Origin of the sequence: Lacisediminimonas profundi (genome assembly GCF_008831265.1) — a bacterium.
Lineage (GTDB): Bacteria > Pseudomonadota > Gammaproteobacteria > Burkholderiales > Burkholderiaceae_D > Lacisediminimonas > Lacisediminimonas profundi.
Genome location: NZ_VTTH01000002.1, coordinates 682,354 through 739,378 on the forward strand (window position 1 = coordinate 682,354; position 57,025 = coordinate 739,378).

Consider the following 57,025-nt stretch of genomic DNA (forward strand, 5'->3'; position numbering starts at 1 on the left):
TCCCCCACCTTCAGGTCGACACCGTGCAGCACGTGGCTCTTGCCGTAGTAGGCGTGCAGGTTCTTTATTTCCAACATCGTGCTCATGTCGTGGCCTCCGTCGGCGCATGCCCGCCGAGATAGGCTTCCTGTACCCGGGCATTGCCGCGGATGTTGACCGGGGTGTCGCAGGCAATCACTTCGCCGTACACCACCACCGCGATCTTGTCGGCCAGGCCGAACACCACGCTCATGTCGTGCTCCACCATCAGCAGCGTCTTGCCGACCGTGACGCGGCGGATCAACTCGACCGCATGATCGGATTCGGAACGGCTCATGCCGGCCGTCGGTTCGTCCAGCAGGATCACGTCGGCGCCGCCGGCAATCGTGATGCCGATCTCCAGCGCCCGCTGTTCCGCATAGGTCAGCAGTCCTGCGGCGGTGTCGCGCCGCCGCTTCAGCCCGATCTGCTCCAGCACGCGCTCGGCCTGCTCCTGGGCATCGCGCAGGCCGTTGAGCCGATGCCAGAACGAATACTTGTAGCCCAGCGACCAGAGCACCGCGCAACGCAGGTTCTCGAACACGCTGAGGCGATGGAAGATGTTGGTGATCTGGAAGCTGCGCGACAGGCCCATGCGGTTGATCTCGAAGGGCCGCAACCCGCCGATGCCCTTGCCGTTAACCAGGATTTCCCCGGACGTGACCGGGAACCGGCCTGAAATCAGGTTGAACAACGTCGACTTGCCCGCGCCATTGGGGCCGATGATCGCATAGCGTTCGCCGGCCGGAACCGCCAGCGTCGCGCCGCGGATGATTTCGGATTTGCCGAAACTCTTGCGCACCTCGCGCAATTCGACAGAAAAGGCGCTCATGCTTCTCCCTTTGCGATACGCGCTTCGATCTCGGCGCTGACTTCGCCCCAATGGTGGCGGAAGCGGCGCCCGGTCCACGCAAACAGCGCCGCGCCGACCGCTAGCACCACTGTCGCCGCAATCCAGCCCCCCGCCTGGGCGGTATCGACACTCATGCCATATACCTTCGTCAGTGTGCCGTTGGCGGAGTCGAAGGTGCGGTGGTAAAGCATCTCGATGAAGGCGAACAAGCCCGCCAGCCCGACCAGCGCTGCGCCGCAGGTAGCCAGCAAGCTGGCGCGGATGCGGCGGTAAAGACCGTACTTCAGCACGCGCAGGTTCAGCATGATGATGCCGGCGATGCCGAACGGCGCATACATCACGATCACGATGAAGAACACGCCCAGGTAGAGTTGCCACGCCTTGGTGAATTCGGACAGCAGCACGGTCAGGAACACGCCGATGATGGCGCCGATCATCGGTCCGAAGAAGAAGCCTATGCCGCCTATGAAAGTGAACAGCAGCACCCCTCCCGATCGAAGGGCACTGACGTTCTCGGCACTGACGATTTCAAAGTTGATCGCCGTCAGGCCGCCCGCGATGCCGGCGAAGAAGGCCGACAGGATCAGCGTGAAATAGCGGACATACTGCGTGTTGTAGCCGATGAACTCGACCCGTTCGGGGTTGTCCCGCACCGCATTGATGATCCGGCCCAGCGGCGTCTGGGTGAAGGCGAACATCGCGATCGTGCTGATGAACAGCCAGAAGGCGATCAGGTAATACACCTGGATCTGTGGGCCGAAAGTGATGCCGAACAGTGGCGTTCCCATCACGCGATTGGTGGTAATCCCGCCTTCGCCGCCGAAGAACCCGGGAAACATCAGCGAGCAGGCGAATACCAGCTCGACAATGCCCAGCGTGATCATGGCAAATGTGGTGCCGGCCTTCTTGGTGGTCACATAGCCAAAGATCACGCCGAAAAACATGCCGGCGAAGCCGCCGACCAGTGGGATCAGGCTGACCGGCACCGGCAGCGAACCGCCGCTGGCCAGGTTCATCGCGTGTATGGCGAAATAGGCGCCAAGCCCGGAATACACGGCATGTCCGAACGACAGCATGCCGCCCTGGCCGAGCAGCATGTTGTAGGACAGCGCAAAGATCATCACCGTGCCCATCTGGCACAGGATGGAGAGCGACGCGCCCTTGTTGAAAATCGTGGGCGCCAGGATCAGGACCAGCGCGAATACGGTCCAGACTATCCGCCGCCCCAGGTTGATCGGCTTGAACGTCACGGTGCTATTGGTCGCCTGCATCTGCTTAGCCTTCCCTCGTGCCCATCAGGCCCTTGGGCCGGAATATCAATATCAGTACCAGGAACAGGTACGGCAGGATCGGCGCGGTCTGCGCAATCGTCAGCTTCAGCACGCTGTATCCGGGCGTCTCCGGGCTGACCATCATGCCGACCCTGGACAGGACGTCGGCCATTGAATAATCGATCGCGACGGCAAAGGTCTGGATCACCCCGATCAGCAGCGAGGCCAGCAGCGCGCCGCCCAGCGATCCCATGCCGCCGACCACCACCACCACGAAAATTATGCTGCCGACCGTGGCCGCCATGCCTGGTTCGGTGACGAAGGCGTTACCGCCGATGACGCCAGCCAGGGCAGCCAGCGCGCAGCCGCCGCCGAACACCAGCATGAACACGCGCGGAACATTGTGGCCGAGCGCCTCGACCGACTCCGGATGGGTCAGCGCGGCCTGTATTACCAATCCGATGCGGGTCCGGGTCAGCATCAGGTAGATCGACGCCAGCATCAGCAGCGCGATGAACATCATGAAGCCGCGGTAGATCGGGAAGGTGGTCGTATACAGCGTGAACAGCGGGCCATCCAGCTCGGGCGGTATGACGTAGCGCACCGCCGCCCTGCCCCAGATCAGTTGCACCACCTCGACCAGCACGTAGGACAAGCCGAAGGTGAACAGCAACTCGGGAATATGTCCGTATTTGTGCACCGAACGCAGCCCGTAGCGTTCGACCGCGGCGCCGAGCACGCCGACCAGCAAGGGAGCGAGGACCAGCGCCACCCAGAAATTGACCGCGCCGCTGATGGCATAGGCGACATAGGCGCCGATCATGTAGAAGCTGGCGTGCGCAAAATTCAGCACGCCCATCATGCTGAAAATCAGCGTCAGCCCCGAGGAGAGCATGAACAGCAGCAAGCCGTAGCTCAGCCCGTTAAGCAGCGTGATGAGAGTGAATTCCAACAGTACATCCCCTGGAGTTGAAGCGACAGGACAGACAGGATAGACAGGTCCGGCGGGACGACAGGCCCCGCGCGCCGTGCAGCGCCGGATCCGGCGCTGCACGTGGCGCGTGCGCGAACGGTCCCGCTTCCTGCAATGCGGGACCGCCGTAGCTTGCGATCAGCTTATCGCTTGGCCGGCCGCTTCATCTGGCACGAGGTCGGCTGCGAGGCGATGTAAGCCGGCACCTTCACATCCGTCTTCCAGCCATAGCCGGTGTTTTCCTGGTCGAAGCGCACGTCCTTGTTGTTGGTCTTGACCCAGGTGGCAATGTACAGCGGTTGCAGCATCTGGTGGTCGGTTGCGCGCATTTCGATGTCGCCGTTCAGCGATTTGGTCTTCATGCCTTCCATTGCGAAAGCGACCTTCACCGGATCGGTGGACTTGGACTTCTTGATCGCCTGGGAAAGCATCTCGACCACCGAGAAGGTCTGCATCACGTAGAAATCGTCCTTGTACTTCTTCTTGAAGTTTTCGACGATATCCTTGCCGTCATAGTTCTCGTTATTGACGTTCCACAGGCCCACATACTTGACCCGGTCGGCGCCGGCCGCGCCCATCGCAGTCGGCACGCCGCTGGTAGAGCCGTAGTAGGTGTAGAAGTTGGCTTTCAGGTCCGCATCCTTGGCGGCCTTGATCAGCAACGCCAGGTCGGCGCCCCAGTTGCCGGTAATGACGGAGTCAGCGCCCGAAGCCTTGATCTTGGCGACATAGGGAGCAAAATCCTTGACCTGGGCGATCGGGTGCAGGTCATCGCCGACGATCTGGACATCCGGCCGCTTGCGCTTGAGCATCTCCTTGGCAGCGCGCGTGACCTGGTGACCATGCGAATAGTTCTGGCCGATGATGTAGACCTTCTTGATGTCCTTGTTCTTGGCCATCTCGGTGGTCAGCGCTTCCATCTTCATGTCCGAGTTGGCGTCGAAGCGGAAATGCCAGAAGCTGCACTTGCTGTTGGTCAGGTCGGGGTCGATTGCCGAGTGGTTGAAGAACACCACTTCCTTGCCCGGATTGCGTTCGTTGTGCTTGTTGATCGCGTCGATCAGCGCCATCGCGACGGCCGAGCTATTGCCCTGGGCGATGAAGCGGAAGCCCTGGTCGATCGCAGCCTTCAGCTGGGTCAGTGACTCCTGCGGGCTGCCCTTGTTGTCGAAGGGGACGAATTCCAGGGTGTGGTTGCCGGCCCACTTCTGCTTGTTCGCCATTTCCGAGATCAACTGGTACGAGTGCAACTGGTTCGCGCCAATCGGCGCGAATGCGCCCGACATGGTTTCGATCATGGCAACGCGCACATTCTCGGCGAATGCGGCAGGGGCGGCGGTCATTACGGCGGCGGCGGACAGCGCCAGGAACAGGGGACGGATTGTCGGTTGCATAGTCTCTCTCTTATGGATGTTGTTTTCGTTTGAACGGCCGCCCGGGGCCTTGGCGGCGATGTCTCCCCCTCATGCAGTTGGCAGTTTGTAGTCCTTGAATGTCTCCCTGATCCTGTTTTTCAGCACCTTGCCGGTCGCGCCGATCGGCAGGGCATCGACAAAAGCCACATCATCCGGTAGCCACCACTTGGCAACCTTTCCATCAAAAAACGCAAGCAACTCCTCCTTGGTGACCACGGCGTCCGGCCTCTTGACCACCACCAACAGCGGCCGCTCGTCCCATTTCGGATGGGCCACGCCGATGCAGGCCGCCTGCAACACCGCCGGATGTGCCATCGCGATGTTTTCCAGGTCGATCGTGCCTATCCATTCACCGCCCGACTTGATCACGTCCTTGCTGCGGTCGGTGACCTGCATGTAGCCATCCTGATCTATGGTGGCAACATCTCCGGTCGGGAACCAGCCGTCCTGCAGCGGATCGCCGCCCTCGCCCTTGAAATAACTGCTGATCACCCACGGCCCCTTTACCAGCAGGTTGCCGTACGTCTTGCCATCCCACGACAGCTCGTTGCCGGCGTCATCGACGATCTTCATTTCCACGCCGTAGATCACATGGCCCTGCTTGTCCAGTACCGCCTCCTTCCCCTCCTTGCCCAAGGACGCGTGGCGCGCCTGCAGCGTCGAGGCCGTGCCCAGCGGTGACATTTCAGTCATGCCCCAAGCGTGCACCACTTCCACGCCATACTGGTCGCGGAAGGTCCGCATCATCGCGGGCGGACAAGCCGATCCGCCGATCACGGTGCGCTTGAATGACGAGAACGACAGTTTGTTCTGCGCGACATGCGTCAGCAAGTTGAGCCAGACGGTGGGCACGCCTGCAGAGAAGGTGACCTGCTCCTGCTCGAACAGTTCGTACAGCGACTTGCCGTCCAGCGCGGGGCCGGGAAACACCATGCGGGCGCCGGTCAAGGGTACCGAATAGGGCAGGCCCCAGGCATTGACATGGAACATGGGAACCACCGGCAGCACGGTATCGCGTGCCGATACGTTCAAGGCATCGGGCATCGCCGACGCATAGGAATGCAGCAGGGTCGAGCGGTGCGAATACAGCGCGCCTTTCGGATGGCCGGTGGTGCCGGAGGTGTAGCACAGGCTGGAGGCCGAATTTTCGTCGAACAGCGGCCACTCGTACTGGTCGGAATGCTGCTCGATCAGGTCCTCGTAGCACATCATGTTCGGTATCTTGCCATCCGTCGGCATGCGGTCACGGTCGCACATCATGATGTAGCCGCGGATGGTGGTGCAATGGGGTGCGAAAGCCTGTACCAGCGGCAGGAAAGTCAGGTCGAACAGCAGGTAGCTGTCTTCCGCATGATTGGCAATATAGGCAACTTGCTCGGGATGCAGGCGCGGGTTGATCGTATGCAGCACGGCGCCGGAGCCGGACACGGCGTAATAAGCCTCCATGTGCCGGTAGCCGTTCCAGGCGATGGTGGCCACCCGGTCGCCCATCTTCACACCGAGGCCGGCCAGCGCATTCGCCAGCTTGCGCGCGCGCGTGTGGCAGTCGTGATAGGTATAGCGGTGGATGTCGCCTTCCACCCGCCGGGAGACGATTTCGTTCTTGCCAAAATAGCGGTCTGCATGGCGCAGGATGCTCGAGATGAGCAAGGGCTGGCTCATCATTTGCCCCATTACCGGACTCTTCGGATACTCCATCGTCCCTCCTCCGTATTTTTATCTGCCGGTCATTGTTCGCACAGCATGAATGTGAGTCGATTTTGGAACGACCGTACTAAAACCGTCAACGACTTTCGGTGTTGCGACGCACAAGCACAGCGCTGCCTCAAAATTGCTCGCTAAACCGGGCGATTATTGAGCTTGCCGGAGATGAGATTACGCGCCGCAGCATCGGCTGCAAAAGCCAGTCGGGCCGGAGCAACAGCCGGTGCCGGTGGCCTTCTTTTTCGGGTCCGATATGCGTTTCTCCCTTCTCTGTCAGAATGGGAACCCGGATCCGAAGCCTGAACTCTTCCCGGCTTGCTCCGCACACAACGAACATGAATACTACTGTCGCTACTGTCACACCCGGCCCGCGTGCCGGCTCGCTCGAACAACTGCAGATCGACAACGGATTTGCCGGATTGCCGGATGAATTTTTCACCCGCCTGGCGCCGACGCCCCTGCCCGCCCCCTACCTGGTTGCTGCCAGCGCGGCTGCGGCGCAACTGATCGGCCTCGACCCGCAAGAATTCAAGCGGGACGCCTTCATCCAGGCATTTACCGGAAACAACCTGTTGCCGGGATCGGTTCCCTTGTCCGCGGTCTACTCCGGCCACCAGTTTGGCGTCTGGGCCGGCCAGCTTGGCGATGGACGCGCGATCCTGCTGGGGGAAACCCCGGCCCGGATCAGCGAGCCCCCCGGCCGCCTCGAATTGCAGTTAAAGGGCGCAGGCCTCACACCCTACTCGCGCATGGGCGATGGCCGCGCGGTATTGCGCTCGTCGATACGCGAGTTCCTCTGCTCGGAGGCCATGGCGGCACTTGGCATCCCGACATCCAGGGCGCTGTGCGTGACCGGCTCGGACCACATGATCATGCGCGAAATGCCGGAAACCACTGCGGTCGCCACCCGCATGGCGCCCAGCTTCGTGCGTTTTGGCTCCTTCGAGCATTGGTACTACAGCGGACGCCATGACAATTTGCGGGCGCTGGCAGACCATGTGATCGACCGTTGTTATCCGGAATTGCGCGATGCGCCGCAGCCCTACCAGGCGCTGCTGGCCGAAGTGACGCGCCGAACCGCGCGACTGGTCGCGCAATGGCAAGCAGTGGGCTTCATGCATGGTGTGCTCAATACCGACAACATGTCCATCCTCGGCATCACGCTCGACTACGGTCCGTTCGGCTTCATGGAAGCTTTCGACGCCCACCATATCTGCAACCACTCGGATTCCCAGGGCCGTTATGCCTACGACATGCAGCCCCGAATCGCGCACTGGAACTGTTATGCGCTCGGACAGGCAATGCTGCCGCTGATCGGCGAAGCAGACGACGTGCATGCGGCGCTGGCAGTTTTCCAGCCGGAATACGATGCGACGTTCGACACGCTGCTGCACGGCAAACTCGGCCTGGCAACGCGCGAGCCGGACGATGCCAGTCTGTTCGACGCTCTGTTTACCATCCTGCAGGACAGCCATGCGGATTTCACGCTGTTCTTCCGCCGGCTGGGCGCATTGCGGGTGGATGATCCTTCACATGACGAACCGGTCCGTGACTTGTTCATCGACCGCGCAGCCTTCGACGCATGGGCGCTACAATACCGCTCCCGGCTGCGCCGTGAAGCCAGCCAGGATGACACGCGCCGCCAGCAAATGAACCGCGTCAATCCGAAATACGTGCTGCGCAATTACCTGGCCCAGGCCGCGATAGAAAAAGCGCAGAAGAAAGATTTTTCGGAAGTCGCGCACCTGCTTGCGGTACTGGAGCATCCATTCGATGAGCAAGCCGGCAACGAAGCCTATGCGGCCCTGCCGCCGGACTGGGCGGCCCATCTTGAAGTAAGCTGCTCATCCTGACTTCCTGCCCCTTATTTCCTGACGACATGCAAAAAGTTATCAAGACCGAAGCCGAATGGCGGGCCCAGCTGGAGCCGATGGAGTACGAGGTCACGCGCCACGCGGCGACCGAACGCGCCTTTACCGGACGCTACTGGGATCATCACGAACACGGGATCTACAGTTGCGTCTGCTGCGGCACGCCCTTGTTCGAATCGGATGCAAAATTTGAATCCGGATGTGGCTGGCCCAGCTATTTCCGGGCCCTCGATCCCGCTAACGTACGGGAAAAAATCGACCGCGCTTTCGGCATGGTGCGCACCGAAATCATCTGCAACGTGTGCGACGCCCATCTCGGCCATGTATTTCCCGACGGTCCGCCGCCGACCGGGCTGCGCTACTGCATCAATTCCGCTTCACTGCGCTTTCAACCTTCCACGGATTCAAAACACGAATGAAACTCCTGTTCGACCTGCTGCCCGTCATCCTGTTTTTTGCGATGTTCAAATGGGGCGAGGCAAACCCCGACGCCGCCCAACAACTGGCCAGCCACTACCTTTCCGGCCTGGTTGCCGGCGGCTCGGTATCGCTGGCGCAGGCGCCGATCCTGCTCGCCACCTCGATCGCCATACTGGCCACCCTGTTCCAGATTGGCATTCAACTCTCGCGCAGGAAGAAAGTTGACACCATGCTGTGGGTATCGCTCGCGATCATTACCGTGTTCGGCGGCGCCACCATCTATTTCAACAACGAGTCGTTCATCAAATGGAAGCCGACCGTGCTGTACTGGTGTTTCGCTGCGGCCCTGCTGGTGGCCCGCTTTGCGATGCAGCGCAATCTGATCCGCAGCATGATGGGCAAGCAGATGACGCTGCCCGAGCCGCTGTGGGACAAGCTCAACCTGGCCTGGGTCATGTTCTTCCTGGCGATGGGCGTTGTGAACCTGTTCGTCGCGTTCAACTTCACGACCGCGACCTGGGTCAGCTTCAAGCTGTTCGGATTCATGGGACTGATGATCGCATTCGTGATCGCCCAGACCATGGTGCTGTCGAAGCACATGAAGGATCCGGGATGAACGACCGTGTCGAACGGATCCGGGCCCGGCTGGAACAGGAGCTTGCGCCGCTGTCCTGCGAGGTCGATGACGACTCCGCGCTGCATGCAGGTCATGCCGGCGCAGCTTCCGGCGCCGGCCACTATCGGGTGCGCATTGTTGCCGATGCTTTCGCAGGCAAGAGCAGGCTCGCCCGGCACCGGCTGGTGTATGATTGCCTCCACGATCTGATGCACGCTGACATACACGCTCTCGCCATCATCGCCCTGGCACCGTCCGAAGCGACCGACGGCTCGCCATGACAGCACATTGCCATACTGCAAAACTTCCTTTCAACTTTCCCACAGGAATATAACAATGATGTTCAAACCCGCTCGCCTGCTGGTCGTGCTGCTTGCCAGCCTGGCCCTCCCCGCTGTTGCGCAAAATCTTGCCGTAGTGAACGGCAAGGCTGTTCCTTCCTCGCGCGCTGATGCGCTGATCAAACAGATGGCAAGCCAGGGGCAGCAGGATTCACCCCAGCTGCGCGCAATGGTCAAGGAAGAGCTGATCAACCGCGAAATCATGATGCAGGAAGCTGACAAGCTTGGGCTGACCAATTCGCCCGAAGTGAAGAGCCAGGTCGACATGGCCAGGCAATCGATCGTGATCCGCGCGCTGGTTGCCGATCACCTGAAGAAAAACCCGGTCAAGGACGCCGACATCAAGGCCGAGTATGACAAGTACAAGTCGCAGGCTGGCGACAAGGAATACCATGCCCGCCACATCCTGGTCGAAAAGGAAGACGATGCCAAGGCAATCATCGCCAAGCTGAAGGGCGGCGCCAAGTTTGAAGAACTGGCCAAGCAATCGAAAGATCCGGGCTCCGCATCGAACGGCGGCGACCTCGACTGGGCTTCCCCGGGCAACTTCGTCAAGCCATTCTCTGACGCGATGGTAGCGCTGCAAAAAGGCCAGGTCACCGAGACACCGGTAAAAACCCAGTTCGGCTACCACGTCATCAAACTGGAAGACGTGCGCGCTGCCAAGATCCCGGCCCTGGAAGAAGTGAAGCCGCAGATCGCCGAGCAGTTGCAGCAGCAGCGCCTGCAGGCCTACCAGCAGGAACTGAAGAAGAAGGCGAAGGTCCAGTAAGCAGTTGTACTGGGCTTTTCGGGTTTTCCCGATTCGTCCCTGGCCTTCCAGAAAACGCCCCGCGAGGGGCGTTTTTTTTGAGCGCGGCGCGCCCGCGACTGCACTACCAGCCGGAGGCGGATTGCGGCACCAGCCGGTTGGTTTCCGGATCCATCGCTGCCCACACCGGCAGTTCAGCCGTCTTGCTGATGGAGAAATCGGAACTGGCATCATCAGCGCCATGGAAACCGGCGTAGTCCAGCCCTGCGTCCCCTGTTCCCTCGACCGCGTGGAACGAGTCGGCAAACCCGGGAAGCGACGCCGTTGACACGATACGCAGATCATCCTGCGAACTGCCGTCGTCCACGGCGACGAGGTCAAACGCACGCGATACCGACGGCGATGCCATCCCGTGAGCAACCACGACCACAATCTCGTCCACGTCCGTTGTGACCGGTCCGGAATAGCCTGCGTCTGCCGGTGCCGGCGCGCTTGTCCCCGGGGCCGCCATATCCACGCCGGTTCCGAGCCGGATCGACAGCGCTTGGGCGTCGCTTGCGCCCGGGTTCGGGTTGGCGCTCACAATCACGACCCTTTCCTGTTCCAGGCCAGACGGCGCGGCAAGCTGCTCCATTGCAGCCACCGGCTCAGCCGTCATGTCCGGCGCCGCCGCCTGTTGCCGCTTGGGGGTTTCCATCGTGCTGATCCCGGATTCAGCCCGCGCCTTGCTCGCGATCGGCGCGACTTCGCGGGCGCCGGGCGCGCTTCGATTGCCATAGGCTGCGCTGTCGGCCCGGGCCAGGCCGAGGAAATCATCCGGAAGCGGCTGCTGCATCACCTGCAAAGCCAGGAACTGCGCGGCTGCCGACTGCGGGCGCGAAGACTCGCCGGCAAGACTTTCCATCCGTTTTGTGCCGAGCGCTGCCGTTTCCGGCAGCGGATCGGAACCAAGGACCACAATGCCCGCAGCCTTTGAAGACGCCGCAGCTTTCGCCACATAGCTCTGCGCGTCGGGCACCAGCGCGGCAGCGCGTTGAGCGGCATAGGATGGACGGGCACCGCTCCGTTTGGCGATCGGTGCCGGCATTGGCGGCGCTTCCGCCAGTTCCAGGAAGGATGGCACCGCGCTGATCCCGAGAAACTGGTCGCTCGCCAAGGGCGGCTCTTCCGGAAAGGCGTCCCGCAGTGCCGTGCGCATCTGCGTCGGCACCGGTTCACTCCCGGCCCTGGGTACCACTGCCGCTGCCGGCTTCGGTCCACTGATGAATGGTGCACTCGCCGCCCCTGCAATGCTGACCGCAAAAAGTCCGAACAGGGATTTTTTCGACTGCAGCATCAGGTGCTGCAACATCGCGGGCCTGGCAAGGGTATGCGCCGTGGCGACAGGTGCGGAAGCATCGGGATTCTGGCTCATGGTGCGCTCTCGGTGGATGCTGGAACTGGTTGCCGCCTTACATGACATGACGCCAATAACGCCAAGCAACACCAGGCAACGCGGGCAATTTGAAGGCGGCTTTGCGCTACTGTGGTAGTGCACCCCGCTATCGTCAGCAATTATTAGTCAGACCTAATAATTGGCTGCGGGCGCCTTAACCAAGCACGGTTTTGTGAGTAGCGGGAGGAGCGCTGTTGAAAGGTGTCGTCGCGGGGTCAGCCAGCACTGCGATGCGCGGAACAGGCGCTCAGAACATCGCTGATATCGGCGAACTTCACCGGCTTGGCACAGACCCGGTCGAAGCCGGCCGCCATCGCCTGTTCGCGGCCCTCCGCGCTGGTGTGGCCGGAGACGGCAACCAGCGGAATATGGGCGAGCTGCGCATCAGCCCGCACGGCGCGAGCGAAATCGAAGCCGTTCATGTCGCCCGGCAATCCAATGTCGCAAAAAATCAGTTCAGGCAGCCGCTCGTGCGCCAGCTTCAGTCCGGAGCGAGCATCCGGGGTACTGTCCAGATCGCAGCCCATGATCTCCAGCATGTGCCGGAACAGCTGGGCAAAGTCCTTGTTGTCTTCGATCACCAATACGCGCATGCGGGAAACCGGCCGCGCCGGCAATTTCTTTTCCGGCTTGCCGTTCGCATCCTGCGAGACAAGCGGCAGGCGCAGCGTAAACGTCGCGCCCTTGCCCGGGCCGGCGCTTACTGCTTCGAGGGCGCCATCTTGCAGCACGGTGATCATGCGGGCGATCGTAAGGCCGATACCCAGCCCGCTGGTCTTCGGCAGCGACTCCGGCGCGGCTTGGGCGTAGGGCTCGAATATGGCGTGCGCATGCTCAGGGGAAAAGCCGCTGCCGTCGTCGCGAAAATGGATGGACAGCGACTTGGGACCGGCCTGGGTCTCGATCTGCAGGTTGCCGGGAGAACGGGCGAACTTGCTGGCATTGGACAGGATCTGTTCGAACACCTGGGCCAGACGGGCACGGTCGGCCATCACATAGACACGACGGTCGGCCGGGGTGTGCGTCAGGGTAAGTCCCTGTTCCGCGAACTTCGACTCGTATTGGCGCAGCACCCCCGCCAGCAAGTCATCCGCAACCAGCGGCACCTTGGTCATCGGCACCTTGCCGAAAACCAGGCTGGACATCTCCACCAGGTTATCGAGCATCTGGCTCAATGAGCGGGTCTGGCGATGAAGTATGCTGCTGGCGTTGCGCAGGCGTTCGTCTCCGACGCCAACCACCTGGAACATGTCGGAGACCGCACTGATGGCAGCGACCGGATTGCGTAGTTCATGGCCAAGCATGCCGAGGAACCTGTCGCGCTGGCGGTCGCGGTTCTCGATATTGGCCAGCCGTGCGTCCAGCAGTTGCGCGACCTCCGGTTCGCGCTTCAGCAGCGCCGCCACATCCTCGTCGACCGCAAGCTCAGGATGGGCATGGACCCACTGGCGCTCCGCCTGGAAACCGGAAATCAGGAGCAGTATCTGCTCCGCCCGCGCCGAACCGAGTGCCTGGACCAGCAATCGACGCAGCAAGGCGGCGTCCCCCTGAGCCAGGAACAGGCTACCGGCAATGGTGAATACCGATTGTTCGAGCGGGGAACCGGACAAGGGGATCTTTGCCCGTTCAGGAGAAATGGCACCGAGCAGCTCGGTTGCGCTCCTGATTTCGTCGTAACCAGGCGGCGGCATTTGCAACAGGTCGATCAACTGGGAGGTGCTGGCTGATACCGTGCTGCCTGATACCGCGCTGGCCGATCCCGAGCTGTCCAGGATCCGTCCGGTACCGCATAGCCAGGCGGCGTGACGCGCCGCGCAATAGCGATTGCCGGACAACAGGCTCAGGTAGACCAGGAGGCGCTGGCTGAACCCGGTCGGAAGCCAGCTGTTGTCGAACCAACCGGCACGTGCGATCGTCCAGAGCGTGGAAACCGCCGCAAAAGTTTCGGGCGTCGGACGGTACAGGGCCGGCACCGACCCGAGCCTCTGTTCCACTTCCTGCGCGAACTGACTGATCAATTGTGGCGATGGCGGCATGACTTCAGGGGGGCGTTCGCAACGCGCAAAGATTAGCATGAAAGGCGGCCGGTGTTTTTCTCCGCCTGAATGCGGTTCAGGCCTTGCTGTTTTCGTGCATCCGGATCAAGCCTTCCTGCGCCAGTGTGGCGACCAGCACGCCTTTCTGATCGTACACGTGCGCCAGCGTCAGCCCTCGCCCCCCGGATGCATTCGGACTTTCCATTTCGAAGCGCAGCCACTCGTCCATCCGGAACGGTCGATGGAACCAGATGGCGTGATCCAGGCTGGCAATTTGCAGGCGCGGGTCGCCGACACGGATGCCATGGGGTTCGAGGGCGGTCCACAGCAGCCCGTAGTCGGACATGTAGGCAAACAGCGCCTCGTGCATGCTGACGTCGTCGCCGATGTTGTATGGCGCACGCATCCACACCTGCTTGTGCGGCATGCCATCCTGACTGCTGAACAGGTCGCCGCCAGATGGCGCGCGGAAGTCGACCGGCACCGGCTCGAACGGGCGCGCCGACTGGGCAGCGCGCTGCTTCCAATCGGGCAGGCTCGATGGCAGCATCTCGGGATCGACCAGGGCCGGAACGGATTTCTGGTGCGAGTAACCCTCCTCCTCGACCTGGAACGACGCGGACATCACGAAGATGCGCCGGTCTTCCTGGAAGGCGACCACCCGCCGGGTGCTGAAACTCCCGCCGTCGCGCACTCGCTCAACCTCGTAAGTGATGGGCAGGCGGTGATTGCCACGCAGAAGGAACAGCGCATGCATCGAATGCGGCCGCCGGTTCTCCACGGTGGCAGTCGCCGCATACAGCGACTGCCCCAGCACCTGGCCGCCAAAGACGTTGGCACTGCCCATGTAATGGCTCTGCCCGACGTAGCGGTCATGGCCATCCGGCTTGAGGCGCAGGAGTTCGAGGATGGTGGCAGTGTTATAAAAACTGGGGTCGGCCATGTTTGGCATTCCTGGTTCTCCCTGTAGGTTGTCATTTCACGCGTGCCGGCACGAGCGGCGCGCCAGCTGACATCATAAAGCCTGGTGCCGCCATTCAACCGTCAATATGCGCAACCAGCGGCAAATGATCGGATGCCAGGCGGGCCAGCGCGCTCGCATGTACCTGCACGCTGACCAGGCGATGCCGCGGATGGATCCAGATCCGGTCCAGCGCGAAGATCGGCAGCCGGGACGGAAAGGTCGGCGGCGCGGGGACCGCCTGGAAGTGAGAAACCAGCCAGCGCAAGGGCCGGCCCCACATGAACCACTCGTTGACGTCGCCCATCAGGATGACCGGCATTTCCTCGGTGTCGAACACCTGCAGCAGCTTGCGGATCTGGGCGCGCCGCTCGGCCGGCCGCAAGCCGAGATGGGTGGCGATGATGCGCAGCATGCTTGCATGGCATTCAATGTCGGCGTCGAGCGCACCGCGCGGCTCCCTGCTGCCAAATGAAATGTCGATCGCGCGCGTGGATCGGATCGGGTAGCGGCTCAGGATCGCATTGCCGTAGCTACGTCCTGAGATCATGCAGGTCGCGGCCGAAGCGGCGGCAAGGCCGGTGGCGTCTTGCAGCACATCGAGCGCATTGGCCATGTGAGCGCCACCCAGCGGCACTTCCTGCAGCGCGACGATGTCGGCATTGATTTCCTGTAGCACCCGGGCCACCCGCTCCGGCGCATACTCGCCATCGGCCCCGACCGCGCCATGGATATTCCAGGTCGCGATGACCAGCGGCCACGGGCTGCTGCTGGCCGACCCGGGCGCCGGTTCCGTCGCCAGGCTCATTGGCATCATCATGCACCGGCCCCATGGCGGCGCGATAAAAGCCGCTGCAGCAGCAGCGCGAACATGACCAGTAAAACGGCCAGGCCAGCCAGGATGGCCACCGTACCGGTGCTCGGGCGCCGCACCGCTTCGGCCAGGTTGTGCACGAAGGTGACCGTCACGATAATGCCAGGCAGCATGCCGAGCACCGTCCCAAGGAAAAAATCACGGAAGCGAATATGAGAAGCGCCAGCTACGACGTTAATCACGGTAAACGGCGCAACCGGCACGATGCGCACCACCATCATCGCCACGATGCCGCGCCGCGCTATGCGCCGGCTCAGTCCGTTCACCCGCACCCCCAGTAGCCGGCGCACGGCATCCCGTCCCAGCCAGCCGCCCAGCGCATAGCTGAGCGTGGCGCTCAGCAAGGCGCCCGTCAATCCGTACACCGCGCCCCACCACGGTCCGAACACGATGCCGCTGACAGCGATCAGCAAGGTGACCGGAAACATCACAAATCCGCCAATCACATAGCAGGCGATCACGGCCAGCGGCGTGAACGGCAGTTCATCGAGCTTGCGCGCGAAGCTGATCAGCGACGCCAGGTTGAACCAATCGCGCAGCGGCGTGAAGCGCCATGCCAGCGCCAGCAGGATCAGGGCGCATGCCAGCAGTCCAAGCACGATCAGGCGGCGCGGCACAGGCTCGCGCGCATCCTTGGGCACGAATTGCGCAAGTAGCTTGTCGGGATCGATCGGACGCTCCGGGTCGAACAAGGCATTCTCCGGTATCAGTGCGTCCAGTTCAGGGGTGGTGGTCGGTTCGAGGGGCCGCAATGACCGGCCGTCGCTGCGCAGCGATTCGATGCCGTCCAGCAGCCCGAGCGTGCCGACTGCCTGCTCCACAGCGCCATTCGCCGTGCCGAGATGTTCCGAAAGCAGGCGGCTGCGCATGCGGGAAATGCCCTGGCTGATCCTGCTCTGCCGGGCCGGATCGCCGCACGCTTCGACGCTCAGGTTGCACTCGGTATCGGCGGCCATCGACCGGCTGGAAAGGTTGGCCGAACCGATCGACAGCAGCCGGTCATCCATCGTGAACACTTTGCTGTGCACATTCAGGCAGCCGTGCTGCAGTTCAGGAAGATGCGGATAGTAAAGGCGATATCTGTGTTGCCGGTCAGCAGCGGTAATGCGCCCTTGCATGCGGGCACGCAGCACGCCCATGGTCGACTCTTCCAGCCATCCGCTCAGGGTCTCGGGCGACACCACGACCACATCGGGCGGATCGTCTTCCGCCAGGCGTTCGGACAGCGCATCGGCAATCAGGCCCGAGGTGAAATACTGGTTTTCGAAGAACAGATGCCTGTGCGCACCGGCGATCGCATCCAGGTGCAACTGGCGGACTTCATGCACACCCGGTTCGTGCTCGTATGCTGGCTCGGTACGCGAGATGGCGACCTGGACATCGGTCAGGTCCGGCTTCACGAAAGCCGGCCAGCGTTCATGGAAGTCCTCGCACACCGGAACGGCCGGACCGCCGGTCGCGCGCAGCCAGCGCATGCGGCAAAGCAAGCCCAGCGCACGCGCCGCTTCGCCATCCACCATTGCCTGCACGTCGTGGAAAGGGCCAAACGGCGTGCCGTCCGGATCGCAGCGAAAGGGCGCGTTGCAGGCATGTTCCGGCGTGTCCCAACGGCTGCGCGTAAGGTCAAGGCCGCCGACGAAGGCGATGGCATCGTCCACCACCACCACCTTCTGGTGGTGCGAACCGCCGATAGGATGCCGCGCGTCAAGCGCGAAGTGGAGCCGCCGGTGCGTGCGCCAGCCGAGCTTGTACACCGGCAGCCATTCGCGCTCGAGCGCATACAGCATGGCAAAGTCCCAGCTCAGCACATACGCATGCAGCGCCGGACGTTCCGCCACCACCGCATGCAGGAAATCGCCAAGCTGTTCCGGGTAACCGTCGCTGGCGCCCTCCGGCGTCAGCCGCATCCGGCTGTCGATATCCCAGCTCAGTATGAACACGCTGTGGCGCGCCTGGACGATGGCTTCGCGCACACTGCGAAAATAATCTGCCGCGTCGACCAGCATCGCCAGCCGCCCGGCCGGCTCGATGCGCCAGCAGTTGCGGCCAGGCTGCAGCAGCGGGCCTGGCCCGCCTGTTCCTGTCGGGTTTGCGATTGATGACATGCTGTGCTGAAGAGGACAGGACCCATGCATTGCCGGCCGCGCCGCTGCTATTTTTCCTTTTCCCGTTCCCTTTTTCCGCCCCGCCTGATGGCCCGGCCAATGCACTGTTTGATGCACCGTCGGTAAGAAGTTCCGCCTCCGGCCCGGAATGTCCAGGGCGATTGCCGCCTCGCGGACATTGCGCACCACATCCCCGGGCGGGCTTGAGATGCATCAAGGCCGCGACCAGGTGTTCTGGGGCTACACTGTCGGTTCGCCATCCACCGGATTACAGAATGGAATACCAGGTCATCGACACGCAGATCGCGCCGGAAGGAAAACTCGAGGTTCTCTCCAAGGCCGAGGTGAAAAAGTTACTGGACAGCAGCCAGGGCGGCCTCTATCAGGTGTTCCGCAACTGCGCGCTGGCTGTGCTGAACTCCGGCAGCGTCATCGACGACGGCAAGATGCTCCTGGAGCGCTACCGTTCCTTCGACATCACCGTGGTCGAACGCGAGCGCGGCATCAAACTGGACATAAAGGGCGCGCCCGCCGGCGCCTTCGTCGACGGCAAGATGATCCGGGGCATACACGATCATCTGTTTGCGGTGTTGCGCGACGTACTTTTCATCAATGACGAAATCAACGGCAACCGCAACCTCGACCTGGGCCAGTCGGTCGGCGTGACCGATGCGGTGTTCCACATCCTGCGCAATGCCAACGTGCTCAGGCCGCTCTCCAACCCCAACCTTGTGGTCTGCTGGGGCGGGCACTCGATATCGCCCGTCGAATATGACTACTCGAAAAAAATCGGCTACGAACTCGGCCTGCGCGCAATGGACATCTGCACCGGCTGCGGCCCGGGCGCGATGAAGGGACCGATGAAAGGGGCGACCATCGGGCATGCCAAGCAGCGCATCCAGAGCGGCCGTTACCTCGGCATTTCGGAGCCTGGCATCATCGCCGCCGAATCGCCCAATCCGATCGTCAACGACCTGGTGATCCTGCCGGATATCGAGAAGCGACTGGAAGCATTCGTTCGCATCGGACATGGCATCATCGTCTTTCCCGGCGGCGTCGGCACCACCGAGGAGATACTGTACATACTGGGCATCCTGCTGCATCCGGACAATGCCGATATCCCCTTCCCGCTGGTCTTCACCGGGCCCCGGGATTCAGCCGACTACTTCCGCCAGGTCGACGAGTTCATCGGCCTCACACTCGGGCCGGCGGCGCAGCAGCGCTACAAGATCATCATCGACGATCCGCGCACGGTGGCGAGGGAAATGGTGAGCGGCGTGCATGAAGTGCGGGAATTCCGTAAAAAACGCGCCGACGCCTATTACTTCAACTGGGCGTTGCGCGTCGATCACGAGTTCCAGAAACCTTTCGTTCCCACGCACGAAAACATGCGCAACTTGTCATTGCACAAGGAGCAGGAGACACACCTGCTGGCGGCCAACCTGCGACGCGCTTTCTCGGGCGTGGTTGCCGGCAACGTCAAGGATCAGGGAATACGGGCAATCGAGGAACATGGCCTGTTCGAGATACACGGCGACAAAACCATCATGGAGCCGATGGATGCGCTGCTCAATGCATTCGTCAGCCAGCACCGGATGAAATTGCCCGGCACGCGATATGAGCCCTGTTATCGCATCGTGCGCTGAAGGCCGGCCCCGGCATTGCGGCGGCCGGGCCGTTCCGGTCAAGCCTTGAGCAACTCGAGCTGCCCGGCCTCCAGATAGCACCACTGCCCCTCTTCCAGGCCGAGCGCTTCCAGCGAAAGCCCGCCGATCGCGGTGCGTTGCAGTTCGGTGCAATGATTGCCAGCCGCGGCCAGCATCCGGCGCACCTGGTGGTACTTGCCCTGTTCAAGGATGATCTCGATCTGGCATTCGCCCACTTCCCGGCAGGTCACGGCCCGCAGCGGCGCCGGCTCGTCGTGCAGTTGCACCCCATGCAGCAGCTGTTCGATCAGCTGGGCCGTTACCGGCGAGGCAGTGGTGGCGAGATACACCTTGGGCACATGGTGGCGCGGCGAGGTCATCGAATGAATGAACGGGCCGTCGTCCGACAACAGCAGCATTCCCGTGGTGTCGTGGTCCAGCCGGCCGACCGCCTGCACGTCGCGCCAGCCGAACTGCTCGGGGAGCAGCGTCATCACCCCCGGGTGATGACTGGGCTTGCGCGAGCATTCAAAGCCGGCAGGCTTGTTGAGCGCCAGGTATACATGCTCGCGGAATTGCCATTCCTCGCCGAAAACAGTGAAATGCATGCCGTGCGGTTCGAAGCCGGCCTGCCACTGCTCAACCACCTGCCCCGCAACCGTCACCTCGCCGGCCTGCACCAGTTCCCGGCAATACCTGCGGCTGCCGAAACCCTGCGACTGCAATATCCTGTCCAGACTGATTTTTTTCATGTTCGCACTTTATCACCGGTGCCGGAAAGCTCGGCTAAACTGTCGCTCGTTCAAGCCTTTCCCGCATCATTTTTCATCAATATCCAAGGAGTGTCATGTCCCGTATTCCCTACCAGCCCCAGGATCTGGCCGAGCCAAAAGCCGTGGTCGACGCCATCCGCGCCCGCCGCGGCGGTCACCTGCTCAATCTCGACCGCATGCTGCTGCACAGCCCGGCGCTCGCGCGCGGCTGGAACGCCTACCTGGGCGAGGTCCGGACCGGGCTGGCAGTGTCGCCCCGCTTGCGCGAAATCGCCATGTGCGTGGTCGCCATGCTCAACGGTGCCGAATACGAGTTCATCCACCATGCGCCTGAACTGATCAAGGCAGGCGGCACCGAACAGCAAGTGCAAGCTTTGCGCGACCCGCTCTCGGCTGCCGGCCGCGCCGACCTGTTCGAGGCGGCCGACCTCGCGACCATACGGGTCACGAACGAGATGACCCGCAACGTGCAGGTAAGCGACGCCAGTTTCGACGCGCTGCGCGCTGCGCTGGGCAACGAGCAGCAGGTGGTGGAACTGGTTGCGGTGATTGCGACCTACAACATGGTGTCGCGCTTCCTGGTGGCGCTGGGCGTGGAACCGGAATAGTCCAGCACGGCGGATCTGCGCTCAGCGCGGCTTGCGACGTTCGAGCTGGTAGGCAAGGCCCTTGACAATGTCGGGGAAGCCGCCGCGGCGAGCGAATTCGACCGCGTCCATGCCGAGGTCGTTGCGCAAGCTGAGATCCGCCCCTTCGTCGAGCAGGAGTTTGACCGTGAGGATATGGCCCGCCCACGCCGCCATCATGAGCGGGGTGCTGCGGTTCGGCGATTCGGCGTCAATGTAGGCATGGTGCTCGAGCAGCAGGCTGACAATTTCATTGCTGCCTGCGTGCGCTGCGTAATGCAGCGGCGCCCATCCCGGCCGGTTGACTTCAGCGCCTTTCGCGATCAGCGCTTCCACCGCCGGCTTGTTGCCGCGAAACGCTGCGATCATCAACGCGTTGTCGCCGTTGCGAACCTTCAGTTCCAGGTTGACACCGGGCGCCGCCAGCAGCACTTTGAACACATCCATCGCGTCTTCACGCAGCGCCAGGATCAGGCCGCTGTCGCCGCGCGCATCTTCGATGGTGTTCGGATCGAAGCCGCGGCGCAGCAAGGACTGCACCAGCTTTGCGTCGTTGTCCTTGACCGCCTTGAAGTAATCTTCGTAAGCGCCGGCGCGGACGGTGGTCGCAGCAAGGGGCAACAAGGCGCAGGCGCACAGTGCGGATGCCAGCAGGCGGCGGCGGGTGATCATGCTGCTTCCGTTCACGCTGATTTCCTTCACGCTGCCCTCGTTCATGCTGCTCCTGTTCACGCTGCTCCTGCTCACGCTGCTCCTGCTCACGCTGCTCCTGCTCATTTTGGTACTCCGAACAACTGCCTGAAATTCAAGCTGGTCTGCCGCGCCACTTCTTCCACCGGCACTCCTTTCAGCTGCGCCAGGAATTCCGCAGTATGGCGCACGAATCCTGGTTCGTTGGTCTTGCCGCGGAATGGGACCGGCGCCAGGTAGGGCGCGTCGGTTTCGATCAGCATGCGTTCGAGCGGCACCGCCTGTGCCACGGCCTGCAAGTCGCGGGCGCTCTTGAATGTGACGATTCCCGAGAATGAAATATAGAAGCCCATCTCCATCGCGGCTTCGGCGACCGCGAGCGATTCGGTAAAACAATGCATCACGCCGCCCGCGCCACCGTTTGCGGTCCCGGCACCCTCTTCCCGCATCAGGCGCAAGGTGTCTTCCGACGCTGCGCGGGTGTGGATGATCAGCGGTTTGCCGCATGCACGCGAAGCGCGTATATGGGTGCGGAAGCGCTCTCGCTGCCATTCGAGGTCGCCCTGCAGGCGATAGTAGTCGAGGCCGGTTTCCCCGATCGCCACCACGCGCGGATGGTCTGCCAGTTCCAGCAGTTGTTCGACGGAGGGCTCGGGCGTGTCTTCGTAATCAGGATGCACGCCGACCGATGCGTACAGGTGGGGGTAGCTTTCGGCCAGTTGCAGCACGTCGGGAAACTCCGGCAGGTCGACGCAGACGCACAATGCGTGGGTGACCTTGTTTTCCCGCATCCGGTCGAGGATGGCGGGAAGGTGCTCGCGCAGTTCCGGAAAATTCAGGTGACAGTGGGAATCGATATACATGGGTGCGATTTTACCGCCCCCGCGCGGCTTGCGCCGCCACCAGCATCGATCCGAGCGTCGATCAGAGCGTGTGTGTGGCGCGCGACGAACCGAGTGCCGCGCCCAGTATCTCTTCAATCCGCTGCTTTACGCGCTGCCCGGCGTCATCGCCCGGGAAGTGCACGCCTATGCCCTGGGCCTTGTTGTTGTTCGCGCCCGCCGGCGTCACCCACACCACCTTGCCGGCGACCGGGTATTTACTGCCATCATCCATCAGGCTCAGGATCAGGTAGACGTCATCACCGATCTTGTAGGGCTTGTTGGTCGGCACGAAAATGCCGCCGTGCTTCAGGAAAGGCATGTAGGCGGCATACAGCGCCGCTTTTTCCTTGATCGCAAGCGAGAGCACCGAGGGCCGGGCAACCCCGGCCGGACTTCCCTGGACTCCCGCATTCGCCAGCACTGGTTCTGACATTTTTTCCTTTATTTCGAACGCCGTTGCCCGGCGAACAACGCAGCATATTCCAGCAACATGTCTTCGATGAACAGCCGAGCCGACAAAGGATGATCGGCAATCGCACGCCGATCCGTAATTGCTTTCATTCCACGCGCCAGACCAGCCACATCGCAGCGTGCGACCAATGCCGCCAACTGCTTTTCATGCTGAGGATAATAGCGGATTCTGCCCGAAATCTTGAGCGAGAAAAGGTCGTACAACCACCGTTGCAAACACGCCACGAGCGGTGCCAGCGGAATTTTCGCCAGCCGCTCGGCGGTCTTCAGCGCCCCCTCGGTGTCCGGGGTGGCAAGATGAACAAGAAATTCGTCGATCGGCGCGCGCAACTCGCTGTGCGCCATCTCCTGTGCAGCCAGTGGCGCGCCGCCCTGCTCGGCCAGCAAGGCGTCAGCGTCGGCCACGCCTGCCGCTTGCAGCCATTGCAGGGCCTGCTCGCGCCGCGGCGACCCCATGACGAATTTACGGCAACGCGACAGGATGGTCGGCAACAGGCGGTCCAGGCTGTCGGCCACCAGCAGGAAAACCGTCGCCGGCGGCGGCTCCTCCAGCATCTTCAAGAGGGAATTTGCCGACGCAGTATTGAGCGCGTCGGCCGGATAGAGCAGGATCACGCGCCTGCCCTGCCGATGCGTCGACATATTGATGAAGTCGCCCAGCGCGCGTACCTGGTCGATGCGGATATCTTTCGACGGTGCGCGGCCGGCGCGTCCGGGCTTTTTCACTTCACTTGCCTCGGCCTCGTCGCCGTCGGCGCCACCCTCGTCCTCGTCCAGCACCTCCGGCCGCACGCGCCGGTAGTCCGGATGGGAATATTGCGCAAACCAGGTGCAGGAAGGGCAGGCATTGCAGGGATGGCCACCTGCGGCCGGACGCTCGCACAGCAGCGCCTGCGCGAACCGCTCCGCAAATGCAGTCTTGCCGGTGCCGCGCGCGCCATGGATCAACAGCGCGTGCGGCAGGCGTGGCAGCATCTGCTGCAGCTGCGCCCATTCGTCGGATTGCCAAGGAAGCAAGCCGCCGCCATTGCCGTTTTCCAGCACGCTGTCGACACGAGAAACCATTACAAAATGTCCTGAATGTAAACGTAGACTTCCGGCCCACCGCCGAAGCCCTCAGTGTAAACCTTTCCGCCCTTCTTCCGGTTTAAAACCGCGAGTCCCGCGCAGGGATTTGGGGATTTGGGATCAGGTCTTGACTTGTACCGAACAGTTGGTCAGTACAAGTCAAGACCTGATCCCACCTGCACAACGGTTCAAGTGCGATGTTTTCCCCTGCGAAGATAGATCACGTAGTACACGAATCCGACTAACATGCTTCCGCCGAGGACGTTTCCCAATACGACCGCAATCATGTTTTTCAAGACACCAAGCCAGGTGATGGCGTGCGCTGCTTGGGAGGGATCGAGTTCTTGCAAAACCATCGCAATCGAGAGCAGGTACATATTTGCCACGCTGTGCTCGAAACCTGCCGCCGCGAACGCAGAGATTGGAAACACGATCGCGACGACCTTGTCGATCACGCTGTGACCGGCCATTGCCATCCAGATGGCAAGACAGACTAGAGAATTGCAGAGCACGCCACGGAAGAAAGCGGTCCAGAAGGGCAGGGAGATTTTAGCCGCTGCTATCTTCAAATACTCCTGCGCTATCGCTCCATCGTTCATCTCCGCATGGCGAGAAAGATAAACCAGCAGCACCAGTCCCAGCGACCCGGCAAGGTTCCCGACAAATACGATCGTCCAGTTCACCAACAGGCCGCGCGTGGAAATTTTCCCGGCGGCCCGCGCCATGACGAGAAGGTTGTTCCCCGTGAAAAGCTCGGCACCAGCAATCACGACCAAAATCAACCCAAGCGAGAATGCGATACCGCCGAGGACCTGTTTTGTGGCGAAACTCAGGGATGCGTCGGACCGGATCAATACGAAATAGAGTGCCCCCAAACCGATGAACGCGCCGGCCAGAACACTCAACATGAGCAAGGACAGAATCGGCAGACGGTCTTTGGCAACACCTGCCATCTCCACCCGCTTCGCAATCTGTTGAGGAGAGTAGGCATCGAAGCCAGACAGCTCTGACATATGTGTTGCTCCCCAAGATCACCGGATTTGGGGTCAGGTCTTGACCCCGCCTTGTCGTTACAGCGTCGCCAGGATCTCGTCCAGCCGGGCATGCGTTTGCTCAAGCGAACGGGTCGAGTCGATGACGCGGAAGCGGGTCGGGAATTCCGCGGCGCGCTGCAAATAGGCCGCGCGCGTTGCGGCAAAGAATTCAGCTTTTTCCTGCTCGAACCGGTCCAGGTCACGGGTGGCATCGAGCCGCGCCCGCGCCACTTCCAGCGGCACATCGAACAACAGGGTCAGGTCGGGCTGCAGATGCGGATGCACCCATTGCTCCAGCGCGCGCAACTTGTCGAACGGCAGCTTGCGCCCGCCCCCCTGGTACGCAAAGCTGGCATCGGTGAAGCGGTCCGAAATCACCCATTCACCACGCGCCAGCGCTGGCTCGATCAATTGCGCAAGATGCTCGCGGCGGGCGGCAAACATCAACAGGGTTTCTGTTTCCAGATGCATTTTTTCGTGCAGCAGCAGCTCGCGCAGCCGCTCGCCGAGCGCCGTTCCGCCCGGCTCACGGGTAGTGACCACGGTCAACCCGCGCTGCCGCAGCCGTTCGGCCACGAATCCGATGTGGGTCGACTTGCCCGCGCCGTCGATACCTTCGAATGTGATGAATTGTCCGGTCGTCATTTTTGCCTGTTGCTGCCCGCTGCTCACTTCCCGCCGCGCTGGTACTTGTTGACGGCGCGGTTGTGGTCATCGAGATTGTTGGAGAAATGGCTGCTGCCGTTGCCGCGGGCGACGAAATACAGCACGTCGGTTTGCGCCGGGTTCAGCGCTGCCCTCAGCGAAGCAGCGCCCGGCAACGCGATCGGCGTCGGCGGCAAGCCCTTGCGAGTATAAGTGTTATAGGGGGTATCGGCCTGCAAATCGCGCTTGCGCAGGTTGCCGTCGAACTGGGGCCCGATGCCATAGATGACGGTCGGATCGGTCTGCAGCCGCATGCCGATCCGCAGCCGGTTTACGAACACCGCCGCGACCAGTTCGCGATCGGCGTGCACGCCGGTCTCCTTCTCGACGATGGAGGCCATCACCAGCGCCTCGTAAGGCGTCTTGTACGGCAGCCCTGATGCGCGCCGCTCCCAGGCTTCGTTGAGCCGTTTGATCATCATGGCGTGCGCCTGCCGATACACCAGCAGGTCGCTCGCGCCCTTTCCGAACAGATAGGTATCCGGAAAGAACAGGCCCTCGGGACCCTTGAATCCAGGCGAAGCTCCAGGCGAAATCCTTGCCATCAGCTCGGCATCGGACAGGCTTGCGGTGTCATGACCGAGCGACTTGTGCTGGTTGATCGCCTGCCGCATCTGGGCGAAAGTCCAGCCTTCGATCACCGTCAGCGCGTGTTGCGCGAATTCACCCCGCACCAGTTGCTCGACCAGCCGTTCCGGCGTGGTGCCGCCCTCGATCTCGTAACTGCCGGCCTTGATCCGCTCACTTTTTCCGGTCACCCGCGCCAGCAACTCCAGCAACAGGGGCTGGACCGGCACGCCGGCAGACGCAATCTGCCCGGCCGCGCTGCGCACGCCGCTGCCCGGCCTGATGGTGAAGTCGACCGGCGCATGACCGGCAGCGAGAATCGGGGTGCGGGACCAGAGCAGGAAACCGCCGCTGCCAAGCAGGGCGATGGATAACAGCAAGACAAGGAATTTTTTCAACCCGGAGAACCTGTATCAATCTGGCGACGCAAAAAACAGCCTTTCGAAGGCGAAAACATGGCGTCCTGACGCAATTTTGCGGGGCCACTATAATCGACGCGTACCAATGATAGCGGAAACCGCACACACCCCAATTCTATGACCGCATTGACAAGCCCCTGGTTGCAATTCCTGCGCGAGCATGGCGTCGCTGGCGACGGCGACTCGCCGTCGCCGGACGCGGCAAAGGGCGATAACTTCATTGCGCCACTGACGCACCTGGGAATGATCGCCGCCAGCGGCGACGACGCCGCGCACTTCCTGCATGCGCAACTGACCAACGACATCGAACACCTGCCGCCGGATCAGGCGCGGCTGGCCGGCTATTGCAGCGCCAAGGGGCGAATGCTGGCCAGCATGCTGGCTTGGCGTGACGGCGACGCGATCATGCTGCAGCTGCCGAGGGAAATACTGGCGCCGGTGCAAAAGCGCCTGCAGATGTATGTGTTGCGCTCGAAGGTAAAGCTGGCCGACGCCAGCGACTCGCAGGTCGCCGTCGGCGTTGTCGGCCGCGATGCTGGCGCCAAGCTTGCCACCCTGCTGGGAGTCGCCTTGCCGTCAGCCGAATACGAAAAATCTGCGCACGGCGGCCATGCGCTGATCCGTGTCCCCGATGCCGCGGGCATCCCCCGTTACCAGTGGCTGGCCGATGCCGCATCCGCGATGCAGGTCTGGCCGCAACTGTCGCTGGCCGTGCCAGCCGCCGGAAGCAGTCAGTGGCGGCGCACCGAAATCGAAGCCGGCATACCGGTAATCGTGCAAGCCACGCAGGAAAAATTCGTACCGCAAATGATCAATTTCGAGCTGGTCGGCGGCGTCAATTTCCGCAAAGGCTGCTATCCCGGCCAGGAAATTGTGGCGCGCAGCCAGTACCTCGGCAAGCTCAAGCGGCGCATGCTGCCCGCTGAAGTCGATACCGTCCAGGCAGGCCCCGGCACTGAAATCTACGCCAGCACCGATCCGGACCAGCCGTGCGGGCAGATCGTCAACGCCGAACCCGCTGGAGCAGGACGCAGCCTGTGCCTGGTCGAACTGAAAACAGCCGTGTTGCAAGATGGCGCCACGCTGCACCTGGGCTCGGCCGGCGGACCGGCGCTGCGCATGCTGCCCCTCCCCTACCCACTGACCGAAACTGACTGATGGATCTCTACGTCTATTACCGCGTGCGCAGCGAGGCCGCGCCGGCACTGCACCCGCTCGTGCTGGCCATGCAAGCGAAGCTGGCGGAACAATCCGGGGTATCGACCGGACTGAAGCGGCGCCCCGGCGAGTCCAACGGCGAGCAGACATGGATGGAAGTCTATCCATCGACCCCGCCCGGCTTTGCAGAAGTGCTGCAGCAAGCAGTGGACGCTGCCGGTCTTGCCGGGCACATTTCCGGCGCGCGCCATACAGAAGTCTTTACCGATATCTCGACATGTGCCTGATCGTATTTGCCTGGCAACTGGTACCTGGCGCGCCGCTGGTGGCGGCCGCGAACCGTGATGAATTCTACGACCGCCCGGCCAGCCCGGCGGCATGGTGGGAAGACCATCCGGAAATTTACGCCGGACGCGACCTGCAGGCCGGCGGCACATGGTTAGGCATCACCCGCAGTGGCCGCTTTGCAGCCTTGACCAACATCCGCAATCCGGCCGACAAGCGCATCGACGCACCGAGCCGCGGTTCACTTGCGACCGATTTCCTGAATGGCGTGACGACGGCCGAACGCTATGTGCAACAACTTCAGGAATGCGCCGACCATTACAACGGCTTCAACCTGCTGGTCGGCGACCGCGAGCAACTGGTGTGGTATTCCAACCGAGCGCAGCACGACGAGCGCAACGGCCGTGCGCTGGCGCCCGGCCTGTATGGCCTGTCCAACGCCCTGCTCGATACGCCCTGGCCGAAGGTAGTGCGCACCAAGGCGCAATTTGCCAGCCTGTTGTGCCAGCGCGCGCCGGAGGAAGCGTTTTTTGAAATGCTGTCAGACACCACAGTCGCATCCGACTGCAGGCTGCCGAAGACCGGCGTCGATATCGAGACTGAGCGCTGGCTGTCGCCGGTGCTGATTCGTTCGCCGTCATACGGCACGCGAGTCTCGACGATGGTGACAGTTCGTGGAGATGGGAGCGCGGTGCTGTTGGAGAAGCAGGTCGCTGCAAGCGAGGGCTGATGGCAGGACGGTGGCCCGCCGGGGCGGGCTCCCGGCCTGGCCTGTAAATCAAATGAAACAACACCCGCCACAACCACCACAGCCACCACAACCACCATCAATCGGAAGCCCCTGGCGTTTCAACAGGCAACGCTGAAGAAAGCGCGAGAAAGCGCGAACCTAGCGACTGCGATGCGTACTGTAGCTCCAGGGCGACACCTGGAGCGGAAGGTGATGATTGACCCCCGCATCCGCTATGCCAAAACGCACTGTGACGACATCCAGGAACGGTGGGTCTTCCTGGGCCATCCCCCGCGCTCGGAAGTAGGCAGCAACATCCAGATGCAGTTCATAAGTGCCGCTTGCCAGGTCAGCACCGGCAAGCAGCACATCGGTGTGGCCGTCGGCATTGGTGACGCCGCGCCGCAACTGCCGGCGCACACCGCCAGTAATGCTCTCAAGCTGAAAGCTCATGCCGACCGCCGGCAGGCCGTTTGCAGTATCCATCACTTGTGTACTCAGTGTTCCCATGTGCACTCGCTCCCTGGTAATGGGGCAGCCGTGTACCGGCCACCCCTCGTTTGCAGCCCCGCAAAGCCAGGGGCTGCGTTGTCGCGCCAGCGACGGACAAGTCCGCCGCCGGCAAAATGCCGGTCGGATTGAACATGCGGCAAACCGCTCCCGCTCGCATCTTCCAGGCAGGACGCCGGCGGCTGCCGACTGGCCCGGGTCCTTGCGCACGAGATGGCCGTCGCGCTGGTGCTCACGACGACCTTCCCGGTTCAATGTCCGGTTCAATGTCCGGTTCAATGTCCGGTTCAATGTCCGGTTCCATGCCCGATTTCATGTCTGGATCCTTGCCCGGCTCCATGCGCTGGTCCGAGCGGCGCCATTTCGCTTCCCCCATCACGTAGGTGGCTGAAATGGCACGGTCATCGCCCAGGGTCAGCCAGACGAACAGCTTTTCCTCGATCGTCGCAGCGCCCTTCATCCGGCGCGCGATCAGCGGCGTCGCGGCCGGGTCGAGCACGATGAAATCCGCCTCCTTGCCGGGGGCGAAGTTGCCGATCTCGCCATCCAGCCCGAGGGCTGCGGCGCCAGCCAGCGTAGCCAGCCAAACGGCGCGCTGTGCCGGCAGCACATAGCCTTTCAGATGCGCGACCTGATAGGCGGCGGCGAGCGTGCGCAGCATGCTGAAGCTGGTCCCGCCGCCGACATCGGTACCGACACTGACCGGAACATTCAGATCCAGCGCGCGACCGAGGTCGAACAGGCCGCTTCCAAGAAACAAATTGGAGGTCGGGCTGAACGCCGCCACGGCGCCGGTTTGCGCCATCCGCTGGCGATCCTCGTCGTTGATATGCAGGCAGTGGGCATACACCGCGTGCGGCCGCAACAAACCATAGTGGTCGTAGACGTCGAGGTAGCTGCGGCTCCACGGAAACAGTGCCCGAACGGTGGCGACTTCAGCCTCGTTCTCGGCCATGTGGCTGTGGATGACCATGCCGGGCCAGGCCGCCGCCAGGGCAGCCGCCGCTTCCATCTGGGCCTCGCTCGAGGTAATCGCGAAGCGTGGCGTAATCGCATAACGAAGCCGGCCCACGCCATGCCAGCGTTCGATCAGACGCTTGCTGTCGTCATAGGAAGATTGCGCCGTATCGCGCAGGTATTCCGGACAGTTCCGGTCCATCATGACCTTGCCTGCGACCATGCGCAGGCCGCGCCGTTGCGCGACCGCGAAGAATGCATCGACCGATTGCGGATGAACCGTGCCGAATACCAATGCCGTCGTGGTGCCGTTGCGCAGCAGTTCGTCGCAAAAGAATTCGGCCACTTCGGTCGACCAGGCAGGATCCGCAAACTGGCGCTCGGCCGGGAATGTATAGCGATCCAGCCAGTCCATCAGGCCGTGGCCCGGCGACGCGATCACATCGGTCTGCGGATAGTGTGTATGGGTGTCGACGAAACCCGGCAACACCAGCTTGCCGGAATGATCGTCCACCGGCGTGCCAGGCGCGGCCATTGCCTGCACCTCGCGCCAGGCGCCGCAACAGACTATCCGGCCGGCTTCGATCAGCAAGCCGCCATCGTCGAAATGCACGGTGGCGGCAGGCCTGGCGTCGCGCACGTCGCCGGGGTCGCCCAGGAAGTGCAGCACTTCGCCGCGTATCAGTTGCGCCATGTTGACGTCATCTCCCGTTATGGACCTGCCCACGCCGCATTTGCGGCGAACTTGTACCTGGCGCATGAAAGCAATGGCAAAGCCACCGATGCGCTGCGCTGGTAACCGCGATGATGGCGACGAGCCTTGACCCGAGACCACCAACGCTGATGATCAAAACCATACGCGCTACCACAGATCCAGCACAACATTTTTCAAGCAGTTCGCGTCGAAAGCGTGCGCGTTTCGCGCACAACTTATTCACCCGTGGACAATCGATCCGATCGTCGAACGCTTGTGGCCTGGAAGCACTAAAAACCAGCGCATGCGAGCCTTGAAGCTCGTGCGCCGGATCGCTTCCGGTCACTGACCGGCTTCATCGCGGGGTCGATTCCGCGCAAGCTGATGGACGCAAACCATGGGATCCAGACAGGTGCATGGTGCGCCAGCGCGGTGCGACATACGCCACCTCCCGGTGCCGGCCTGGCAATCAAGCTTGCCTGATATCGGCAGGAAAGCACGCCGCCGCGGCGCCTCGAATACCTCGCCGTGAGAGTGAGAATCGCCCTCCCCATCCAGCCCGACTTTCCATCCGCTAACAGATGGCCCCAAACTTGCATACCAGTTGGCACACAAGATCATCGACGGCTCTGCCAAGCACTTTCAACCTGACTGGAGAACAGCATGACTACGAAGCACTGGAATCGGCGTGACTGGATCAAGGGCGCAGGCGCGCTCGGCCTTGGATTGACGGCGGCATCCCGCGCGCCCTGGGCGATGGCGCAATCGACCATGACGGTCGGCTTCATCTATGTCGGCCCCAGGGATGATTTCGGCTACAACCAGGCGCATGCGGAAGCCGCGGCACAGGTCAAGAAGATTGCCGGGGTCAAGGTAGTGGAGGAAGAGAGCGTTCCAGAGACCCAGGCGGTCCAGAAGAGCATGCAGGGCATGATTTCCCAGGACGGCGCGAAGCTCCTGTTCCCGACATCGTTCGGCTATTTCAATCCGCACGTGATCAGCCTGGCAGTAAAGAATCCGTCCATTCGCTTCGCACATTGCGGCGGCCTCTGGAGCGAGGGCAAGCACCCGATGAACGCCGGCAGCTTCTTCGGCTATATCGACGAGGCGCAGTACCTTAATGGCGTGGTGGCGGGCCACTTGAGCAAGAGCAAGAAGCTCGGCTTCATCGCCGCCAAGCCGATTCCGCAGGTGCTGCGCAACATCAATGCTTTCACCATGGGTGCGCGCTCGGTCGATCCCAAAATCACCACTTCCGTGATTTTCACCGGCGACTGGTCACTGCCGGTGAAAGAGGCTGAGGCAACCAACAGCCTGGCCGACCAGGGCGTGGACGTATTCACCATGCACGTGGACGGTCCCAAGGTGATCGTCGAGACCGCAGCAAAGCGCGGCAAGATGGTTTGCGGCTATCACGCCAGCCAGGCCAAGCTTGCGCCCCAGGCCTACCTGACAGGTGCCGAGTGGAACTGGATCACGGCCTACAAGCAGATCATCGACGCTGCCAAGGCAGGCAAGCCGCATCCCAATTTCATCCGCGGCGGACTCAAGGAAGGTTTCGTCAAGACCTCGGCCTATGGTCCTGCCGTCCCGGAAGCCGCGCGCAAGAGCGCCGATGCGATCAAGGCGAAGATGCTGAAGGGCGGCTTCGACATATTCGCTGGCGAGCTCAAGGACAACACCGGCAAGGTCGTGATCCCGAAAGGCAAAAGCTACAGCCAGACGGCGATGGAACTGGAGAGCATGAACTACCTGGTCGAAGGCGTGATCGGCAAGGCCTGATGGCGGCACGACCCTCCTGACTACTCGCCCAGGGACACTTCATGAACCGTGCATTCTGGCAGGACGCCGTCGAGGCGGCAGCCTTGCCCTTGCTGTCGCTGGGCGGCGCGCTGCTGCTGTTCGGCCTGTTCGTCGCCCTCGGAGGACACGACCCGCTGGCAGTGTGGAAGTTGCTGTTCGTCGGCGCCTTCGGCGATAGCTTCTCGGTGCAGAACACACTGCAACGGGCGGCGCCGCTGATGCTCACGGCACTGGCCGTCGCCCTGCCGGCGCGGGCCGGGCTCACCATCATCGGCGGCGAGGGCGCGCTGCTGGTCGGCGGACTCGCCTGCGCTGCGCTGCCCTACCTGATGCCGATGCCGCCCGGCTGGCCCGGCACCTTGATGGTGCTGCTGGCGGCGGCGCTTTGCGGCGCCGCCTGGATCGGCATAGCCGGCGCGTTGCGCCAGTACCGTGGCGTCAATGAAACCATCAGCAGCCTGTTGCTGGGCTATCTTGCTGTGGAACTGTTCAAGCATTTCGTCGAAGGGCCGCTGCGCGATCCGGCCAGCCTGAACAAACCCTCGACGCTGCCGCTCGACTCCACGCTGCGCATCGGCAGCATGGGCGACTACGACATCCACTGGGGTCTGGCATGGGGCGTTGCCCTGTGCATGCTGTGCGGGTTCTGGCTGCGCAGCACCAGCCACGGATTCGCAACCCGCGTGGTGGGCGGAAATGCCCGCACGGCACGGCTGGTCGGCCTGCCGGTCAACCGCCTGGCAATTACTGCCTGCGCGCTCGGCGGCGCCGCTGCCGGACTGGCCGGCGGCATCGAAGTGGCCGCCGTCCACACCGCTGCCAATGCATCGCTGATTGCCGGCCTGGGCTATGCCGGCATCCTGGTCAGTTTCGTCGCCCGCCACCAACCATTTGCCATCATTCCCGTTGCCATCCTGTTTGGTGGTTTCGGCGCTGCCGGCAGCATGTTGCAGCGGCGCCTGGGCATGCCCGATGCATCTGTCCAGGTGCTGCTTGGCTTCGCATTCGTCATCATCCTTGCCAGCGAAGCAATGCGGGGCCGCTTGTTTGCGCAGCGGGGGAATGCGGCGGCGAAATCACCGGCGGCAAGTCCGACAGCAGTGCCCGCCGCTGCGGTCACCGCCACCGCAACGCTGTCATCGGCAAGTGGCAAAGGAGAGGCAGCGTGAATGCCAACGACATCCTGACCTTGCTGATCGCAATCCTCGGCGGCGCTACCCGGGTCGGCACACCCTTCCTGTTCGTCAGCCTGGGCGAGTGCCTGACCGAAAAGGCAGGCCGCATCAACCTTGGCCTGGAAGGTGTCCTGGTGTTTTCCGCGATGGCCGGTTTCGGCGGCGCGTGGCTGAGCGGGTCGCCCTGGATCGGGGTCGCCGCCGCCGCCCTCGCTGGCGCCGTGCTGGCCCTGCTGCACGGCCTGCTGTGCTCGCTGATGCGGGTCAACGACGTGGCGATGGGAATCGCCATCATGCTGCTCGGCGTCGGCCTCGCCTTCTACTTGGGCAAGCCGCTGATCCAGCCGCAGGCGCCGCAGATTCCGTCGCTCGCACTTGGCTGGTGGAGCAGTTCGCCGCAATTGCAGGCGGCGCTGCGCATCAATGCCCTGTTCCCGGCCGGCGTCGTACTGGCCGCACTGATGGCCTGGTTCTTCGCCCATACCGGCTGGGGCATGAAAGTGCGCATGGTCGGCGATTCCGCCGACGCCGCGCGCGCTGTCGGCACCTCGGTGACGCTGGTACGAGTGGCGGCCACGGCCGCCGGCGGCATGATTGCCGGGCTGGGCGGCGCATCGCTGTCGCTGTACTACCCGGGCAGCTGGAGCGAGGGCCTGTCCAGCGGGCAGGGTCTGATCGCGGTCGCGCTCGTGATCTTTGCCCGCTGGAGCCCGAACCGCTGCCTTGGCGCAGCGCTGCTGTTCGGCGGCGCCGGCGCAATCGGTCCGGCACTGCAGTCGATCGGCATCAGCAGCGGCTATTACCTGTTCAACGCCCTGCCCTACGCGTTGACCCTGCTGATCCTGGTGATGACCTGCGTTCCCGATCGCACGATACCAGGCTCGCCGTCCGAGCTATTCGCGCCCCGTTAAAGGAGACCGACGTGAGCACAATCTCTTCCACTCCCTATCCCTGGCCGTACGATGGCCAGCTGCACCCCCGCAACACGGCGCTGCTGATCATCGACATGCAGACCGATTTCTGCGGCGTCGGCGGCTATGTCGACACGATGGGCTACGACCTGTCGATGACGCGCGCCCCGATCGAACCGATCCGCGCCCTGCTTGCCGTCGCGCGCCGCTGCGCCATGCACGTGATCCACACGCGCGAAGGACACCGGCCGGACTTGTCCGACCTGCCCGCGAACAAGCGCTGGCGCTCGCGCCGCATCGGCGCCGGCATCGGCGATCCCGGCCCATGCGGGCGTATCCTGGTGCGCGGCGAGCCGGGCTGGGAAATCATTCCCGAACTGGCGCCGCTGCCCGGCGAACCGGTCATCGACAAGCCCGGCAAGGGCTCGTTCTGCGCAACCGACCTCGAACTGATCCTTCACACCCGCGGCATCCGCAACCTGATCCTGACCGGCATCACCACCGACGTCTGCGTCCACACCACGATGCGCGAGGCCAACGACCGCGGCTTTGAATGCGTGATGCTGGAGGACTGCACCGGCGCCACCGACGCCGGCAACCATCAGGCGGCGCTCAAGATGATCGAGATGCAAGGTGGCGTGTTCGGCGCCGTCTCCAGTTCCGGGGCCGTCATCGACGCGCTGCTCGCATTCTAAGGATGGCACTGTGACTGCCCTCACCCTGAACACCTTGGACCTGAGCAAGCGTTTCGGCGCTTTCACGGCGCTCGACGCGGTTTCGCTGACGGTGCGTCCCGGCACCGTGCATGCGCTGCTGGGCGAGAATGGCGCCGGCAAGAGCACGCTGGTGAAGGCCATCGTCGGCTATCACCAGGCCGACGCTGGCGCCATCATGATCGACGGCCGCGAGCGCGATATTTCCTCGCCGTCCGATGCGCGTGCTCTCGGGATCGGCATGGTCTACCAGCATTTCACTGTCGTGCCAGGCATGACGGTCGCGGAAAACCTGCTGCTTGCGCGCGGCAATCTGCCAGCCGTGATCGACTGGAGGTCGGTCCGTGCGGAGTTGTCCGCGTTCATGCGCACCACGCCATTCCGGCTCGACCTGGACGCCACGCCAGCCGACCTTTCCGCTGGCGAGAAGCAGAAGCTGGAGATCCTCAAGCAGCTGCTGCTACAACCGCGCCTGCTGATCCTGGATGAACCGACATCGGTGCTGACACCGCAGGAGGCGGACGAAGTGCTGGGCGCATTGAGGGAACGGGCGCACGCCGGTCACTGCTCGATCGTGATGATCACGCACAAATTCCGCGAGGTCGGCGAATATGCCGACGATGTCAGCGTGCTGCGCCGCGGCCGCCTGGTCGCCAGCATGCAGGTCGCCGGCACCACCACCGCACAACTCGCCCAGGCAATGATCGGCGAGGGCCGGGCCGCCGAGGCCACGTTCATCCGACGCAAGTGCAATCCCGGCGCTGAGCGATTGCGGGTCGATGGACTGACGGTCTTCGGCGACCGCGGCGAAGTCGCCGTGCGCGGCATGAACCTCGAAGTCAGGTCGGGCGAGATCGTCGGCGTCGCTGGCGTGGCCGGCAACGGACAGCGCGAGCTGATGCAGGCACTGACCGGCCAGCGGCCGCGCGCCGCCGGCACAGTCATGGTCAGCGGCCAGCCATTTTTCGCCACCCGCAAGCAGAACCGCATCCTGAAAGTGCGCAGCCTGCCGGAAGAACCGCTGCAGAGCGCCTGCGTCGGCGGGCTGAGCGTCGCCCAAAACATGGGCTTGCGCCAGTTCGACGAGGCGCCGTTCGAGCGCGCCGGGCTGGTGCATTGGGGCCGGCTACGGGAGCGGGCGCGACAGTGGATCGCCGACTATGGCGTGCGCACGCAGAGCGAGCAGGCAGCGATCCGCACCCTCTCCGGCGGCAACGTGCAGCGCGCAGTGCTGGCACGCGAGTTGTCGAGCGATGCTGACCTGCTGCTGGTCAGCAATCCCGTGTTCGGCCTCGACTTTGGCGCTGTCGCCGAGATCCATGCGCGCCTGCTGCAGGCGCGCGACCGCGGCGCCGCGGTGCTACTGCTCAGCGAGGACCTCGATGAATTAATGGAGCTGGCCGATCGGATCGTGGTGATCAGCGAGGGCCGCATCGTGTTCGACGTAGCGGCCGAACAGGCCGACCGCCGCCAGCTTGGCGCCTTCATGGGCGGCCAGTCGCATGAAACAGATAAGGAAGCAGCATGATCGAGCTAGCCGCCCAACCGTTCCCGTTCAAGCTGGATGTCGTCAATGCGGCATTGGTCATCATCGACATGCAGCGCGACTTCGTCGAGCCTGGCGGCTTTGGCGAATCCCTGGGCAACGACGTCTCCCTCCTGCAGGCAGTGATCCCGGTCGCGCGCGAGGTGCTGCTGGCCTGGCGCGGCGCCGGCGGCCTGGTGGTGCACACGCGCGAATCCCACCTGCCCGACCTGTCCGACTGCCCTCCCGGGAAACGCCTGCGTGGCAATCCGGCGCTTCGGATCGGCGACCGCGGGCCGATGGGACGAATACTGGTGCGCGACGAGGAAGGCAACCAGATCGTTCCGGAGTTGGCGCCGGCGCGTGGCGAGATGGTGATCGACAAGCCCGGCAAGGGCGCGTTCTACGCCACCGGCCTGCATGAGATGCTGATCGAGCGCGGCATCACCCACCTGCTGTTCATGGGCGTCACGACCGAGGTGTGCGTGCAGACCTCGATGCGCGAAGCCAACGACCGCGGCTACGATTGCCTGCTGATCGAGGATGCGACCGCCAGCTACTTCCCGGAATTCAAGGCCGCCACCCTGGCGATGATCACGGCGCAGGGCGCGATCGTGGGCTGGACCGCGACCGCGGACGCGGTAATTGAAGCCGTCTCCAGCAGTCTGTAGCGATAAAAGCAAGCCCGAAAATTTCGGCAATTCCGGTTCCTGATCGAAACCCGACCTGCGGCAACCCGGTATCATTCAGGGTTGGCCGCTTTGCTGGCGGTCGGCATTTTCATTTTTTCGACAGAATTCAGGAATTCATCTTGGGCACCATGCATTCGCCAACCGTATTCGACCAGCCATTGAACCTGGACGCGCAGGCGCTAGCCGCCGAGTTGGCGCAAGCCATAGAAGGCGAAGTCAGGTTCGACGGCGGCAGCCGATCGCTGTATGCCACCGATGCGTCCAACTACCGGCAGGTGCCGATCGGCGTGGTGATCCCGCGCACCGTTGATGACATCGTCAAGACGCTGGAGATCTGCCGCCGCCACCAGGCCCCGGTGCTGGCCCGCGGCGGCGGCACTTCGCTGTGCGGCCAGACCTGCAATGTGGCCGTGGTGATCGACAACTCAAAATACCTGAACCGGGTGTTGTCGGTCGACCCCGCCCGGCGCCTGGCGCGGGTCGAACCGGGCGTGGTGTGCGATGCGCTGCGGCATGCCGCCGAAGTCCATCACCTGACCTTCGGCCCCGATCCCGCCACCCACAGCCGTTGCACGCTGGGCGGCATGATCGGCAACAACTCCTGCGGCGCGCACTCGGTCATGGCCGGCAAGACGGTCGACAACATCGAGCGGCTGGAAATCCTGACCTACGACGGCCTGCGCATGTGGGTCGGCCCCACTTCCGACGAAGAACTGGCGCAGATCATTGCCGAAGGCGGCCGCCGCGGCGAAATCTATGCCGGCCTGAAGGCGCTGCGGGACGAGTACGCCGATCTGGTGCGCGAGAAATTCCCCGACATCCGGCGCCGCGTCTCCGGCTACAACCTCGACGACCTGCTGCCTGAAAACGGCTTCAACGTGGCGCGCGCGCTGGTCGGCACCGAAGGCACCTGCGCAATCGTGCTGCAGGCCGAAACCAAGCTGGTCGACAGCCCGCCGGTGCGCGTGCTGGCCGTACTGAGCTATGTCGACATCTATACTGCGGCCGACCATACCCCGGCGATCCTCCCCTTCGGCAACATCTGCCTCGAAGGGCTGGACAACAGCATGATCAACGACATGCGCCGCAAGAACATGCAACTGGGCGACCTTACCTACCTGCCGGAGGGCAATGCCTGGCTGCTGGTCGAATTCGGCGGCGACACGTTGGAAGAAGCCGAAGCCAAGGCCCGCGCGATGATGCAGGCACAACAGCCGCATACAGTGGCGCAGGCGATTTATCTCGATCAGGCGACGCAGAACCGGGTCTGGGCAATCCGCGAAGCCGGATCTTCGGCGCGCAATGCGGTGCCTGGCCAGCCGGAAACCTATGCCGGCTGGGAAGATGCCGCAGTCGACCCCAACCGACTTGGCGACTATCTGCGCGACTACCGCAAGTTGCTCGACAAGTATGGTTACGACACTTCGCTGTACGGGCACTTCGGTGACGGCTGCATCCATGGCCGGGTCACCTTCGACGTCAGCACCGACGATCATGTCAAGCACTGGCGCGCCTTCCTGTTCGAGGCCGCGCAACTGGTGGTCGACTACGGCGGTTCGCTGTCCGGCGAGCACGGCGACGGCCAGGCCCGGGCCGAACTGCTGCCCATCATGTTCGGCGACGAAATGATGGAAGCCTTCCGCAAATTCAAGCGTATCTGGGATCCGTCCAACGGGATGAACCCGGGCAAGGTGATCGACGCCTATCCGCTGCACGCCAACCTGCGCATCGGGCCGGAATACCGGCCGGTCGAACTGAAGCCGCTGAATTTTTCCTTCCGCAATGACGAAGGCAGTTTCCTGAAAGCGGCGCAGCGTTGCGTTGGCGCCGGCAAGTGCCGCCGCATCGAAGGCGGCGCGATGTGCCCGAGCTATCGCGCCAGCGGCGAGGAGAAGGATTCCACTCGCGGCCGTTCGCGCCTGCTGTTCGAGATGCTCAACAACGACTCGCCGATGGCGCACGACTGGAGCAACGAGCATGTGAAGGAAGCGCTCGACACCTGCCTGTCATGCAAGAGCTGCAAGGGCGAGTGCCCGGTGTCGGTGGACATGGCGACCTACAAGGCCGAGTTCCTGTCGCACTACTATGACGGCCGCAAGCGTCCGCTCAAGCATTACATGGTCGGCCAGGTCAACAAGTGGGCGCGGCTGGGCTCGCTGATGCCGGCAGTGACCAACTTCTTCACGCAGACCCCCGGGATCTCGACGCTGGTGAAGAAAGTGGCCGGAGTGGCGCAGCAAAGGCAGCTTCCGGTATTTGCCAGCCAGACCTTCCGTTCCTGGTTCCAGCGCCGCGCAGCCAGCCCGGCAAACGGCAAACAGGGAACGCGCGTGCTGCTGTGGCCCGACACCTTCAACAACCATTTCCATCCCGAAGTGGCGCGGGCGGCGGTCGAGGTGCTTGAACATGCCGGTTACCAGGTGACGATACCGAAGCAGCATCTTTGCTGCGGCCGGCCGCTGTACGACTTCGGCATGCTGGACCAGGCCAAACTGCAGTTCCTTGAAATCATGGGCGCGCTGCGCGAAGACATCATGGCCGGCGTGCCATTGGTCGGGCTGGAGCCGAGCTGCCTGGCTGCCTTCCGCGACGAACTGCTGAACCTGTTCCCGAATGACGACCTGGCCAGGAAGCTGTCGGCACAATCCTTCATGCTCAGCGAGTTCCTGGAAAAAGAGGGCTATCAACCCCCGCCCCTGAGCGGCAAGGTAATGATGCACAACCATTGCCACCACAAGGCCGTGATCGGCGCCGACGCCGAAGCCAGCCTGCTGAAGAAGGCCGGCATGCAGGTGCAAGTGCTGGATTCGGGCTGCTGCGGCATGGCGGGCTCGTACGGCTTCGACCCGGAGCACTTCGACGCGTCAATGCGGATCGGCGAAAAAGTGCTGCTGCCGGCGGTGCGCAAGGCCGATGCGGACACGCAGGTGGTGACCAATGGCTTCAGCTGCCGCGAGCAGGTGCATCAGGGTGCGCACAGGCAGACCAGGCATCTGGCCGAGGTATTGCGGGACGGGTTGGGGAAGCGGGATTGACGCATTGAGGAGTGCCTGGCCGGTACCGCTTCAGGCGGCGGTGGCCCGCCGCACCGCATGTTCCCATTCGGCCATGCGCTCGGCAGCCCGGGCCGGATCGAGCGTCGGTTCGAAGCGGCGCTCGGCGCGCCACTGGTCCGACAATTCAGCAGTGCTGCGATAGACGCCGGCGGACAAGCCGGCCAGGTAGGCCGCCCCCAGCGCGGTGGTCTCGATGACGGCCGGGCGTACTACCGGTATGCCCAGCAGGTCGGCCTGGAATTGCATCAGCAGGTCGTTGGCGCAAGCGCCGCCGTCTACCCGCAACTCGGCCACCGGCGCGCCGCCGTTGGCCAGCGCATCCCGGCTCATTGCCTGCAGCAGCGACGCGCTCTGGAAGGCGATGCTCTCCAGCGCCGCGCGCGCAATATGGGCCATGGTCGTGCCGCGGCTCAGTCCACTGATGACGCCGCGGGCGTCGGCATTCCAGTACGGCGCCCCGAGTCCGGTGAACGCCGGCACCATCATCACGCCGCCCGAGTCAGGCACGCTTTCCGCCAGCGCCTGCACTTCGCTGCTGGCTTTGATTGCGTTGAGCCCGTCGCGCAGCCATTGCACTACCGCGCCGCCGATGAACACGCTGCCTTCGAAGGCGAACGCAGGCCGGGCTCCGGTGCGGGCTGCGCTGGTGGTGATCAGTCCGTTGGCAGAATCCTGGAACTGCTCGCCGGTATGCATCAGCATGAAGCAACCGGTGCCATAGGTATTTTTCGCCATGCCGGGCGCAAAGCAGGCCTGGCCGAATAATGCGCTCTGCTGGTCGCCGGCGACGCCGCCGATCGGTATCGGCGCGCCGAACAACTCCGGCGCAGTGCAACCATAGTCCGCGCTCGAATCCAGCACCCGAGGCAACACCCCGGACGGGATATCCAGCAGCGCCAGCAGTTCCTCGTCCCACTGGTTGCGGCGGATGTCGAACAACATCGTGCGCGAGGCGTTGGTGACGTCGGTCGCATGCAGCTTGCCGCCGGTGAGTTTCCACAGCAGCCAGCTGTCGACGGTGCCAAAAGCCAACTCCCCGCGTTGTGCCTGCTGGCGTGCGCCCGGCACATGGTCGAGCAGCCATTTCAGCTTGGTGCCGGAAAAATAGGGGTCGATCACCAGCCCGGTCTTCGCTTGGATGCGCGGGCCGTATCCCTGTTCGCGCAGGCTCGCGCATTCCGGTTCGGTGCGCCGGTCCTGCCACACGATGGCGTGATGTACAGGCTCTCCGGTGACGCGGTTCCACACCAGCGTGGTCTCGCGCTGGTTGGTGATGCCAATCGCCCGGATGTCGCCAGCCGCCAGGCCCGCGCGTGCCAGCGCCTCGCGCGCCGTTGCCAGCTGGGTGTTCCAGATCTGGCGCGGGTCATGTTCGACCCAACCTGGCCTGGGGAAAATCTGCGGCAGCTCCTGCTGCGCCAACGCGAGGATGCGGCCATCTGCATCGAACACGATGCTGCGTGAACTGGAGGTGCCCTGGTCCAGGGCCAGCAGGTAACTCATGGTTGTTGTCCGCCGGGCAATGCAGGCGCGTCAGGATTACGGATCACATTGTCGATCCACGCCAGCAACTCCGCAATCACCTGCTCTCGATTGGTTTCATTGAACACTTCATGCCGCGCGCCGGGGTAGATCCGGGTGCTCACATCCTTCAGGCCTGCCTGCCCCATGCGCTCGACCAGTGGATGAAACCATGCCAGTGCCGAGTTCACCGGATCGCGATCGCCGGTCGCCAGGTAGACCGGCAAATCCGGCCGCAGCCGCGAGAACGCGTCCGGCTCGGCGGTGCGCCGGCAGGTGGAAAATATCGACACCATTGATGCTCGCGTGACAGTAAAGCCGCAGCGCGGATCGGCGATGTATTTGTCGACCTCGGCCGGATCGCGGCTGAGCCAGTCGAACGGCGTGCGCGGATCGGGAATGCCGGCGTTGGAGTCTTCCAGCTTGCGATTGGTGCCACGGCCGGCAGCGAGCAGGTCGGTGGCGGCGGTGCCGGTCAGGACCAGTCCGGCCAGCAATCCGGAATGCTCCAGCGCGTACAACTGCGCGGCGAAGGACCCCATGCTGTGGCCCAGCAAGATCAGCGGGGCCTGCGGGTGGCAGCGGCGGGCGTGCTGCGACACTTGCGCCATGTCGGAGACCACCGCGTCGAAGCCGGCGGCGCCGAATTCGCCGCGCAGGCTTTCATCCAGCGAATCATCGCCGTGACCGCGATGCTGGTTGGCCATGACAGCAATGCCGGCGGCAGCCAGGCGGCGCGCCAGGCGGTCGTAACGCAGCGCGTGTTCGCCCATGCCGTGGGCAATCTGCACCACCGCGCGCGGCACGGCGCCGGAACCAGGCCCTCCGTCCAGCGCATCCCAGCACAACAACTGGATCTGGTGCCCGTCCCCTGCCGGCAGGACCTGGCGTTGCGGCTGGCCCTGCAATTCGATTTCTTCGTTCCCGTCCTTCATGCGCTCACACCCCAAGATAGGCGCGCCGCAGGCCGGCATCCTGCAGCAACTCGTGCCCGGGGCCCGACATCACGATCTCGCCGTGCTCCAGCACATAGCCGCGGGCGGCAATGGTAAGCGAGCGTTGCACATCCTGCTCGACCAGCAGCACCGTGATGCCGCGGGCACGGATCTCGGGCAGCTTGCCGAAGATGTATTCGACCATCACCGGCGCCAGGCCGATCGAGGGTTCGTCCAGCAGCAGCAGCCGCGGCGAAGTCATCAGCGCGCGGCCAATCGCCAGCATCTGCTGCTCGCCGCCGCTGAACGAGCGAGCCAACTGGCTGCGCCGCTCCTTCAGGCGCGGAAACATGGTGTACACCCATTCAAGGTTGTCGCGGCTCTTGACCGGATCGCGCAGCAGGTCGCCGCCGACCCGCAGGTTGTCTTCGACTTCCATGTGGCCGAACAGGCGCCGCCCCTCCATCACCTGCGCCACGCCCATGCGGGCGATCTGGTGCGTTGGCAACCCGGTGATCGGCTCGCCGGCGAAACGGATATCGCCCGAACGTGCCGGCAGGGTGCCCATGATGGCGCGCAACAGGGTCGACTTGCCGGCGCCGTTGGCGCCGACGATGCTGACCAGTTCGCCCTCTTCCACATGCATGCTGACGCCGCTCAACACCTGGGCGTCGCCATAGCCGGCGTCCAGCGCGGAAACTTCGAGGATCATGCCGCGCTCCCGCCCAGATACGATCGCACCACTTCCGGATCGTTCGCCACCTGTTCCGGCTCGCCTTCCGCGATCTTGCGGCCATGGTGCACGACGACAATACGGTCTGAAAGTTGCATCACTGCTTTCATGTTATGTTCAATTACCAGAACGCTAATGCCATCGCGCCGCAGGCCCAGCACCAGTTCGATCATGCCGGCGGTTTCCACCGTGTTCAATCCGGCCATCACCTCGTCGAGCAGCAACAGGCGCGGCCTGGTGGCGATCGCCTTGGCGACTTCCAGCCGCTTGCGGCCGGCCAGGGTCAGGGTGCGGGCGATCTGCTCCTCCCTCCCGTCCAGTCCTACGCGCTGCAATACCTGTCGTGCCGCGGCCTCCGCCGCGTCGCGGCGAGGTTCGTGCAGGAAGGCGCCGATCATCGCATTTTCCAGCACCGTCATTTCGCCGAAAGGGCGCACGATCTGGAAGGTGCGCGCCAGCCCGACGCTGCAAATCGCCGGCGCGTCCAGGCCGTCGATGCGGCGGCCGTCGAACCAGATCTGGCCCTCGCTGGGCGGCAGGAATCCGGATGCCATTGCAAACAAGGTGGTCTTGCCGGCGCCATTGGGACCGATCAGGCCGACGATCTCGCCCTCCTCCACATGGAAGCTGACATCATCGGTTGCGCGCAAGCCGCCGAAATCGCGGCTGACATTGCGCAGTTCGAGCAGGCTCATTGTGCGTCCTTCGCCAGTGTTGCCGACGCTGCCGACGCTGCCGACGCTGTCGACCCTGCCGCGCCAGCACCACCCAGTCCGCGGCGGCGCGCGCGCCAGGCCTGGAGCCAGGCGCCCCAGCGCCGGAAAATCGCCATCATGCCGTAGGGTTCGTAGCGGATCACGATCATCAGCAGCAGGCCGTAGAGCATCATGTCGGCGCCCACCAGTCCGCCGGACACCGTGCGCGCGATCTCCTCGCCCGGCAACAGCAGCAGCGCACCCACCACCGGCCCCCACAGCGTGCCACGGCCGCCGATGATGCAGACCACGGCGATCACCACGCTCAGGTGCGCTCCGAACATCTTGTCGGGGCTGATGTAGAGAACGAACTGGGCGTAAAAGGTGCCGCCCAGCGCTGTCATTGCGGCACTGATGGCAGCCGCCTGCAGCTTGCAGCGGGTAGTGCGAACGCCCAGCGCCAGCGCCGCCTCCTGGTCGTTGCGCAGCGCCGCCAGGTAGTAGCCGAAACGGCTCTTCAGGATCGCACGGTTGATCCACAGTCCGAAGCCGACGAAAACCAGGCCGATCACGTAATAGAACTCCTTGCGCGTATGCTGGAAATAGAGCGGCGCATCGCGCAGCAGCGTGACCTCCATGCCGCGCGGCCCGCCCAGCAGCACGTCGGCATTGTCGACCATTGTCTTGAGCACCATGCTGGACGCAATGGTAGCCAGCGCAAAATACGCGCCGCGCAGGCGCAGGCAGGAAAATCCGACCACCAGCGCAGCCACCGCCGCGAGCGCGGCCCCGGCCCACATGCCGAGCCAGGGCGTTATGCCCAGCTTCACGAACAGCCAGGTCGAGGCATACGCGCCAATGCCGAAATAGGCGGCATGACCCAGCGAAAGCTGGCCGGCAATCCCGCCCAGCACATTCCACGACAGTGCCAGGTAGGCATACATCAGCGTGCCCACTGCGACCGACAGCAGATACTGGTTGCCGGTCGTCAGCGGCGCCAGCGCAAGCAGCAGGATGACGGCCGGCCACAGCCAGCCGGGGAGCGATCTTGCAGCAGGTGCTGCACCAGATATTGGTGCAGGTATAGAAGCAGGTTTTGCAGCCATCATTCGCTTTCGATTCCAAGCAGCCCGTTCGGACGGAAGTACATCACACCAAGGAACAGCAGGAAGATCAGCGCCTCGGCCCAGGTGACCGGAATCAGCTGGCTGCCGACCGACTCCAGGACGCCGACGATGATGCCGCCAAGGAAGGCGCCGCCAACCGAGCCGATCCCGCCCAGCACCACGATCACGAACGCGCGCAGCCCGAAGACATCGCCGACAAAAGGATTGACCGGGTACAGCGACAGCAGCAGCGCGCCCGCCACGCCCAGCACGCCGAGGCCGATCGCGAACGACATCCGGTAGACGTGGCTGCTGTCGATGCCCAGCACGCCCGCCGCTTCGCGGTCCTGGCCGGTGGCGCGGATCGCGCGCCCGGCCGCGGTGAAGCGCAGGAACGCGACCAACGCGACCGTCAGCGCGACCGACACCACCAGGCCGGCCACCTGCGGATAGGTGAACACCAGGTCGCCGTACGCCAGCACGCCGTTGGACCAGGGACTGTCCAGCGAACGGCTGTCGGGGCCGACCAGCGCCAGGAATGCGTGGTCGAGGAAGATCCACAGTCCGGTGGTGAAGATCAGCACTCCGATCGACTCGCGTGCGATTTCCTTGCGGTAGATGTCGTCGATCAGCCAGCGCTGGCAGGCATAACCGACCACGAACAGGACCGCCGCGCACAGCGGCGCGGTGGCCAGCGGATGAAGCCCCAATTTCGTGCCCAACGCAAATGACACGTACATCGCCATCATCAGGAACGAGCCGTGCGCGAAATTGATGATCTTCATCACCCCGAACTGCAGGCTCAGGCCGAGCGCAATCAGGCCGTAGACGGCACCAGCCGCGATCCCGCTCAGCAAAGCCTGCAACAAAGTACTAGCCATTGGCTATCCCATTCATGTAGAGCACGGAATTGTGCAGTGGCTTGACTTAACGGGCCACGACCGGCCAGACCGGCTTGTAGCTCTTCGACGCCAGGTTCTCCGGCCACACCGTGCGGTACTGCCCTTCCGGCGTGATCTGCTGCATCACATAGCGCTTCTTCGGGTTCTGGCCCTTGGCGTCGATGACGATGTCGTAGCCAACCAGCCTGGTCAGGTCGGTGTTCTCGATCTTCGTCTTTGCAAGCGCATTGCGGATCGATTCCGGATCTGCCTTGCCGGCACGTTCGAGCGCATCCTTGATCACCCATGTGGCTGCATAGGCGCTGACCGACAGTTCGTTGGGCTCTACCTTGTTGGCGGCCAGGAACTCATCCCAGAAACGCTTGGCGAACGGTGTCGTGATCGCCGACTCGTAGCCAGCCCAGCCATTGGTGGTGTAGACGTGCGTCGCCACTTGCTTGGTGACCAGGGGGATGAAGTTGCTGTCAATCTGGCCGGCAGCGCTGCCGATGTAGGCCATCGGATTGACCTGCATCTGGGCCATCAGCTTGTGCAACTGGACCGCATCGGTCGCATAGGAGGTGACCGTGACCACGTCAGGCTTCTTGCCCTTCACCTTCAGCACCAGCGGCCGCAGGTCGGGCGAATTGGGCGGATAGCCCTCGTCAAGCACGACCTCGATCCCGGCTGCCTTGAATTTCGCGCGCAGGGTGTTGGCCATGTCCTGGCCCCAATCGGTGTTCTCGTAAATGATGGCGGCAGTCTTGGCCTGCTTGCCCAGGTTCTTGTTGGCCCAGCCCACGAAATCGGCCATGCTGCCGGCGTTGGCCGAGGCTGGCACCTGCGTCGGCCGGAACACATACTTGAAGCCGCGCTCGGTGATGTCGGCCTTGGCCGACAGGTCCACCACCCACGGCGTGCGATATTTCTCGGCGACCGCGGTAGCCGGGAACGTCACGCCGCTCTGGAATGCGCCCAGCAGCACGGGAGTCTTCTCGCGCGTGATCAGGCGCTCGGTTTCGGTGATTGCGACCTTGGCGTCGCCGCGCGTATCGACTTCCACCAGTTCGAGTTTGGCCCCGCCCATCGACTTGATGCCGCCGCCTTCATTGATGTGCTTGATCGCCAGGTGGGTGGCGCGCGACATGTCCTTGCCGATCGATGCGGCTGCGCTGCCCGACAAGGGGATCAGGTAGCCAATTCGTACCGGATCGGCGGCATGGGCGCTGGCGGCAAACAGCGAGGCGATTGCGCATGCAAGGCCGGTCCTGATCGCGAGACCGTTGTGACGGTGGGCTGCGTTCATCTTGTTGATGTGGTTCATGTCGTTCATGTTGATCCTGTCTCCTCTTTTGTGCTCTCTTGCGTTGAACTGCGGTTCCTTGCTTGTTGTTCCTGCCGGCCAGATCAACGCGTGCGCGGAGCGCGCGACGAAAAGCCTAACAGGTAACGTGCTTCATGGGACAGCGTTGGAATCACTTCCGGCGGCAGCGTCGAGGTGAAATCGCAGAAGCCGCGCAGCCATGAAACGTTGTAGTTGCAAAGGATTGCGCGCCGCTGCCCGGCGGTGCTGTTGGGCCCCGACCGATGCCAGGTATTGGACAGCCAGATGGCGACCGAACCGGCCGGCGCAGTCAGGGTCACTTCGCCTTCCAGCGGGTCCCCGCCCCATGGCGGAGCCTTGCGCAGCAGATGGCTGCCCGGCATCACGCGGGTGGCGCCGTTATCGGCGGTGAAGTCGTCCAGCAGCCACACGTTCTGTAGCGTCAGCGGGAATTCCGGAAGCGGCTCGGGTATCTGGCCCAGCGGTGCGTCCACATGCCAGGCGCCGCCGCCGGTTTGCGGACCGATGCTGGTGGACTGGAAATCATGCAGTCCGCAATCCTGCCCCAGCACATGGCGCGCCAGCGCCAGCACCGCTGGATGCTGCATCAGGGGCAGCAGGCCGGGTGCCTTGCCTGGCAAATTCCAGACGCGCTGCGAGCGGTCATTGTCGAACAGCGTGGGAAGGTGCAGGAAGTTTTTCGACACTTTCCCGATCGGCACCGGCCACCGGGTATCGGCATTATCGCGCCGGTAGGCGTGGATGCGCGCCACCATCCGCTTGGCCTCCGCATCGCTGACCGTGTAGTGCTTGCGGTAGTAGGCCTCGATCTCGGCATCGTCCTCATGCACCTCCTCGTCCAGCGGCAGCGGGTTGGCCAGCTCGTCTGCCATCAACTGTTCGACCTGCCTGCGCGCATCCTGAAGCTGGTCGGCGTCGAGCACGTTCTCGATCACCACGTAGCCGTCGCGTGTCAGTTTTTCTTTCAGTGCATCCATGTCCAGCGTTCGGCTCATCGTCCTTGCCCTCCTTCGTTCGATTTGTTTGGAACCGCGGCCAATTCATTGCGCGCCAGCTTGCCGACGCTGGTGCGCGGCAGCCGCTCGGCGATCCCGATCCGGCGCGGCACCTTGTAGCCGGCCAACAGCTTTTCGCAATGCCGGCGCAGCATGATCTCGTCCGGCTTCGTCCCCGGCGCCGGGGTGACCCACGCGTGCACTGCACGGCCGGCACGCTCGTCCGGCACGCCGAATGCGGCGGCTTCGCCGACCTCGGGATGCGACAGCAGCGCGCGCTCCACTTCACCCGGATATACCTTGAAGCCGGAAACATTGATGACATCATCGCGACGGCCGAGGATGAACACGTAGCCATCCTCGTCACGGCGGGCGACGTCACCGGTGTACAGCCAGCCGTCGCGCAAGGTGCGTGCAGTCAGCTCCGGCAGGTTGCGGTAGCCCGCCATCACATGCGGCCCGCGCACGCGAATCTCGCCGGCCTCGCCCGCCGCCAGCTCGCGGCTGCCGGTCGCCAGGTCAACGATCTGGAACTCGCTGGCCGGAACCGGCAGCCCAACCGAACCTGGCTTGCGCTCCCGGCTCACCGGATTGTAAGTAAGGCAGGGGCCGCCCTCGCTCATCCCGTAGCCTTCGTAAATCGGGCAGCCGGTAACCTCTTCGAAACGCGCAAGCAGCTCACGCGGCAGCGGCGCTGCGCCGGAATAGCAAGCGCGCAAGCGCGATCGCAACAGCCGCACCAGCTGCTCCTGAAGCAGCAGGTCGTGGAAAACAGCAGGCGCCGCCGACATCAGCGTCACACCCTGCTCTTCGATCGCTGCAATCACTGCCTGCGGATCGAAGCGCCGGTGGATCACCAGCTTGCTGCGCGCCGCCACCGCCAGATGCAGCGACATCGCCACCGCTGAAACATGGAACAGCGGCATCACGCACAACACCACCTCGGCGCCGGCACGGGTCGGCAGCCATGCCTCGCGCTGTGCCAGGTTCCAGGCCAGGTGGCGATGGAGGATATTGACCCCCTTGGAGCGGCCGGTGGTGCCGCCGGTGTATTGCAGTGTCGCCAGGTCGTCGTGCGATGGCAGGGTGGCCGGCAATTCGCGGATGGATTCCAGCAGCGCCATGAAGCCGGCGCCACCCGCGGTCGCGCGGATCGCCTGCGGCGGCAGCAGCGGGCACACCAGGCCCGGATCGAAGTTCACCGAGTCATCGTGCAGCACCATGATCGGGTCGGCGTCCGCCAGCAGCGCCTGCAACTCCTGGGCAGTGAAGCGGGGATTGAGCGGAACCGCCTGCGCGCGCAGCGCATGGACGGCAAACGTGGCGACCGCCAGGTCGAGCGAATTCTGCATGACCAGCGCCACCCGGTCGCCGGGCCGCACGCGGGAAGATAGTTGATGCGCCAGCGCACCCACCACGCCGGCATACTGGGCCCAGGTCAGGCACGCGCCCTCGAACTCGATCGCGCATTGGTCGGGCGCTTGCTGCGCCGCGTCCACGAGCAGATGCACCACCGACAGCGGCACTGACGCCGCCACCACGGCGCTCACCGGCCCTGCCGACCCCACTGCTGCTGTCACGGCCGCTCTGCTCCGGCGCGTTGCTTCTTCAGGTCGGCCGCTTCCCACACCGTGCGCTTGCCACGCTCGTGGCCCAGCAGCGTGATCGGATCCTGGTTGTCGATATGGCCGAACTGCCCCTTGTAAATGCTGTAGCCGCACAACTCCTGCAGCCGGCGCGGCATGCGCGCGACGGTTTCACGGGGAATGCCGAGCTGCAGGTTTTCCTGCTGGCGCAGCCAGCCCGCGCAGTAATAGCAGGACAGCGCGTAGCGCCGTTCATTGCTGGTGTTGGCGCCGCCGTGATGCCAGAGCGCGCTGTCGAACAGCATGATGCTGCCGCTCTTCATGGTCGCCTTGATGGTCGGCACATCCTCATCCGGACGCGGGGAATGGTCGTAGCGATGGCTGCCGGGCACCACATGCGTGGCGCCGTTATCTTCGGTGAAATCGGACAGCGCCCAGATCGCGTTCAGGGACAAGGGCGGGCGCGGACGCGGCAGCGGTATCTGCTGCACGTCCTCATGCAGCGGCTGCCGCTCCTGGCCGGGCCCCAGCGTCAGCGACACCAGCGAGGAAAGCAGCAACTCGCGATCGAGCAGAGCCTCGGCCAGGGACAGGACTTCGGGCTGGAGCGGGACCTGCCAGAACGCGTCATCCCGCGCCAGCAGGTTATTGATGCGAACCGTCTTCAGGCCTTCGAAACTGGTCCGGGCGTAGCCCAGCCCATATTCTTTCTCGACCCGCTGCAAGGCCTCGACCAGCATCGCCACCTGTGCGGGCGGAATGATCTCCGGCAAAACGACATAGCCGTCGCGCTCGAAATCGGCGCGCCAGGCATCATTGCGGTCAGGCGTAGTCACGCAAGCGTCTCCATTGTATTCTTGGACATTCTGGAAAATTCCGGTGCATTGGCGGGCGCAGTGCCCCGATGCAGGAGATTGTCAAATTCCGTCCGCGACTGCGCAAGAGCAGGCAGTCCACGGCGGCTTTGCACAGCATCCACAGCGAGCGCAGGAATGTGAGCAAGGACAGAGAACACGTAATTCACGACGGCGCAGGAAATGCGGCACAGACCGCGTTCCCGCCGCTGGACACAAAGGAGACAAGGGGATGGCTGGGATTTCTTACCACCGCAGCACCGCGCAGGTCGCGCCGCCAGAGCAGTTTTCCTACTGGCGCGAAGCGATTACCGACGCTTTCGTTCCGCTCGAGCCGGAACGCGATCCGCAGGCGGCTTTTGCCGGCAATATCGATGCCCGCATGCTTCCCGAACTGCGCACCTCGACCATTACCGCCGACGCCCACGCGGTCCGGCTGAGCGCAAGCGGCGTGGCGCGCAGCAGTGCGGCCCCCTTCTTCGTCAACCTGCTGCAGCGCGGAGAGGCGCTGGTCCACCAGGGTGGCCAGGTACGCCACGCGCGCGCCGGCGACATCTACGTGGTCGACTGCGGGTCACCATGGGAGGTGTCCTTCCTCAGCGATTTCCAGATGTTCTGCGTCGAGGTCGATGAATCCATGCTGCGGCCGCGCCTGGGCCGCCACGGTCGCCTGAGCACCTCCGTACTGGAAGGAAACAGCAGCGCCGGCCGCGCCTTGGGCGGCTACCTGCAACTGGTCAGGGGGCTGCCGGAGGATGACCTGGGGGACATGCAGTCGATGCTGTCTGCGCATTGCTGCGACCTGGTCGCCCACGGGCAGATGCGTGGCATCGGGGCTGACAACACCCGTGACCAGCTGCGCGCCGAACTGCGGGAGCGGATTTTCGGTTTCATGCACCGCAACATGCACGACCATGACTTGTGTCCGGACACGGTATGCGCCCAGTTGCGCATATCGCGCAGCTACCTGTTCAAGATACTTGCGCTGGAAGGCCTGACTTTCAGGGGCTATCTGCGGGAGTGCAGGCTGCTGGCCTGCCGCCAGGCGCTTCGTTCGGTGCCGGGCCGCTCGATCGGGGAGATCGCGGCAGCCCACGGATTTCCGGAGGTATCGTCCTTCAACCGCGCCTTCCGCGCTCGTTTCGGGCAGACGCCCGGGCAGGCCCGCGGGACCTGAGCCCGACACGTACAGGCTCAGCAGTTAGTGGCTATGGTGCGCCCAAGTCTGCTGCGCCTCGTCTCACATGCACTGGACAGGAGCAGTATGCAGCGAAAGGGGACGCCGGCGGTCTGCTGTATCATCCCGTTCCTGAAAACGAAAGCCGCGCATGCTCATCATCACCATCAAACAGGGTAAGGAAAAAGGCCTGCTTTCCGGCGACCCGTGGATTTACGTCTCCGCCGTCGAAAAGGTCGAGGGCAAGCCGCAGGAGCGCAACAAACCGGGCGCCACGGCGATCGTGCAGTCGTCTGCTCACCAGTTCCTGGCCCGCGCTGCCTATAACGCCAAATCGCAGATCGCCGCCCGCGTCTGGACCTTGCGCGAGGACGAGCCGGTTGACCACGCGATGATAAAGCGGCGCGTACAGGCCGCCGTGCTTCTCCGCGCCGATGCGCTGCGCAGCGCCGATCCGCAGGCGCTGGTCCAGCTGGTCGATGGCGAAAAGGACGGCTTGCCGGGTCTCCTGGTGCACAGCTATGGCGGCATCGCAGGCTATCTGGTTTGCCAGTTCAATGCCGGTGGCGTCGACCTGTGGAAGGTGCCTGTAGTGCAGGCGCTCCTGAAGGCCACGGGCTGCCGCAACGTTTACGAACGCTGCGATCCACTGTTGCGCAAGGGCGAAGGACTGTCCGTCACGCCGCGCGCGCTGGCAGGCGACGAACCGCCCCAGCGGCTGATGGTGCGCAAGGGCACCCGTCTGGTACCGATGGATATTCGCACCGGCTTCACCTACCCGCGCTGACAGGCGCGCCGAAAGGAAACCTGGAACAACGCTCCAAGGCATGTCGGATTTGTATGCTAAAGATCTACCCAGGACTTGGATGGCTGCTGTTGGCCGACCACCGCTACTCACCCAAACTCAACCCTACGCACTATCTGCCAAACCAGACAGCGGTTATTTGACGGCATGGCCCGATCCTCAAGCAGTTCTAGCCCGGCTCCCTGCGCGAGGGCATGCACCTTTTCGAAATCCCGTATTCCTTGGTGTGGCGCTTTTTCCTTGAGCCAGCGGTCAAAGCTGGCGTTGCTTTCGCTGGTGAAGTGGCCGCCGTAGTTAAAGGGGCCGTAGATGGCGAGTTTGGCGTCGGGAGCCATGATGCCGGTCAGGCCGGCGAACAGGGACTCGACGGCGGCCCAGGGCATGATGTGCAGGGTGTTGGCCGAGAAAATCGCATCGTAGCGCAGGACCGGCCAAGTTTCCTGCACATCGAGTCGCAGGGGTGGCGGGGTGTTAGGCAGGGCGGCGTCGTCCAGCCATGCAGTGATGCCGGGCAGATTTTCCGCACGATCCGAAGTTTGCCAGGTCAGGTGCGGCAAGTGTTCGGCAAAGAAGATGGCGTGCTGGCCGGTGCCGCTGCCGATTTCCAGCACATGGTGGCAATCGGCGAAGTGCTGGCGCAGCACATCAAGAATCGGTTTCCGGTTCTTTTCGCAGGAAGGAGCGTTGGGCTTTTCCATAGGTGCCTCGAATCAATGAGCTTCCATGATCGGCGAAGTTGGCGCAGCCTGCAAATCTAGCCCAGCACACGGGCACTCGCCTCTGGACACCTGGTAATACATCCAAAATGGGTGCCTGCTCACCGCTGTATCGCTGACCGTTAATCCGAAGAATCAGCAGGCCAACGGTAATGGTGGCTTTCCGGTGAGGGGCCCAGACAAGGGCCGCTTTGTGGACGAATTGCCACTGACCGCTTCTGGCCCGAAAGCAGCCCGCTGCAAACAACAAGGGCAGACTCCGTTCCCGGTTCTGCCCTCCGTTCCCCGCTGCGGTGCCGGAGCGGCCCTGGAGCCGCCCTCATCCGGCATCGCGGGATAACTCCCGACCTCAGCCCTGCGGATCGAGCGTGAACTGCGGCAGGGACATGGTTTCCGATATTTTCTCGAAAACCACCTTCACCCGCTTGCCGATTTTCACCTCAGCGATCGGGCTATCGACGATGTTCGTCATCATCCTTGTGCCCTCATCGAGCTCGATCATCGCCACGACATAGGGCAGCTTCTGCTCCATGTAGGGATTGGGCGCCCGATGATTGACGGTAAAGGTATAGATCTTCCCTTTGCCGCTGCATTCCTTCCATTCGATATCGGGTGAAAGGCAGGAAATGCAGAAGCCGCGCGGGTAGAACTGGTTCTTGCCGCAAGCCGGGCAATGCTGGATGACAAGGCTGTTTTTTGCCGCCGCGTCCCAGTAAGGACGGGTAATGTCAGTGGCGACCGGCAGCAGTCGATGGATATTGCTCATGCTCAGACTCCGAGGATCATGGTTGAGTTGGCGGAAAAGACCAGTCCGGGCGCGTGCACCAATGCCAGTTCGGCTTTGGGCAACTGACGCTCGCCGCATTCCTTGCGCAGTTGATGGACCGCTTCCAGCACCAGCAGCATGCCGAACATGCCGGGGTGGTTGTACGACAAGCCGCCGCCCGAGGTATTGATCTGGAAATCGCCGCCTGGAGCCAGCCGTCCACCAGTCACGAAGTCGCCGCCCTCGCCGCGCTTGCAGAAGCCAAGCTCTTCAAGCGACTGGATCACGCCGATCGTGAAGTGGTCATAGATCTGGACCACGTCGATGTCCTCGCGGGTCACGCCTGCCATTTGCAGCGCTTCGTCGGCAGTCGATGCGACGCCGGTGTCCAGCAGGTCGGCAGTGTTGAACGGCGTGTAGTGATGCGAGAAAGTTTCGGCAATGCCCATCACATACACCGGTGGCCGGCGCAAGGATTGGGCGCGGGCCGCGGTGGTGACGATCAGCGCGCCGCCGGCGTCGGTGACCAGGCAGCAGTCGCGCTGGCGCAGCGGTTCGGCCAGCATCTTCGATGACAGCACGTCCTCGATCGACAGCGGATCGCGACGGTATGCTTTCGGGTTGAGCATCGCCCATTTGCGGGCTGCCACCGCGACTTCCGCCAGTTGCTCGCTGGTGGTGCCGTAGCGGTGCATGTGCAGTTGCGCGACCATCGCGTAGTAGCTGATCGGGCTCAGCGGACCATACGGCAGGATGAACTGTCCGAGCGGGGTGCGCATGTCATCCAGCGCACCGCCCAGCTTGCGGCCACCGCCCGACAACTGTGTGCTGCCGTAGGTGATCAGCGCCACCTCGCACATGCCGGCGGCAATTGCGGCCATCGCATGGCGGATGTGGAGCACGTTGGACATGCCGCCCACATTGGTCGAGTCCATGTAACGCGGCTGGATGCCGAGATATTCCGCCACCTGCAGGCTGGAAAACTTGTCATCCGTATGGGCGAACACCCCATCCACGTCCTTCAGGGTCAGGCCGCAGTCGAGCAAGGCCCGGTGTGCCGCCTGGCCCTGCATCTCCAGCGCTGTCATCCCGGGCACTTTCCCCAGGTCGGATTCGGCTGCGCCGACGATCGCGATCGATTTCGATAGTTCTTTAGTCATGCTTTCATTCCGGTTTTCTGCTTGGTTTCTGATTGAATGCGTGTTGCTTGTTCAGAGCGTCCTGGCGATCAGTTCCCGCATGATCTCCGAGGTGCCGCCATAGATGCGGTTGGGACGCACATCGGTCCAGGCGCGCGCGATCGGGTATTCACGCATGTAGCCGTAGCCGCCGTGGAACTGCATCAGGTCGTCGATCGCGCGCGTCGCTTCGGATGCCCACAGCTTGGCCATCGCGGCGCCATCGGTATCGAGCTCGCCACGCATGTAGCGGGTGACGCATGAATCGACGAAAGTACGGGTCACGCAGGCCAGGGTCTTGATGTCGGCCAGCTTGAAACGGATGTGCTGGTTGTCGATCAGCGCCTTGCCGAAGGCCTGCCGGTCCTTGGTGTAGGCGATGGTGCCGTCGAGCGCCGATTCAAGCGCCATCGCGCAGCGCACGGCGATCATCAGGCGTTCGCGCACCAGCTCTCGCATCAGATAGGAAAAGCCGAGGTTGACTTCGCCGAGCAGCGCTTCTTCCGGCACCAGCAAGTTCTCGAAAAACAGTTCCGCCGTGTCCTGCGCCTTGAGGCCAACCTTGTCCAGCACGCGTCCGCGCGAAAAGCCGGGGGTGGTGGCGTCGACCCAGAACAGGCTGATGCCCCTGGAGCCGGCGGCCGGGTCGGTCTTGGCGACGATCAGCACGTAGTCGGCGTGGTAGCCATTGGTGATGAATGTCTTCTGGCCGTTGATCAGGAAGCCGCCGTCCACGCGCTGGGCGGTAGTGCGGATCGCCTTGACGTCGCTGCCTGCGCCGGGTTCGGTGATGGCGAGCGAACCGACGATGTCGCCACTGGCCATCTTCGGCACAAAGCGCAGCTTCTGTTCTTCGGTGCCGATGTTCAACAGGTAAGGAGCGACGATGTCGGAATGGGTGGTGAAACCGGCCACGCCGGTTGCCAGGTGACGGGCGATTTCCTCGACCACGATGGCCGTGTGCAGGAAGTCGCCGCCACCGCCGCCGTATTGCTC

General features: G+C 63.3%; 54 protein-coding genes (2 of these 54 running past the window's edge). 19 read left to right on the top strand and 35 right to left on the bottom strand.

All coding sequences use genetic code 11. The features are described 5' to 3' along the window. The 6 genes from FVE66_RS08805 to FVE66_RS08830 form a co-directional block, all read right to left on the bottom strand. Positions 1–77: the beginning of an ABC transporter ATP-binding protein gene (locus FVE66_RS08805; RefSeq protein ID WP_151447266.1), read on the bottom strand. The gene continues 616 nt to the left of window position 1, outside the view; 77 of the gene's 693 nt are visible here — the first part of the coding sequence; the start codon lies at positions 75–77; its stop codon lies off the left edge, out of view. A 5-nt stretch (positions 78–82) separates the two neighbouring features. Continuing rightward, positions 83–850: an ABC transporter ATP-binding protein gene (locus FVE66_RS08810; RefSeq protein ID WP_151447009.1), complete on the bottom strand. Its 768-nt coding sequence runs from the start codon at positions 848–850 to the stop codon at positions 83–85. Continuing rightward, on the bottom strand, positions 847–2,142 hold the full coding sequence (locus FVE66_RS08815; protein WP_151447010.1) for a branched-chain amino acid ABC transporter permease: 1,296 nt from the start codon (positions 2,140–2,142) through the stop codon (positions 847–849). The genes FVE66_RS08810 and FVE66_RS08815 overlap by 4 nt, the downstream gene beginning before the upstream one ends. A 4-nt stretch (positions 2,143–2,146) precedes the next feature. Beyond that, positions 2,147–3,094 (bottom strand): branched-chain amino acid ABC transporter permease, encoded by a 948-nt coding sequence (locus FVE66_RS08820; protein WP_151447011.1) that lies wholly within the window; start codon positions 3,092–3,094, stop codon positions 2,147–2,149. A gap of 164 nt (positions 3,095–3,258) precedes the next feature. After that, the gene (locus tag FVE66_RS08825) at positions 3,259–4,509 is read right to left on the bottom strand and encodes a branched-chain amino acid ABC transporter substrate-binding protein (protein ID WP_151447012.1); all 1,251 of its coding nucleotides are present in this window, start codon (positions 4,507–4,509) and stop codon (positions 3,259–3,261) included. Between the two features lie 69 nt (positions 4,510–4,578). Then, positions 4,579–6,228 (bottom strand): 3-(methylthio)propionyl-CoA ligase, encoded by a 1,650-nt coding sequence (locus FVE66_RS08830; RefSeq protein WP_151447013.1) that lies wholly within the window; start codon positions 6,226–6,228, stop codon positions 4,579–4,581. A 341-nt stretch (positions 6,229–6,569) separates the two neighbouring features. Between FVE66_RS08830 and FVE66_RS08835 the strand changes: the two genes are divergently transcribed. From FVE66_RS08835 to FVE66_RS08855, 5 genes are read left to right on the top strand one after another with little or no spacing between them, the layout of a single operon-like run. Further along, positions 6,570–8,087, top strand: a complete 1,518-nt coding sequence (locus FVE66_RS08835; RefSeq protein ID WP_151447014.1) for a protein adenylyltransferase SelO — start codon at positions 6,570–6,572, stop codon at positions 8,085–8,087. Positions 8,088–8,113: 26 nt separating this feature from the next. Further along, positions 8,114–8,524, top strand: a complete 411-nt coding sequence (gene msrB, locus FVE66_RS08840; protein WP_151447015.1) for a peptide-methionine (R)-S-oxide reductase MsrB — start codon at positions 8,114–8,116, stop codon at positions 8,522–8,524. Continuing rightward, on the top strand, positions 8,521–9,141 hold the full coding sequence (locus FVE66_RS08845; RefSeq protein ID WP_151447016.1) for a septation protein A: 621 nt from the start codon (positions 8,521–8,523) through the stop codon (positions 9,139–9,141). The genes msrB and FVE66_RS08845 overlap by 4 nt, the downstream gene beginning before the upstream one ends. Then, complete coding sequence (locus FVE66_RS08850; protein ID WP_151447017.1) at positions 9,138–9,422, top strand: BolA family protein; 285 nt, start codon at positions 9,138–9,140, stop codon at positions 9,420–9,422. Before FVE66_RS08845 ends, FVE66_RS08850 begins: the two co-directional genes overlap by 4 nt. Positions 9,423–9,477: 55 nt before the next feature. After that, positions 9,478–10,254, top strand: coding sequence for a peptidylprolyl isomerase (locus FVE66_RS08855; protein ID WP_151447018.1), 777 nt, complete (start codon positions 9,478–9,480; stop codon positions 10,252–10,254). Positions 10,255–10,357: 103 nt separating this feature from the next. Here FVE66_RS08855 and FVE66_RS08860 read toward each other — a convergent pair whose 3' ends face one another. The 5 genes from FVE66_RS08860 to FVE66_RS08880 form a co-directional block, all read right to left on the bottom strand. Beyond that, positions 10,358–11,647, bottom strand: coding sequence for a hypothetical protein (locus FVE66_RS08860; protein WP_151447019.1), 1,290 nt, complete (start codon positions 11,645–11,647; stop codon positions 10,358–10,360). Between the two features lie 236 nt (positions 11,648–11,883). Next, positions 11,884–13,704 (bottom strand): hybrid sensor histidine kinase/response regulator, encoded by a 1,821-nt coding sequence (locus tag FVE66_RS08865; RefSeq protein ID WP_161993228.1) that lies wholly within the window; start codon positions 13,702–13,704, stop codon positions 11,884–11,886. Between the two features lie 76 nt (positions 13,705–13,780). Further along, positions 13,781–14,647 (bottom strand): acyl-CoA thioesterase, encoded by an 867-nt coding sequence (locus FVE66_RS08870; RefSeq protein ID WP_151447021.1) that lies wholly within the window; start codon positions 14,645–14,647, stop codon positions 13,781–13,783. A gap of 94 nt (positions 14,648–14,741) precedes the next feature. Next, a complete protein-coding gene (locus FVE66_RS08875) occupies positions 14,742–15,473 on the bottom strand; it encodes an endonuclease/exonuclease/phosphatase family protein (RefSeq protein WP_241673099.1) in 732 nt (243 codons plus the stop codon). Positions 15,474–15,481: 8 nt separating this feature from the next. After that, entirely contained in the window at positions 15,482–17,644 is a 2,163-nt protein-coding gene (locus tag FVE66_RS08880; protein WP_151447023.1) for a VTT domain-containing protein, read from the bottom strand. Positions 17,645–17,919: 275 nt separating this feature from the next. Here FVE66_RS08880 and ppnN point away from each other — a divergent pair, with 275 nt between their 5' ends. Then, positions 17,920–19,290, top strand: a complete 1,371-nt coding sequence (gene ppnN / locus FVE66_RS08885; RefSeq protein WP_151447024.1) for a nucleotide 5'-monophosphate nucleosidase PpnN — start codon at positions 17,920–17,922, stop codon at positions 19,288–19,290. Between the two features lie 38 nt (positions 19,291–19,328). On the opposite strand, the gene FVE66_RS08890 is transcribed toward ppnN, so the two are convergent. Then, positions 19,329–20,042 carry a pseudouridine synthase gene (locus tag FVE66_RS08890; RefSeq protein WP_151447025.1) on the bottom strand — a complete coding sequence of 238 codons (714 nt, stop codon included), beginning with the start codon at positions 20,040–20,042 and terminating at the stop codon, positions 19,329–19,331. 95 nt (positions 20,043–20,137) lie between these two features. Here FVE66_RS08890 and FVE66_RS08895 point away from each other — a divergent pair, with 95 nt between their 5' ends. Next, positions 20,138–20,671: a carboxymuconolactone decarboxylase family protein gene (locus tag FVE66_RS08895; protein WP_151447026.1), complete on the top strand. Its 534-nt coding sequence runs from the start codon at positions 20,138–20,140 to the stop codon at positions 20,669–20,671. 21 nt (positions 20,672–20,692) lie between these two features. On the opposite strand, the gene FVE66_RS08900 is transcribed toward FVE66_RS08895, so the two are convergent. From FVE66_RS08900 to mltG, 7 genes are all read right to left on the bottom strand, one after another. Then, positions 20,693–21,406, bottom strand: a complete 714-nt coding sequence (locus FVE66_RS08900; protein ID WP_241673100.1) for an ankyrin repeat domain-containing protein — start codon at positions 21,404–21,406, stop codon at positions 20,693–20,695. 56 nt (positions 21,407–21,462) lie between these two features. Then, entirely contained in the window at positions 21,463–22,242 is a 780-nt protein-coding gene (locus tag FVE66_RS08905; protein WP_151447027.1) for a TatD family hydrolase, read from the bottom strand. 61 nt (positions 22,243–22,303) lie between these two features. Continuing rightward, on the bottom strand, positions 22,304–22,696 hold the full coding sequence (locus tag FVE66_RS08910) for a PilZ domain-containing protein (protein ID WP_194164367.1): 393 nt from the start codon (positions 22,694–22,696) through the stop codon (positions 22,304–22,306). A gap of 8 nt (positions 22,697–22,704) precedes the next feature. Beyond that, the gene (locus FVE66_RS08915) at positions 22,705–23,799 is read right to left on the bottom strand and encodes a DNA polymerase III subunit delta' (protein WP_151447028.1); all 1,095 of its coding nucleotides are present in this window, start codon (positions 23,797–23,799) and stop codon (positions 22,705–22,707) included. A gap of 191 nt (positions 23,800–23,990) precedes the next feature. Beyond that, the gene (locus FVE66_RS08920; RefSeq protein WP_151447029.1) at positions 23,991–24,815 is read right to left on the bottom strand and encodes a formate/nitrite transporter family protein; all 825 of its coding nucleotides are present in this window, start codon (positions 24,813–24,815) and stop codon (positions 23,991–23,993) included. Positions 24,816–24,872: 57 nt separating this feature from the next. Then, positions 24,873–25,481 (bottom strand): dTMP kinase, encoded by a 609-nt coding sequence (gene tmk, locus FVE66_RS08925; protein ID WP_151447030.1) that lies wholly within the window; start codon positions 25,479–25,481, stop codon positions 24,873–24,875. Between the two features lie 23 nt (positions 25,482–25,504). After that, positions 25,505–26,506 carry an endolytic transglycosylase MltG gene (gene mltG / locus FVE66_RS08930; protein ID WP_151447031.1) on the bottom strand — a complete coding sequence of 334 codons (1,002 nt, stop codon included), beginning with the start codon at positions 26,504–26,506 and terminating at the stop codon, positions 25,505–25,507. Between the two features lie 138 nt (positions 26,507–26,644). On the opposite strand from mltG, the gene ygfZ reads away from it, so the two are divergent. From ygfZ to FVE66_RS08945, 3 genes are read left to right on the top strand one after another with little or no spacing between them, the layout of a single operon-like run. Then, positions 26,645–27,685 (top strand): CAF17-like 4Fe-4S cluster assembly/insertion protein YgfZ, encoded by a 1,041-nt coding sequence (gene ygfZ, locus FVE66_RS08935; protein ID WP_151447032.1) that lies wholly within the window; start codon positions 26,645–26,647, stop codon positions 27,683–27,685. Then, on the top strand, positions 27,685–27,972 hold the full coding sequence (locus FVE66_RS08940) for a DUF4936 family protein (RefSeq protein ID WP_151447033.1): 288 nt from the start codon (positions 27,685–27,687) through the stop codon (positions 27,970–27,972). Before ygfZ ends, FVE66_RS08940 begins: the two co-directional genes overlap by 1 nt. Then, positions 27,963–28,700, top strand: coding sequence for an NRDE family protein (locus FVE66_RS08945; protein WP_151447034.1), 738 nt, complete (start codon positions 27,963–27,965; stop codon positions 28,698–28,700). The genes FVE66_RS08940 and FVE66_RS08945 overlap by 10 nt, the downstream gene beginning before the upstream one ends. Before the next feature lie 159 nt (positions 28,701–28,859). Here the strand turns inward: FVE66_RS08945 and uraH are convergent, their stop codons facing one another. Together uraH and guaD are read right to left on the bottom strand one after the other, a co-directional pair. Beyond that, the gene (uraH, locus tag FVE66_RS08950) at positions 28,860–29,210 is read right to left on the bottom strand and encodes a hydroxyisourate hydrolase (protein WP_151447035.1); all 351 of its coding nucleotides are present in this window, start codon (positions 29,208–29,210) and stop codon (positions 28,860–28,862) included. Positions 29,211–29,442: 232 nt separating this feature from the next. Then, positions 29,443–30,861, bottom strand: a complete 1,419-nt coding sequence (gene guaD, locus FVE66_RS08955; RefSeq protein WP_151447036.1) for a guanine deaminase — start codon at positions 30,859–30,861, stop codon at positions 29,443–29,445. Between the two features lie 663 nt (positions 30,862–31,524). Here guaD and FVE66_RS08960 point away from each other — a divergent pair. From FVE66_RS08960 to FVE66_RS08990, 7 genes are all read left to right on the top strand, one after another. After that, the gene (locus tag FVE66_RS08960; RefSeq protein WP_151447037.1) at positions 31,525–32,643 is read left to right on the top strand and encodes a BMP family ABC transporter substrate-binding protein; all 1,119 of its coding nucleotides are present in this window, start codon (positions 31,525–31,527) and stop codon (positions 32,641–32,643) included. A gap of 41 nt (positions 32,644–32,684) precedes the next feature. Further along, the gene (locus FVE66_RS08965; protein WP_151447038.1) at positions 32,685–33,833 is read left to right on the top strand and encodes an ABC transporter permease; all 1,149 of its coding nucleotides are present in this window, start codon (positions 32,685–32,687) and stop codon (positions 33,831–33,833) included. Beyond that, positions 33,830–34,750, top strand: a complete 921-nt coding sequence (locus FVE66_RS08970; RefSeq protein ID WP_151447039.1) for an ABC transporter permease — start codon at positions 33,830–33,832, stop codon at positions 34,748–34,750. The genes FVE66_RS08965 and FVE66_RS08970 overlap by 4 nt, the downstream gene beginning before the upstream one ends. Positions 34,751–34,761: 11 nt before the next feature. Beyond that, positions 34,762–35,445, top strand: a complete 684-nt coding sequence (biuH, locus tag FVE66_RS08975; RefSeq protein WP_194164368.1) for a biuret amidohydrolase — start codon at positions 34,762–34,764, stop codon at positions 35,443–35,445. 10 nt (positions 35,446–35,455) lie between these two features. Then, positions 35,456–36,991 (top strand): ABC transporter ATP-binding protein, encoded by a 1,536-nt coding sequence (locus FVE66_RS08980; RefSeq protein WP_151447040.1) that lies wholly within the window; start codon positions 35,456–35,458, stop codon positions 36,989–36,991. Continuing rightward, complete coding sequence (locus tag FVE66_RS08985; RefSeq protein WP_151447041.1) at positions 36,988–37,659, top strand: cysteine hydrolase family protein; 672 nt, start codon at positions 36,988–36,990, stop codon at positions 37,657–37,659. The genes FVE66_RS08980 and FVE66_RS08985 overlap by 4 nt, the downstream gene beginning before the upstream one ends. 149 nt (positions 37,660–37,808) lie before the next feature. Beyond that, positions 37,809–40,715: an FAD-binding and (Fe-S)-binding domain-containing protein gene (locus FVE66_RS08990; RefSeq protein ID WP_151447270.1), complete on the top strand. Its 2,907-nt coding sequence runs from the start codon at positions 37,809–37,811 to the stop codon at positions 40,713–40,715. A 30-nt stretch (positions 40,716–40,745) separates the two neighbouring features. Here the strand turns inward: FVE66_RS08990 and glpK are convergent, their stop codons facing one another. From glpK to FVE66_RS09040, 10 genes are all read right to left on the bottom strand, one after another. After that, the gene (gene glpK, locus FVE66_RS08995) at positions 40,746–42,239 is read right to left on the bottom strand and encodes a glycerol kinase GlpK (protein ID WP_151447042.1); all 1,494 of its coding nucleotides are present in this window, start codon (positions 42,237–42,239) and stop codon (positions 40,746–40,748) included. Next, positions 42,236–43,192 (bottom strand): alpha/beta fold hydrolase, encoded by a 957-nt coding sequence (locus tag FVE66_RS09000; protein ID WP_241673102.1) that lies wholly within the window; start codon positions 43,190–43,192, stop codon positions 42,236–42,238. Before FVE66_RS09000 ends, glpK begins: the two co-directional genes overlap by 4 nt. Before the next feature lie 4 nt (positions 43,193–43,196). Continuing rightward, positions 43,197–43,904: an ABC transporter ATP-binding protein gene (locus tag FVE66_RS09005; RefSeq protein ID WP_161993229.1), complete on the bottom strand. Its 708-nt coding sequence runs from the start codon at positions 43,902–43,904 to the stop codon at positions 43,197–43,199. Next, entirely contained in the window at positions 43,901–44,620 is a 720-nt protein-coding gene (locus FVE66_RS09010) for an ABC transporter ATP-binding protein (protein WP_151447043.1), read from the bottom strand. The genes FVE66_RS09005 and FVE66_RS09010 overlap by 4 nt, the downstream gene beginning before the upstream one ends. Next, entirely contained in the window at positions 44,617–45,729 is a 1,113-nt protein-coding gene (locus tag FVE66_RS09015; RefSeq protein WP_151447044.1) for a branched-chain amino acid ABC transporter permease, read from the bottom strand. The genes FVE66_RS09010 and FVE66_RS09015 overlap by 4 nt, the downstream gene beginning before the upstream one ends. Further along, on the bottom strand, positions 45,726–46,607 hold the full coding sequence (locus FVE66_RS09020) for a branched-chain amino acid ABC transporter permease (RefSeq protein ID WP_151447045.1): 882 nt from the start codon (positions 46,605–46,607) through the stop codon (positions 45,726–45,728). The genes FVE66_RS09015 and FVE66_RS09020 overlap by 4 nt, the downstream gene beginning before the upstream one ends. 46 nt (positions 46,608–46,653) lie before the next feature. Next, positions 46,654–47,940 carry an ABC transporter substrate-binding protein gene (locus FVE66_RS09025; RefSeq protein WP_151447046.1) on the bottom strand — a complete coding sequence of 429 codons (1,287 nt, stop codon included), beginning with the start codon at positions 47,938–47,940 and terminating at the stop codon, positions 46,654–46,656. A gap of 74 nt (positions 47,941–48,014) precedes the next feature. After that, positions 48,015–48,947: a phytanoyl-CoA dioxygenase family protein gene (locus tag FVE66_RS09030; protein ID WP_151447047.1), complete on the bottom strand. Its 933-nt coding sequence runs from the start codon at positions 48,945–48,947 to the stop codon at positions 48,015–48,017. Further along, positions 48,944–50,527: a class I adenylate-forming enzyme family protein gene (locus FVE66_RS09035; protein WP_161993230.1), complete on the bottom strand. Its 1,584-nt coding sequence runs from the start codon at positions 50,525–50,527 to the stop codon at positions 48,944–48,946. Before FVE66_RS09035 ends, FVE66_RS09030 begins: the two co-directional genes overlap by 4 nt. Continuing rightward, positions 50,524–51,369 (bottom strand): phytanoyl-CoA dioxygenase family protein, encoded by an 846-nt coding sequence (locus FVE66_RS09040; RefSeq protein ID WP_151447049.1) that lies wholly within the window; start codon positions 51,367–51,369, stop codon positions 50,524–50,526. The genes FVE66_RS09035 and FVE66_RS09040 overlap by 4 nt, the downstream gene beginning before the upstream one ends. Before the next feature lie 250 nt (positions 51,370–51,619). On the opposite strand from FVE66_RS09040, the gene FVE66_RS09045 reads away from it, so the two are divergent. Then, positions 51,620–52,564, top strand: coding sequence for a helix-turn-helix domain-containing protein (locus FVE66_RS09045; RefSeq protein WP_151447050.1), 945 nt, complete (start codon positions 51,620–51,622; stop codon positions 52,562–52,564). 151 nt (positions 52,565–52,715) lie between these two features. Next, the gene (locus FVE66_RS09050; protein WP_151447051.1) at positions 52,716–53,351 is read left to right on the top strand and encodes a class I SAM-dependent rRNA methyltransferase; all 636 of its coding nucleotides are present in this window, start codon (positions 52,716–52,718) and stop codon (positions 53,349–53,351) included. A 107-nt stretch (positions 53,352–53,458) separates the two neighbouring features. On the opposite strand, the gene FVE66_RS09055 is transcribed toward FVE66_RS09050, so the two are convergent. The 4 genes from FVE66_RS09055 to FVE66_RS09070 all read right to left on the bottom strand — a co-directional run. Further along, positions 53,459–54,067 (bottom strand): DUF938 domain-containing protein, encoded by a 609-nt coding sequence (locus tag FVE66_RS09055; RefSeq protein WP_151447052.1) that lies wholly within the window; start codon positions 54,065–54,067, stop codon positions 53,459–53,461. 367 nt (positions 54,068–54,434) lie between these two features. After that, positions 54,435–54,851: a Zn-ribbon domain-containing OB-fold protein gene (locus FVE66_RS09060; RefSeq protein WP_151447053.1), complete on the bottom strand. Its 417-nt coding sequence runs from the start codon at positions 54,849–54,851 to the stop codon at positions 54,435–54,437. 2 nt (positions 54,852–54,853) lie between these two features. Further along, positions 54,854–56,011 carry an acetyl-CoA acetyltransferase gene (locus tag FVE66_RS09065; protein WP_151447054.1) on the bottom strand — a complete coding sequence of 386 codons (1,158 nt, stop codon included), beginning with the start codon at positions 56,009–56,011 and terminating at the stop codon, positions 54,854–54,856. Between the two features lie 51 nt (positions 56,012–56,062). Next, positions 56,063–57,025 carry the 3' portion of an acyl-CoA dehydrogenase family protein gene (locus FVE66_RS09070; protein ID WP_151447055.1) on the bottom strand. 207 nt of this gene lie beyond the right edge of the window, so only the last 963 of its 1,170 coding nucleotides appear in the window; its start codon lies off the right edge, out of view; it ends in the stop codon at positions 56,063–56,065.

Coding starts and splice junctions, on each gene's coding strand:
- FVE66_RS09015 (WP_151447044.1), bottom strand. CDS start 45,729: ATGATGGCTGCAAAACCTGCTTCTATACCTGCACCAATATCTGGTGCA.
- FVE66_RS08825 (WP_151447012.1), bottom strand. CDS start 4,509: ATGCAACCGACAATCCGTCCCCTGTTCCTGGCGCTGTCCGCCGCCGCC.
- FVE66_RS08920 (WP_151447029.1), bottom strand. CDS start 24,815: ATGTCAGAGCTGTCTGGCTTCGATGCCTACTCTCCTCAACAGATTGCG.
- FVE66_RS08915 (WP_151447028.1), bottom strand. CDS start 23,799: ATGGTTTCTCGTGTCGACAGCGTGCTGGAAAACGGCAATGGCGGCGGC.
- FVE66_RS09055 (WP_151447052.1), bottom strand. CDS start 54,067: ATGGAAAAGCCCAACGCTCCTTCCTGCGAAAAGAACCGGAAACCGATT.
- FVE66_RS09025 (WP_151447046.1), bottom strand. CDS start 47,940: ATGAACGACATGAACCACATCAACAAGATGAACGCAGCCCACCGTCAC.
- msrB (WP_151447015.1), top strand. CDS start 8,114: ATGCAAAAAGTTATCAAGACCGAAGCCGAATGGCGGGCCCAGCTGGAG.
- FVE66_RS09050 (WP_151447051.1), top strand. CDS start 52,716: ATGCTCATCATCACCATCAAACAGGGTAAGGAAAAAGGCCTGCTTTCC.
- FVE66_RS09020 (WP_151447045.1), bottom strand. CDS start 46,607: ATGGCTAGTACTTTGTTGCAGGCTTTGCTGAGCGGGATCGCGGCTGGT.
- FVE66_RS08960 (WP_151447037.1), top strand. CDS start 31,525: ATGACTACGAAGCACTGGAATCGGCGTGACTGGATCAAGGGCGCAGGC.
- ppnN (WP_151447024.1), top strand. CDS start 17,920: ATGGAATACCAGGTCATCGACACGCAGATCGCGCCGGAAGGAAAACTC.
- ygfZ (WP_151447032.1), top strand. CDS start 26,645: ATGACCGCATTGACAAGCCCCTGGTTGCAATTCCTGCGCGAGCATGGC.
- FVE66_RS08880 (WP_151447023.1), bottom strand. CDS start 17,644: ATGTCATCAATCGCAAACCCGACAGGAACAGGCGGGCCAGGCCCGCTG.
- FVE66_RS08985 (WP_151447041.1), top strand. CDS start 36,988: ATGATCGAGCTAGCCGCCCAACCGTTCCCGTTCAAGCTGGATGTCGTC.
- FVE66_RS08870 (WP_151447021.1), bottom strand. CDS start 14,647: ATGGCCGACCCCAGTTTTTATAACACTGCCACCATCCTCGAACTCCTG.
- FVE66_RS08965 (WP_151447038.1), top strand. CDS start 32,685: ATGAACCGTGCATTCTGGCAGGACGCCGTCGAGGCGGCAGCCTTGCCC.
- FVE66_RS08900 (WP_241673100.1), bottom strand. CDS start 21,406: ATGAACGAGGGCAGCGTGAAGGAAATCAGCGTGAACGGAAGCAGCATG.
- FVE66_RS08815 (WP_151447010.1), bottom strand. CDS start 2,142: ATGCAGGCGACCAATAGCACCGTGACGTTCAAGCCGATCAACCTGGGG.
- FVE66_RS08945 (WP_151447034.1), top strand. CDS start 27,963: ATGTGCCTGATCGTATTTGCCTGGCAACTGGTACCTGGCGCGCCGCTG.
- guaD (WP_151447036.1), bottom strand. CDS start 30,861: ATGGCGCAACTGATACGCGGCGAAGTGCTGCACTTCCTGGGCGACCCC.
- tmk (WP_151447030.1), bottom strand. CDS start 25,481: ATGACGACCGGACAATTCATCACATTCGAAGGTATCGACGGCGCGGGC.
- FVE66_RS08990 (WP_151447270.1), top strand. CDS start 37,809: ATGCATTCGCCAACCGTATTCGACCAGCCATTGAACCTGGACGCGCAG.
- FVE66_RS09060 (WP_151447053.1), bottom strand. CDS start 54,851: ATGAGCAATATCCATCGACTGCTGCCGGTCGCCACTGACATTACCCGT.
- FVE66_RS08860 (WP_151447019.1), bottom strand. CDS start 11,647: ATGAGCCAGAATCCCGATGCTTCCGCACCTGTCGCCACGGCGCATACC.
- FVE66_RS08875 (WP_241673099.1), bottom strand. CDS start 15,473: ATGAGCCTGGCGACGGAACCGGCGCCCGGGTCGGCCAGCAGCAGCCCG.
- FVE66_RS09000 (WP_241673102.1), bottom strand. CDS start 43,192: ATGAAGGACGGGAACGAAGAAATCGAATTGCAGGGCCAGCCGCAACGC.
- FVE66_RS08830 (WP_151447013.1), bottom strand. CDS start 6,228: ATGGAGTATCCGAAGAGTCCGGTAATGGGGCAAATGATGAGCCAGCCC.
- FVE66_RS08835 (WP_151447014.1), top strand. CDS start 6,570: ATGAATACTACTGTCGCTACTGTCACACCCGGCCCGCGTGCCGGCTCG.
- FVE66_RS09065 (WP_151447054.1), bottom strand. CDS start 56,011: ATGACTAAAGAACTATCGAAATCGATCGCGATCGTCGGCGCAGCCGAA.
- uraH (WP_151447035.1), bottom strand. CDS start 29,210: ATGGGAACACTGAGTACACAAGTGATGGATACTGCAAACGGCCTGCCG.
- FVE66_RS08895 (WP_151447026.1), top strand. CDS start 20,138: ATGTCCCGTATTCCCTACCAGCCCCAGGATCTGGCCGAGCCAAAAGCC.
- FVE66_RS08940 (WP_151447033.1), top strand. CDS start 27,685: ATGGATCTCTACGTCTATTACCGCGTGCGCAGCGAGGCCGCGCCGGCA.
- FVE66_RS09005 (WP_161993229.1), bottom strand. CDS start 43,904: ATGATCCTCGAAGTTTCCGCGCTGGACGCCGGCTATGGCGACGCCCAG.
- FVE66_RS08855 (WP_151447018.1), top strand. CDS start 9,478: ATGATGTTCAAACCCGCTCGCCTGCTGGTCGTGCTGCTTGCCAGCCTG.
- FVE66_RS08905 (WP_151447027.1), bottom strand. CDS start 22,242: ATGTATATCGATTCCCACTGTCACCTGAATTTTCCGGAACTGCGCGAG.
- glpK (WP_151447042.1), bottom strand. CDS start 42,239: ATGAGTTACCTGCTGGCCCTGGACCAGGGCACCTCCAGTTCACGCAGC.
- FVE66_RS08865 (WP_161993228.1), bottom strand. CDS start 13,704: ATGCCGCCATCGCCACAATTGATCAGTCAGTTCGCGCAGGAAGTGGAA.
- FVE66_RS08890 (WP_151447025.1), bottom strand. CDS start 20,042: ATGAAAAAAATCAGTCTGGACAGGATATTGCAGTCGCAGGGTTTCGGC.
- FVE66_RS09045 (WP_151447050.1), top strand. CDS start 51,620: ATGGCTGGGATTTCTTACCACCGCAGCACCGCGCAGGTCGCGCCGCCA.
- FVE66_RS09030 (WP_151447047.1), bottom strand. CDS start 48,947: ATGAGCCGAACGCTGGACATGGATGCACTGAAAGAAAAACTGACACGC.
- FVE66_RS09010 (WP_151447043.1), bottom strand. CDS start 44,620: ATGAGCCTGCTCGAACTGCGCAATGTCAGCCGCGATTTCGGCGGCTTG.
- FVE66_RS08850 (WP_151447017.1), top strand. CDS start 9,138: ATGAACGACCGTGTCGAACGGATCCGGGCCCGGCTGGAACAGGAGCTT.
- FVE66_RS08845 (WP_151447016.1), top strand. CDS start 8,521: ATGAAACTCCTGTTCGACCTGCTGCCCGTCATCCTGTTTTTTGCGATG.
- FVE66_RS08810 (WP_151447009.1), bottom strand. CDS start 850: ATGAGCGCCTTTTCTGTCGAATTGCGCGAGGTGCGCAAGAGTTTCGGC.
- FVE66_RS08910 (WP_194164367.1), bottom strand. CDS start 22,696: ATGTCAGAACCAGTGCTGGCGAATGCGGGAGTCCAGGGAAGTCCGGCC.